At 61.3% G+C, this 57,671-nt stretch carries 50 protein-coding genes and 1 pseudogene (1 of these 51 running past the window's edge); 40 read left to right on the top strand and 11 right to left on the bottom strand.

Annotated features, from left to right (window positions below; all coding sequences use genetic code 11):
* The 20 genes from Q0603_RS03840 to Q0603_RS03745 all read left to right on the top strand — a co-directional run.
* Window positions 1-141: the final stretch of a hydantoinase/carbamoylase family amidase gene (locus Q0603_RS03840; protein WP_298722325.1), read on the top strand. It extends 1,209 nt beyond the left edge of the window; only the last 141 of its 1,350 coding nucleotides appear in the window; its start codon lies off the left edge, out of view; its stop codon occupies window positions 139-141.
* 15 nt (window positions 142-156) lie between these two features.
* On the top strand, window positions 157-858 hold the full coding sequence (locus tag Q0603_RS03835; protein WP_298722322.1) for an orotate phosphoribosyltransferase: 702 nt from the start codon (window positions 157-159) through the stop codon (window positions 856-858).
* Window positions 859-940: 82 nt separating this feature from the next.
* Complete coding sequence (locus Q0603_RS03830) at window positions 941-1,801, top strand: FAD binding domain-containing protein (RefSeq protein WP_298722319.1); 861 nt, start codon at window positions 941-943, stop codon at window positions 1,799-1,801.
* Between the two features lie 9 nt (window positions 1,802-1,810).
* Window positions 1,811-2,314 carry a (2Fe-2S)-binding protein gene (locus Q0603_RS03825; protein WP_366132442.1) on the top strand — a complete coding sequence of 168 codons (504 nt, stop codon included), beginning with the start codon at window positions 1,811-1,813 and terminating at the stop codon, window positions 2,312-2,314.
* Complete coding sequence (locus Q0603_RS03820) at window positions 2,311-3,225, top strand: helix-turn-helix transcriptional regulator (RefSeq protein ID WP_298722316.1); 915 nt, start codon at window positions 2,311-2,313, stop codon at window positions 3,223-3,225. The genes Q0603_RS03825 and Q0603_RS03820 overlap by 4 nt, the downstream gene beginning before the upstream one ends.
* Window positions 3,226-3,559: 334 nt before the next feature.
* Window positions 3,560-5,926, top strand: a complete 2,367-nt coding sequence (locus Q0603_RS03815; RefSeq protein ID WP_298722313.1) for a xanthine dehydrogenase family protein molybdopterin-binding subunit — start codon at window positions 3,560-3,562, stop codon at window positions 5,924-5,926.
* Window positions 5,923-7,356, top strand: a complete 1,434-nt coding sequence (locus Q0603_RS03810) for an amidohydrolase family protein (RefSeq protein WP_298722311.1) — start codon at window positions 5,923-5,925, stop codon at window positions 7,354-7,356. The genes Q0603_RS03815 and Q0603_RS03810 overlap by 4 nt, the downstream gene beginning before the upstream one ends.
* A 38-nt stretch (window positions 7,357-7,394) precedes the next feature.
* Entirely contained in the window at window positions 7,395-8,489 is a 1,095-nt protein-coding gene (locus Q0603_RS03805; protein WP_298722310.1) for an ABC transporter substrate-binding protein, read from the top strand.
* Window positions 8,490-8,528: 39 nt separating this feature from the next.
* A complete protein-coding gene (locus tag Q0603_RS03800) occupies window positions 8,529-9,308 on the top strand; it encodes an ABC transporter ATP-binding protein (protein WP_298722309.1) in 780 nt (259 codons plus the stop codon).
* A gap of 18 nt (window positions 9,309-9,326) precedes the next feature.
* Entirely contained in the window at window positions 9,327-10,100 is a 774-nt protein-coding gene (locus Q0603_RS03795) for an ABC transporter permease (RefSeq protein WP_298722307.1), read from the top strand.
* A gap of 541 nt (window positions 10,101-10,641) precedes the next feature.
* A complete protein-coding gene (locus Q0603_RS03790) occupies window positions 10,642-11,463 on the top strand; it encodes a phosphodiesterase (RefSeq protein ID WP_298722305.1) in 822 nt (273 codons plus the stop codon).
* A gap of 731 nt (window positions 11,464-12,194) precedes the next feature.
* Window positions 12,195-12,602, top strand: a complete 408-nt coding sequence (locus tag Q0603_RS03785; protein ID WP_298722303.1) for a hypothetical protein — start codon at window positions 12,195-12,197, stop codon at window positions 12,600-12,602.
* Window positions 12,603-12,606: 4 nt separating this feature from the next.
* Entirely contained in the window at window positions 12,607-13,884 is a 1,278-nt protein-coding gene (locus Q0603_RS03780; RefSeq protein ID WP_298722298.1) for an ATP-grasp domain-containing protein, read from the top strand.
* Between the two features lie 53 nt (window positions 13,885-13,937).
* Entirely contained in the window at window positions 13,938-14,480 is a 543-nt protein-coding gene (locus Q0603_RS03775) for a GNAT family N-acetyltransferase (protein ID WP_298722296.1), read from the top strand.
* Window positions 14,481-14,636: 156 nt separating this feature from the next.
* Window positions 14,637-15,353: a response regulator transcription factor gene (locus Q0603_RS03770; RefSeq protein WP_298722293.1), complete on the top strand. Its 717-nt coding sequence runs from the start codon at window positions 14,637-14,639 to the stop codon at window positions 15,351-15,353.
* Window positions 15,354-15,636: 283 nt separating this feature from the next.
* Complete coding sequence (locus Q0603_RS03765) at window positions 15,637-16,374, top strand: LuxR family transcriptional regulator (protein ID WP_298722290.1); 738 nt, start codon at window positions 15,637-15,639, stop codon at window positions 16,372-16,374.
* Between the two features lie 45 nt (window positions 16,375-16,419).
* The gene (locus Q0603_RS03760) at window positions 16,420-17,202 is read left to right on the top strand and encodes an acyl-homoserine-lactone synthase (RefSeq protein WP_298722285.1); all 783 of its coding nucleotides are present in this window, start codon (window positions 16,420-16,422) and stop codon (window positions 17,200-17,202) included.
* 411 nt (window positions 17,203-17,613) lie between these two features.
* Window positions 17,614-18,723: a saccharopine dehydrogenase C-terminal domain-containing protein gene (locus Q0603_RS03755; protein WP_298722282.1), complete on the top strand. Its 1,110-nt coding sequence runs from the start codon at window positions 17,614-17,616 to the stop codon at window positions 18,721-18,723.
* A gap of 51 nt (window positions 18,724-18,774) precedes the next feature.
* Entirely contained in the window at window positions 18,775-20,109 is a 1,335-nt protein-coding gene (gene lysA / locus Q0603_RS03750; protein ID WP_298722279.1) for a diaminopimelate decarboxylase, read from the top strand.
* A gap of 58 nt (window positions 20,110-20,167) precedes the next feature.
* Window positions 20,168-20,629 (top strand): Lrp/AsnC family transcriptional regulator, encoded by a 462-nt coding sequence (locus tag Q0603_RS03745; RefSeq protein WP_298722274.1) that lies wholly within the window; start codon window positions 20,168-20,170, stop codon window positions 20,627-20,629.
* A gap of 131 nt (window positions 20,630-20,760) precedes the next feature.
* On the opposite strand, the gene Q0603_RS03740 is transcribed toward Q0603_RS03745, so the two are convergent.
* On the bottom strand, window positions 20,761-22,443 hold the full coding sequence (locus tag Q0603_RS03740) for a N,N-dimethylformamidase beta subunit family domain-containing protein (RefSeq protein ID WP_298722271.1): 1,683 nt from the start codon (window positions 22,441-22,443) through the stop codon (window positions 20,761-20,763).
* A 415-nt stretch (window positions 22,444-22,858) separates the two neighbouring features.
* Between Q0603_RS03740 and Q0603_RS03735 the strand changes: the two genes are divergently transcribed.
* The 9 genes from Q0603_RS03735 (at window position 22,859) to Q0603_RS03695 (ending at window position 32,091) form a co-directional block, all read left to right on the top strand.
* Window positions 22,859-23,044 (top strand): hypothetical protein, encoded by a 186-nt coding sequence (locus Q0603_RS03735; RefSeq protein WP_298722267.1) that lies wholly within the window; start codon window positions 22,859-22,861, stop codon window positions 23,042-23,044.
* A gap of 98 nt (window positions 23,045-23,142) precedes the next feature.
* The gene (locus Q0603_RS03730) at window positions 23,143-24,279 is read left to right on the top strand and encodes an ABC transporter substrate-binding protein (RefSeq protein ID WP_298722264.1); all 1,137 of its coding nucleotides are present in this window, start codon (window positions 23,143-23,145) and stop codon (window positions 24,277-24,279) included.
* Between the two features lie 511 nt (window positions 24,280-24,790).
* Window positions 24,791-25,765 carry a succinylglutamate desuccinylase/aspartoacylase family protein gene (locus Q0603_RS03725; RefSeq protein ID WP_298722261.1) on the top strand — a complete coding sequence of 325 codons (975 nt, stop codon included), beginning with the start codon at window positions 24,791-24,793 and terminating at the stop codon, window positions 25,763-25,765.
* Window positions 25,762-27,564 carry an ABC transporter permease subunit gene (locus Q0603_RS03720; protein WP_298722258.1) on the top strand — a complete coding sequence of 601 codons (1,803 nt, stop codon included), beginning with the start codon at window positions 25,762-25,764 and terminating at the stop codon, window positions 27,562-27,564. The genes Q0603_RS03725 and Q0603_RS03720 overlap by 4 nt, the downstream gene beginning before the upstream one ends.
* A gap of 170 nt (window positions 27,565-27,734) precedes the next feature.
* Window positions 27,735-28,781 carry an ABC transporter ATP-binding protein gene (locus Q0603_RS03715; RefSeq protein WP_298722255.1) on the top strand — a complete coding sequence of 349 codons (1,047 nt, stop codon included), beginning with the start codon at window positions 27,735-27,737 and terminating at the stop codon, window positions 28,779-28,781.
* Window positions 28,782-28,815: 34 nt separating this feature from the next.
* Window positions 28,816-29,271 carry an Lrp/AsnC family transcriptional regulator gene (locus Q0603_RS03710; RefSeq protein ID WP_298722252.1) on the top strand — a complete coding sequence of 152 codons (456 nt, stop codon included), beginning with the start codon at window positions 28,816-28,818 and terminating at the stop codon, window positions 29,269-29,271.
* A 271-nt stretch (window positions 29,272-29,542) separates the two neighbouring features.
* Window positions 29,543-29,791, top strand: coding sequence for a helix-turn-helix domain-containing protein (locus Q0603_RS03705; protein WP_298722249.1), 249 nt, complete (start codon window positions 29,543-29,545; stop codon window positions 29,789-29,791).
* A complete protein-coding gene (locus Q0603_RS03700; protein WP_366132441.1) occupies window positions 29,688-30,350 on the top strand; it encodes a S26 family signal peptidase in 663 nt (220 codons plus the stop codon). Before Q0603_RS03705 ends, Q0603_RS03700 begins: the two co-directional genes overlap by 104 nt.
* A gap of 28 nt (window positions 30,351-30,378) precedes the next feature.
* A complete protein-coding gene (locus Q0603_RS03695; protein WP_298722242.1) occupies window positions 30,379-32,091 on the top strand; it encodes a DUF3363 domain-containing protein in 1,713 nt (570 codons plus the stop codon).
* A gap of 297 nt (window positions 32,092-32,388) precedes the next feature.
* Here Q0603_RS03695 and Q0603_RS03690 read toward each other — a convergent pair whose 3' ends face one another.
* The 9 genes from Q0603_RS03690 to Q0603_RS03650 all read right to left on the bottom strand — a co-directional run bounded on the left by Q0603_RS03690 (window position 32,389) and on the right by Q0603_RS03650 (window position 43,836).
* A complete protein-coding gene (locus Q0603_RS03690) occupies window positions 32,389-33,672 on the bottom strand; it encodes a hypothetical protein (RefSeq protein WP_298722239.1) in 1,284 nt (427 codons plus the stop codon).
* Between the two features lie 215 nt (window positions 33,673-33,887).
* A complete protein-coding gene (locus Q0603_RS03685) occupies window positions 33,888-36,071 on the bottom strand; it encodes a response regulator (RefSeq protein WP_298722236.1) in 2,184 nt (727 codons plus the stop codon).
* On the bottom strand, window positions 36,064-37,122 hold the full coding sequence (gene cheB, locus Q0603_RS03680; RefSeq protein ID WP_298722233.1) for a chemotaxis-specific protein-glutamate methyltransferase CheB: 1,059 nt from the start codon (window positions 37,120-37,122) through the stop codon (window positions 36,064-36,066). Before cheB ends, Q0603_RS03685 begins: the two co-directional genes overlap by 8 nt.
* A 13-nt stretch (window positions 37,123-37,135) precedes the next feature.
* Window positions 37,136-39,331 carry a hybrid sensor histidine kinase/response regulator gene (locus Q0603_RS03675; RefSeq protein ID WP_298722230.1) on the bottom strand — a complete coding sequence of 732 codons (2,196 nt, stop codon included), beginning with the start codon at window positions 39,329-39,331 and terminating at the stop codon, window positions 37,136-37,138.
* A 5-nt stretch (window positions 39,332-39,336) separates the two neighbouring features.
* Complete coding sequence (locus Q0603_RS03670; RefSeq protein ID WP_298722227.1) at window positions 39,337-40,788, bottom strand: methyl-accepting chemotaxis protein; 1,452 nt, start codon at window positions 40,786-40,788, stop codon at window positions 39,337-39,339.
* Between the two features lie 17 nt (window positions 40,789-40,805).
* Window positions 40,806-41,375 (bottom strand): chemotaxis protein CheW, encoded by a 570-nt coding sequence (locus Q0603_RS03665; RefSeq protein WP_298722224.1) that lies wholly within the window; start codon window positions 41,373-41,375, stop codon window positions 40,806-40,808.
* Window positions 41,376-41,416: 41 nt separating this feature from the next.
* Window positions 41,417-42,874 carry a protein-glutamate O-methyltransferase CheR gene (locus Q0603_RS03660; protein WP_298722221.1) on the bottom strand — a complete coding sequence of 486 codons (1,458 nt, stop codon included), beginning with the start codon at window positions 42,872-42,874 and terminating at the stop codon, window positions 41,417-41,419.
* On the bottom strand, window positions 42,871-43,320 hold the full coding sequence (locus tag Q0603_RS03655; RefSeq protein ID WP_298722218.1) for a chemotaxis protein CheW: 450 nt from the start codon (window positions 43,318-43,320) through the stop codon (window positions 42,871-42,873). The genes Q0603_RS03660 and Q0603_RS03655 overlap by 4 nt, the downstream gene beginning before the upstream one ends.
* Before the next feature lie 141 nt (window positions 43,321-43,461).
* The gene (locus tag Q0603_RS03650; RefSeq protein ID WP_298722215.1) at window positions 43,462-43,836 is read right to left on the bottom strand and encodes a response regulator; all 375 of its coding nucleotides are present in this window, start codon (window positions 43,834-43,836) and stop codon (window positions 43,462-43,464) included.
* 591 nt (window positions 43,837-44,427) lie between these two features.
* Between Q0603_RS03650 and traG the strand changes: the two are divergent.
* The 11 genes and pseudogenes from traG to Q0603_RS03595 form a co-directional block, all read left to right on the top strand.
* Window positions 44,428-46,230 (top strand): annotated as a pseudogene (traG, locus tag Q0603_RS03645) (IncP-type conjugal transfer protein TraG); the annotation flags it as partial.
* 493 nt (window positions 46,231-46,723) lie between these two features.
* Window positions 46,724-47,521 (top strand): hypothetical protein, encoded by a 798-nt coding sequence (locus tag Q0603_RS03640; protein ID WP_298722212.1) that lies wholly within the window; start codon window positions 46,724-46,726, stop codon window positions 47,519-47,521.
* On the top strand, window positions 47,518-48,525 hold the full coding sequence (gene trbB, locus Q0603_RS03635) for a P-type conjugative transfer ATPase TrbB (protein ID WP_298722209.1): 1,008 nt from the start codon (window positions 47,518-47,520) through the stop codon (window positions 48,523-48,525). The genes Q0603_RS03640 and trbB overlap by 4 nt, the downstream gene beginning before the upstream one ends.
* Window positions 48,526-48,623: 98 nt before the next feature.
* Entirely contained in the window at window positions 48,624-48,908 is a 285-nt protein-coding gene (locus tag Q0603_RS03630) for a TrbC/VirB2 family protein (protein ID WP_298722488.1), read from the top strand.
* A gap of 2 nt (window positions 48,909-48,910) precedes the next feature.
* Entirely contained in the window at window positions 48,911-49,180 is a 270-nt protein-coding gene (locus Q0603_RS03625; protein WP_298722485.1) for a VirB3 family type IV secretion system protein, read from the top strand.
* A 23-nt stretch (window positions 49,181-49,203) separates the two neighbouring features.
* Window positions 49,204-51,708 carry a conjugal transfer protein TrbE gene (gene trbE / locus Q0603_RS03620; RefSeq protein ID WP_298722206.1) on the top strand — a complete coding sequence of 835 codons (2,505 nt, stop codon included), beginning with the start codon at window positions 49,204-49,206 and terminating at the stop codon, window positions 51,706-51,708.
* Window positions 51,705-52,418, top strand: coding sequence for a P-type conjugative transfer protein TrbJ (gene trbJ / locus Q0603_RS03615; RefSeq protein WP_298722203.1), 714 nt, complete (start codon window positions 51,705-51,707; stop codon window positions 52,416-52,418). The genes trbE and trbJ overlap by 4 nt, the downstream gene beginning before the upstream one ends.
* Window positions 52,419-52,445: 27 nt before the next feature.
* The gene (trbL, locus tag Q0603_RS03610) at window positions 52,446-53,768 is read left to right on the top strand and encodes a P-type conjugative transfer protein TrbL (RefSeq protein WP_298722200.1); all 1,323 of its coding nucleotides are present in this window, start codon (window positions 52,446-52,448) and stop codon (window positions 53,766-53,768) included.
* Entirely contained in the window at window positions 53,765-54,463 is a 699-nt protein-coding gene (gene trbF, locus Q0603_RS03605) for a conjugal transfer protein TrbF (RefSeq protein ID WP_298722198.1), read from the top strand. The genes trbL and trbF overlap by 4 nt, the downstream gene beginning before the upstream one ends.
* 131 nt (window positions 54,464-54,594) lie before the next feature.
* Complete coding sequence (trbG, locus tag Q0603_RS03600; protein WP_298722482.1) at window positions 54,595-55,590, top strand: P-type conjugative transfer protein TrbG; 996 nt, start codon at window positions 54,595-54,597, stop codon at window positions 55,588-55,590.
* A 7-nt stretch (window positions 55,591-55,597) separates the two neighbouring features.
* Complete coding sequence (locus Q0603_RS03595; RefSeq protein ID WP_298722195.1) at window positions 55,598-56,977, top strand: TrbI/VirB10 family protein; 1,380 nt, start codon at window positions 55,598-55,600, stop codon at window positions 56,975-56,977.
* Between the two features lie 29 nt (window positions 56,978-57,006).
* On the opposite strand, the gene Q0603_RS03590 is transcribed toward Q0603_RS03595, so the two are convergent.
* Window positions 57,007-57,552 carry a hypothetical protein gene (locus tag Q0603_RS03590; RefSeq protein ID WP_298722191.1) on the bottom strand — a complete coding sequence of 182 codons (546 nt, stop codon included), beginning with the start codon at window positions 57,550-57,552 and terminating at the stop codon, window positions 57,007-57,009.
* Window positions 57,553-57,671 lie beyond the last annotated feature (119 nt).

Genomic DNA, 57,671 nt, shown 5'->3' with positions numbered 1-57,671 from the left:
TTTGCAAATGCCGGCATACCATCGGCGATGATCTTTGTGCGCAATGCCAATGGCTCGCACAATCCGCACGAATCGATGGAGTTGGAGGATTTTATTGCCGGCGCCGGGCTGCTGTACGATATGCTGCGCACGCCCCTTTAACGGAATCGCACATCCATGGATAAAGCCACGATTGCCGCACAGACCGCTCGCATACTTCTGCGTATCGGGGCCGTCAAATACAATCCAGTGCAGCCGTTTTTCTTTACCTCAGGCTGGGCCAGCCCGATCTACATCGAATGCCGCAAGCTGATTTCTTATCCGGACCTGCGTCGGCAGGTTATGGATTTTGCTCTGCAAAGGCTGCGCGATGAAATGCCGCCGGGCGGATTGGACGTCGTGGCAGGCGGCGAAAGCGCTGGTATTCCCTTTGCAGCCTGGCTTGCTGATCGGCTTGATTTGCCGATGGTCTATATCCGGAAACGGCCAATCGGCCTTGGTCCAAATGCCCAGATGGAGGGAGACTTTGCGCCCGGAGCGCGTGTCCTGCTGGTCGAGGACCTGACGACAGATGCGCGCAGCAAGGTCAACTTCTGCGCAGCGCTGCGCCAGGCCAGCGCCGTCGTCAGCCATGTCTTCGTCATATTCGGCTATGACATTTTTCCGGGCACCAAGGAGTTGCTGCAGCAGCAGGAGCTTGCGTTGATTTCTCTGGCCAACTGCAAGGATGTCCTGCAGGTCGCGCGCAGCGATGAATATTTCGATAAAGCCACGCTCGATGCTATCACGACGTTCCTGGACGATCCCGTGGGCTGGTCGGCCAGTCATGGGGGTATTGGCGCGCCGCCTGCCGGCGGCATGCCGGTGTCCAGGAACTGAAGGCGATGGGGTGATGGACGGGAAGGGGTCGACGGGGTGAGGTTGTGATGCCGACTTTTGCTTGTGTAACGGATGCTTTCTCATGAAGGCGCCGCGTTTTCAGTATCTGCGTCCCGACAGTGTCGAGGAAGCTGTGGCCATGCTGGCGGCCCATGGCGACGCAGCTCAGATTCTGGCTGGCGGACAGTCGCTCATGCCGATGCTGAACATGCGGGTGGCCAGTCCGGATGTCGTCATCGACATCAATCGCCTGCAGGCTCTTGCAGGCATCGCCTTTGTCGACGGCTGGTGCACGGTAGGCGCGCTGACGCGATATGCCGATATTATGGCAGATGGACGTATAGCGCAGCACCTGCCGCTGCTTGCAATGGCCTTGCCATATGTCGCTCATTCGGCCATCCGCAATCGCGGCACGATCGGCGGAAGCCTGGCTTTGGCGGATCCTGCTGCGGAGATGCCGGCATGCGCATTGGCGCTTGGCGCCGAAATCGAATTGGCCTCACAAGCGGGCCGGCGCCGGGTTCTGGCGCAGGATTTTTTCCTCGGCTTGTATGAAACCGCTCGACAGGCCGAGGAGATGTTGATTGCAATCCATTATCCCATTGTCGGCCCGGTGCAGTGCGGCTTCTACGAAATAGCCAGGCGCCACGGTGACTTTGCCTTGGCCGGAGCTGCGGTGGTGCGCAGGCCGGCACCTGCAGGCGGCCTGCCTGAATACCGTATTGCTGCATTCGGCCTGCTTGATCGCCCCATCCTGGCCACTCGTACGGCAGAGATTTGCGCAAACGTCCAAACGGCGGAGCGCATGAACGACGTGCTGTCCGCCTTCGAAGCCGACATTTGTGCCGCCGGCGACATCCAGGGAGATGCAAGGACGCGGCTGATCTGGGCGCGGACGGCACTGCAACGTGCGCTTGAGCAGCTCGCTCCCTCGCCGCTATGAGGCGCTATCATGACTGAGATGACCGAAATCACTTTTACCCTCAATGGGGAGACAGTTCGCCGCTCGGTGCCGGTGCGAAAGAACCTCGTGGATTTCCTGCGGCAGGATATGGGGCTGACTGGATCGCATGTCGGATGCGAGCATGGCGTATGCGGTGCCTGCACGCTGTTGGTGGATCGCCGCGCCGTGCGCGGCTGCCTGATGCTTGCCGCCCAAATCGATGGTCTGTCAGTGCAGACGGTCGAAGGATTGGCCCAGGATGAAGCCGTCAATGACCTTCTGGAGGCATTCGTGGCCCGCAATGCCCTGCAATGCGGCTTTTGCACGCCCGGCATGCTGGCAACCGCGGTAGAGCTTTTGCGAAATCCGCGGCCAATGTCACGGGCGGAGATCCGCGAGCAGATTTCCGGAAATTACTGCCGCTGCACGGGCTATGAGGCGATTGTCGATGCTATTGGGACGGTGCTAGATACCCGACTGGCAAACATGCAAGCCGACGGAGAAGTGGCTTGAGCAAAATAGAAAAGGTTCGTGGAGCTGCCGGGGGATTTTACGAAATTGGACAGCGGCTGAAGGCTTATCGCCTGGGGGCCGGATTGTCGCCGGAGGAGGTGGCAGAGCGCCTTGGGGTGTCCCGGGCGGCGATGTATCGCATCGAGGCCGGCCATGTGGTGAAGATTGAAACGCTGGAGCGCCTGGCTCATGTCCTGGGCACTTCGGTCGCGTCGTTGCTGGGGGTTGGCGTCGAATATTACGCGCGGGCGACGGGCTATTTCGAGAGGATGCGGCAGCTCGAAATGGAGAGCGAGAAGGTGATCGCCCATTTTGAGCCGTTTTCCTATCTGCTGACGTCGCCATCCTATACCGATCATCTTCGGCAGATGCTGATTGAGGCGATTCCGAAGCAGGGCATCAATCGGTCTATGGCCTTAAAGGAAGTCGAAAACTGTCTTGCCGTCCTTGCCGGCCGCAAGGAAAACGCCAGCGTCCGCCGGCCAAGCATCGTCAGCATTGTCAGTCTTTCCGAGCTGCAGCGTTTTGTCAGCCTGGGCATGGTCGGCCGGCTGGATTTGCCGGCCAAGGTCAAGGCTGAACGGGTTGAACTGGCGCGGCAGGAACTGAAGCATCTGGCGGAACTGATGGACGATGAGCCGATGGGGGTGCAGATCGGCCTGGTGGAGGAAACGCTGCCGGGGGTTACCTTTCAGATCTTCCAGTCGCCCTCAGGCGCCAGGCTTGCCGTCAGTCCGTTTCGCCTTGGCGAACTGCCCAACATCCGCAATGGCATTGCAACCGTGACGGAGTCTCCAGAGGCAGTGCAATTCTACACGCAGTTCGCTGATGATCTGTGGCGGCGGGCCATCAAGGGCACGCGCGGTGCTGCGCTGCTGCGTCAGATGTTGAAGCGCAGCAAGCGGAACTGAGGGTCTCGCGCACTTACGCGTGTATCCGCCGATGGATGCGGTCGCATAAGTATCCTTTGCGTATTCAGGCCGCCTTTCCCCACATATTTGTTGCCTCTTTGGCATTCGCGCGTTGCCCAACGAGCAGGCTTCAGCTGCCCGAAAGTTCGGCACCACGTACAAATAATTCAAATCGTCTAAAAAAAGAGATTGATCATTGACTTCATGTTGCAGTTGCAGAAAATCGATTGCTGCAGCGGCTTGTGGCGATGAACTGGCGTGCCTGCCCGTTGCGAATGTGCCATGCCGCGAAGGGGCATGAGTGGGGGGACTGATGCGAGACAGTAGCGGGGGCTTGAGCGGACTGATTGGCGCTTCGCTACCGCGCACGGCAATTTCCCGTCTTGTTCGGGGGCAGGGACGCTATACCGACGACATAGCTGTGCCGGGCATGCTGCATGCCGCATTCTTTCGCAGTCCCTATGCCCATGCCCGCGTCCTGAAGCTGGATGTCTCTGCAGCGAGGCAATGCCCGGGCATAGTTGCCGTCTATACGGCGGCTGATATCGCAACGGTATGCGATGGCTGGCGCGGCGTGCTGGCGCGTTTTGCCTCTTTGCGCTCCCCGGTGCAGACACCGCTCGCCGGCGATTGCGTCTTTTATCAGGGCGAGCCGGTTGCCATCGTGGTGGCGGAAAGCCGGGCCGAAGCTGAAGACGCGCTGGAGCATATCGTCGCCGACTGGCAGGAATTGCCGGCCGTTATCAGTTTTGCGGATGCCTTAAAGCCGGATGCGACCGTCATTCACGAGGAAATCGGCAGCAACATCGCCTTCGAGCAGGAGATGGGATCTGCTCAGGCGCTTGCAACCATCGCGGCTGCCGAAGTGGTCGTGGAGCAAACCCTTCATTCCGGCCGGCAGACCGGTGTGACGCTGGAGGCACGCAGCATTGTCGCCATCTTCGAGCCGAAGACGGAGACGCTGACGGTGTACCAGTCGCACCAGGTGCCGCACCAGATGCAGGCGCACTATGCCGATTTGCTCAGGCTTCCGATGGGGCGTGTCCGGGTCATCTGCCCCGATGTGGGCGGGGCCTTCGGCATGAAGCTGCATGTCTATCCGGATGAAGTGGCAGTCTGTGCGGCTAGCCGGCTGCTCGGGCGCGCTGTCAAATATGTCGCCGACAGGCTGGAGTCCTTTACCAGCGACGCTCATGCACGCGAGCATGTCATCACCGGCAGGCTGGCCCTGACGCGAGACGGGCGCATGATCGGCTTTGCCGTCGATGATCTGCATGGCATGGGCGCCTATTCGATCTTTCCGCGGGGCGGCCCGGCGGAGGCGATGGGCGCCACCCGCATGGTTGGCTCGCCCTACCGGTTCGAGGTCTTCCATGGCCGGGTGCGATGCGTGTTCCAGAACAAGACGCCCGCGGGCCAATACCGCGGCGTTGGCCATCCGGTCGCTACGGCGCTGACCGAGCTGCTGGTCGACCAGGCCGCACGCCGGCTGGGCGTCGACCGGATAGAGCTGCGCCGGCGCAATTTCGTGCCGTGCTCTTCCGAACGCTGGAAATCGCCGGCCGATGTCGTGCTGTTCGACATGTCCCACCAGGCCTGCCTGGATAAGCTTGTCGCCATGATGGATTATGAGGCTCTGGCGGAATCCTGTGCCGCCATGCGCAAGAAGGGACGGCTGCAGGGAATTGGCATTGCCAGCTATGTCGAGCTTACGGCGACCGGTCCGGAAGTCTATGGCCGCGGCCAGGTTCCTGTTTCCGCCATCGACAGTGTCTCCTTAAGGGTTGATCCTTCCGGTGAAATCGTCTGCCACGCCAGCGTAACCGACCAGGGTCAGGGAACTGCGACGGGCGTGCAGCAGATCATCGCCGATCGCCTGGGCGTGCCGCTCTCTGCAGTGACTGTATATACCGGCGATACAGCCAGCGTGCCGGGCGGCGGCGGCGCCTGGGCCTCGCGAGGCGCCGCGATCGGCGGCGAGGCTGCCTATAAGGCAGCGGAGCGGCTGCGGGCCAATATCCTCTCCATGGCTGCCGAGCTGCTGCAGCTGCCGTCATCTGCTCTCAAGCTGGAAGCTGGGGCCATCGTCGAGATCGCTTCAGGGCAGCCGCGCATGAGCCTGCGTCAGCTTGCCGAAATTGCCTACTACCGGCCGCATGAACTGCCGCCGGATTGCCACATCGAGCTTGCTCTGACCCATCAGTATCGCAGAACCCGCGATAACTTCCTGCCGACCAACGGCGTGCAGGCTGCCCATGTTGAGATCGATCCCGGCACCGGCTTTGTCAAATTGCTCAGCCATTGGGTTGTCGAGGACTGCGGCAGAGTGATCAATCCGCTGCTGGTCGATGAGCAGATCCGCGGCGGCGTGGTTCAGGGGATCGGCCATGCGCTTTATGAGTGCTGCCGCTATAGCAGCGAGGGGCAGCTGACAAGCGCCACCATGGCGGACTATCTCGTGCCGATGGCGGTGGAGATGCCCGATATTCGCATCTCCCATGTCGAGACACCCTATGCCGGCTCGCAGCTTGGCGCAAAAGGAGCCGGCGAGGCCGGAACCTGCGCTGCTGCCGCGGCGGTGCTGAATGCCGTCAACGATGCCCTGGCCGACTATGGCAGGACCGTAACCAGCCTTCCGATCATGCCGGAGGAGCTGCTCGAGATCATTCATTGCAGCAATGACGAAAAGGTGCCGGCATGAGCCGCACATTGATCAGGAATGCATCATGGGTTGTCGCCTGGGATGAGGCGGCGGGCCGTCACAGATATCTGCGGGATGCCGATATCGCCTTCGAAGATGGGCAGATTATCCATGTCGGCTCGGCATGGACGGGAGGGGCGGATCGCATCATCGATGGCGCCGGTCTGATGGCAATGCCGGGTCTGGTCAACGTCCATGGCCATATCGGCACCGAGGCGCTGGCCAAAGGCTTTTTCGAGGAACTCGGCAGCCCGCTGCTCTACATGTCGCGGCTTTACGAATTTTTGTATGTCGTGCGGCCTGAACCGCAGGCCATACCCGCAGGCACGCGGCTTTCAATAGCGGAACTGCTGCTCAGCGGCTGCACCACTGTCGCCGACATGGCCTTGCCCTACGAAGGCTGGCTTGACACCATCGCCGATACCGGCATCCGTGGCTATGTGGCTCCCATGTTCCGCTCGGCGGCGTGGCAGACGGTCAACGGCCATCGCGTCGAGTATCAGTGGGATGAAGCCGGCGGCGAGCGTGGCATGCAGCGGGCCATCGAGGTCTGCCTGGCGGCGCGACGGCATCCATCCGGGCGGATGGGGGGCATCGTCATGCCGGCACAGGCGGAAACCTGCACGCCGGAGCTGCTGCAGGCTGCATACAAGGCGGCAAAGCAGCATCGGCTGCCATTTCAGACGCATCTGTGCCAGAGCGTGCATGAATTCCATGAGATGATCCGCCGCCACGGATTAACGCCGGTCGGATATCTGAACAAGCTCGGCGTGCTCGATGCGAATACCTCAATCGCTCACGGCATCTTCCTTGATCATCACCCCTGGCTGCACTGGCCACAGCAGGAAGACCTGCAGATTCTGGCCAAGGCTGGAGTGACGGTCATTCACAGCCCGCATACTTTCGCCTATCGCGGTGCGGCACTGCACCACTTCGGCAAATATGTCCAGGCCGGCGTGCCGATGGCTATGGGCACAGATACCACACCGCACAACATGCTCGATGAAATGCGCCTGGCTTTGTTTGCGGCCAAGATGCAAAGCGGCCATGTCAACCTCGCCAGCGTCAGTGATGTGCTGCATGCCGCCACCATTGGCGGCGCCCGCTCGCTTGGCCGCGACGATATCGGCCGTCTCGCGCCGGCCGCAAAGGCGGATATCGTTCTGGTTGACCTCAGTCATCCGGCGATGGTGCCCAATCGCGATCCGCTGCGTGGCCTGATCTTCAATGCCGGCAGCCGGGCCGTGCGTGACGTGTTCGTCGATGGCCGGCAGGTGGTCGAGGGCGGCAAGGTGCTGACCATAGATGTCGATGCCGCCTGCAGGATCGTCGAGGAAGGGCAGCTCCAGGCCATGGCCAATGTTCCAAAACGCGACGCTGCAGGACGCAGCGCGGATGAGATTGCGCCGCTTTCGCTTGAGATGGCGTGATGTGTGGTGGGGGTTAATAGTTATCAGGAGGACAGGGTATGAAAGCGTCAATCAAGTTCAGGCGGACCGCAATCTCTGCGATTTGCTTCGCCGCCTTCTTCTCAATGCCGGCGGCGGCACAGAAGGTGGACCAGGTCGTATATGGCACGGCATCGCGCGTCGGCCTGGCCAATGCGTCCATGTATCTGGCGGAAACCCTGGGCTTCTTCAAAGAAGAAGGGATTGAAATCAAGACGGTTCAGTTCGACAGCACGGGTGTGCTCATGCCGCAGATCGCCTCCAAGGCGATCACCATCGGCTACCCGATCCCCGATCCAGTCATCATTTCCCATGACAAGGGGAAGGATCCGCTGCCGATCCAGTATTTTTATAACGTCACGCGTCTTTACAATTGGGAAATGGTGGTGCCTGCCGACAGCCCGATCAAGACCCTGGCTGATCTGAAGGGCAAGACCATAGGTGTCATTGGCCTGGGTGTTGGCAATGTGCCGGTGACGCGTTCCTATCTCCGGGAGGCGGGCCTCGATTCCGAAAAGGACGTCAAGATCATCGGCGTCGGTCAGGGAGCCTCTGCCATCAATGCTTTTAAAACCGGCCGCATCGACGCGCTCAACCAGTTCGATGTCGTGCATGCGCAGATGGAAAATGACGGCATTGCAATCCGTCGCATTCCGCTGCCTGAGAAATACCGCGTTCTCTCCGGCAACAGCTTCGCCACCCATATTGACACCATCCGCGACAATCCGGATCTGATCCGTCGCTTTGGCCGCGCCTATACCAAGGGCATGGTTGCGTGCGACGCCAATCCTGCCGGATGTGTCACCATGATGTGGCAGAAGTATCCCGAGACCCGCCCGACGGCGGGAGACATGGCCAAGAATCTCGAGGACAGCGTCCGCATTCTCAAGGCAAATCTTGCCACCAAGATGCCGCCTGGCGACCACGCGAGCCGTCAGTATGGCGCGTTTGGCGAGCAGAGCTGGAAGACCAGCCTGGAGATTCTGGTGCAGAACGGCATGGTGCAGGATCCGAATATCGATCTGTCCAGGCTCTATACCAACGCCTTCGTCCCCGATTTCGGCAAGTTCGATGTCGATGCGGTGATCAAGAAGGCTCAGGCGATCGGCAAGTAAATGTCGGTATCAACTTCTGTAGCGACGGCGGCCGGCACCATGCCGGCCGTCAGCCTGGACAGAGTTTCGCTGACCTACGTGACGGCGTCGGGGACGATTCCGGCGGTGCAGAATCTGTCGCTCGATATCGAGCGAGGCAGTTTCGTCTCCATCCTCGGGCCTTCAGGCTGCGGCAAATCCACGCTGATCAAGATGGTCGCAGGGCTGCTGGCGCCGAGTGCCGGCGCGGCCAAGCTGAATGGCGAAACCGTCACTGGGCCGCGCAAGGATGTGGGGATGGTCTTTCAGCAGCCGACCCTGCTGCCCTGGAAATCGGTGCTGGACAACGTCAAGGTGCCACTGCGCGCCCGAGGTCTTGATGCGAAGGCATGTGATCTTCGCGCCAGACAGATGCTCGAGCTGGTCAAGCTGGCCGGATTCGAAAAGAACTATCCTTTCGAACTGTCCGGCGGCATGCAGCAGCGGGTCGGCATTGCCCGTGCGCTGATCCATGACCCGCCGGTGGTGGTCATGGATGAGCCATTTGCGGCGCTTGACGCGCTGACACGGGAGCAGATGTCTTTAGAGTTGCAGCGGCTATGGGAGCATTCCCAGAAGACGGTAATCTTCGTTACCCACAGTATTCATGAGGCCGCATTCCTGTCTGATCGGGTCATCGTTCTCTCGGCACGGCCTGCCAAGGTCGTGAAAGACATACGCATCGATCTTCCGCGTCCCCGCAATGTGGAGACCCTGGCGGACAGCGCCTTCACCGAGCTCTGCAACGAGCTGCGCAGCGAGCTCTACGCGGTAACCGGTGCCCTGGATGGCAAGAGGTAAACAATGAGGCAAAGCCTGATGCGGTTGTTTTATCCGTTGGTTTCGTTCGCCACGGTCATCCTGCTCTGGGAAGTCGCTATCCGGATCTTCAATGTTCCCAATTACATCCTGCCCAATATTGGCCAGGTTCTGGAATCCTTGCAGACTGGATATATCGACGGAAGCTACTGGCCGCATCTCAGCTTCACCCTTACGGCGACCGTGACGGGCTATCTGAGCGGCGCTGTGGTGGCGCTGGTGCTCGGGGCGGTGCTGGCTGAAATACCCATTGTCGAGCGTTTCGTCTTTCCGCTCGTCATCGCCATACAGTCCATGCCGAAGGTCGCCCTTGCGCCGCTGGTCATCGTCTGGTTTGGCTTTGGCATCGAATCGAAGATCGTCATGGTGGCGCTGATCTGCTTCTTCCCGATCTTCGTGAACGTCATCGTCGGCCTGCGTTCGGTGGATCCAAATCTTGTCGACATGATGCGGATCTGTGGCGCATCGCGGCTGGATATCCTGCGCGAGGTCAAGCTGCCGCATGCCGCATCGCCGATCTTTGCGGGCCTGCAGATCGCCGTGGTCATGGGGCTGATCGGCGCCGTAGTCGGCGAATTCATTGCCTCCACCGAGGGGCTTGGCTTCCTGATCCAGACGGGTTCCAATGCGCTTGATCTCGGAACCGTATTCGCAGGCCTGATCTCCCTTGCTGTGATTGGCGTCTGCGGAACGCAGTTGTTGCGTTTCTTGCATACCCGCATCGTGTTCTGGGACCGCAAGTCCTTTGGTTCCGTTGCCGCAGGAGAAGGTTGACAATCTCCGGCTGCCGATCGTCTCGCCGGTGTCGCCCGAGGAGCTTGCCGGGCCTGCAGATCGTATTCCTCTGATCAACTTCGCTGGGGCGCCGCAATGTCGGCGCCCCTGTCCATGATGCACATGCCATGGGCGCGCTCCTGCTGGGTGAAGGTTTCACTGCAGGAACCGGAAGATCAGCGAAGCCTTCGAACCTTTGTCTTCTGACAGCGCGAGGACGGGGCTGCAAAAGCCGATTTTCAATATGATGCCGTAATATGCGTCATCATGCTGTGACCGGATTCTCAGCAAGGAATCCAAACACGATGGCAAGACAGCGTCCCAATGGGCGGCTTGCGGTATTAAAGCGCTTAAAATCGTTTTCGACTGCCATCAAAGACAGGATGCGGGCAATCGGACATGACCGCCTGCCAGGATCATTGCCCCGGTTGACGAAATGCGGTCATTGGTGATTGAAGCAAAGATGCGTCACGGCTCCAGGCGGCAGGTGCTGACCGGCTGACGATCCGTGGGGTCTGCCGATGTTGCGAGGAGTTTCTGCATGCTGATCGCACAGATCACCGATACCCATATCAAGCAGCCGGGCAAGCTTGCCTACGGCCGGGTCGACACTGCTGCGATGCTGGCCCGCTGCGTCGAGGAAGTCCTTGCCCTGAAGCAGCAGCCCGATGTGATTCTGCTCACCGGCGATCTGGTCGATTCCGGTCATCCGGAGGAATACGAGCATCTGCAGGCGATCCTGAAGCCGCTTCCGCAGCGCATCATCGCCGTGCCGGGCAATCACGATGAACGCAATGCCATGCGCGCCGCCTTTTGCAAGGACTGCTACATGCCGGCAGAGGGCGGATTCTTGCAATTTGCCATCGATAGTGATTATCCCCTGCGGATCCTCGGGCTCGATACCGTCATCCCGAAGCAGAGCGGCGGGGAGCTTTGCCAGGAGCGGCTGGGCTGGCTGGAGCGGACCCTGGAACAGAAACCGGATATCCCGACTCTCGTGATGATGCACCACCCGCCCTTTGAGACCGGGATCGGCTATATGGACAGGTTCGGATTGAAGGGGCGCGAGGCATTTGCCGACATTGTCTCTCGCCATCCCCAGATCGAACTGATCCTCTGCGGTCATCTGCATCGCACCATCCGCGCCAGCGTGGGCGGCCGGCCGGCCATGACCTGCCCCGGCCCCGCACACCAGATCGCGCTCGACATCGACCCAGAGGCCCCCGGCTGCTTTCGGATGGAGCCGCCGGGCTTCATGCTGCATTGGTGGAACGGCAGCAGGCTGATCAGTCATGTGGCAATGATCGGCGATTATGATGGACCGTATCCGCTTTCCAATCCAAAGGCCAAGTTGGCCGATTAAAGCCGGAAACCGGCCTGCCATCGAAAGCTGTTCTGGCAGCAGATCGAGAAGCGACAACCTGCCGGCTTGGCGGTCCTCGCGCTGCATCTGCGGTATTGTTTGTAAAATCCGCGAATCCTGAATGTTGCCCCATCGCTAAATGATTGCCCGGCCGGCGGAGTTTGCTTGCGCGGTCAAGGGGGATTCATACCCTGTCTTCCATGCGTCGCGCCGGTCTGATCCGGCAGGCGCATTACGAGCAGAAACGGCATCGCGCACAGAAACAGTGCCGCGAGCAGAACGGCATTTACGAGCAGAATGGCATTACGAGCAGAAACAATCGAGCAGCATTAATGTCGACGGCAGCATTAATGGCATGAGCACCAAGGGCGGAGACCGCATATCGCAACCGAAGCCAAGGTCTGCGGCACGATCCGTCGGAGTCCCGTTGCCGAACCGCACCACCCGTGGCCCCGATGATAATGGGGCGGTGAGGGATCGCGACGATGAGATGGCAACGATGAGATGGCAACGATGAGATCGCGACAACGCGATCGCGACGATGCGCTACAACCGATGGGATTCATGCCCGGCAGGTGAAGTGGCGGTTGGCCTAACCGGGAGACATCATGTTCCACAAGGCAGATGGCAGCGATGTCTGGCTGCGGGCAAGCAGCAAGCTCCCTTATCTCGTCCTTGCCGGCCGGCTTGACTGCCCAGATTCCGATCATGCCATCCGGGCACGTCTTGCCATGGCCTATCAGCCGGTACATGGATTAAGCGAGGGCGATGTGTACTGGCTGCGAAACCTGTCCGGCGGCGGCTGCCTCCTGTTCTGCCTGGCACCCAGTACGAATGCGGGGGCAAGTGATGAGCTCGCAGCAGGCCGGGGCTTTGCAGCAAACAAAGATTCCACAGGCCGCAACAATCGGCTGCTGAGCGGCGATCAGGCGGCCTGCAATGGCGACTCGGCGGGAAGGGCATGCGCCATGCTGATGGTGGGCCGCTTTCAGCTTGCCGACAGGCCATTGGCCCCCGATGGTCTGCTTCATGCCTGGATGATCGAACTGAGCGACAGTCTGGCTGAGTTGACCCGCCAGATCGGTACGCCGCCCCGGCTGGAGGCCATTCAGCCGGAACTGGCATTGCTCGCGGGGTGACGCCATGGCGCCGCACCTTCTGATCATAGATGCCAATCTGCCGGGGATCGATACCATCGCGGTCGCCAAGAGGCGCGGCCTGCAGGTATCCTTCATACGCTCCGGCTATCGCAAATATCCGCAGACCCAAAGCGTGCGCAACATCGTCTATATGGCGGACGCGCTGCTCACAATTGCCGATTCCAGCAACGAGACCAGCCTCCACCAGGCCGTTGCAGCCCTGCATGGCTTCAATCCGATCGATGCCGCAGTCTGCCTGCTTGAGCCATCTCTTGATACCGCAGCGCGGGTCTGCGCCAGGCTTGATATCCCCTTTACCGATACGACCGCCGTTGCGGCTGCGCGGGACAAGTTCGAAACCCGCGCCCGGCTGCGCGCCGCCGGCTTGCGGATGCCGCGCTGTTACAGGGTCAACAATGCTGAGGAGGCCCGTGCTGCAGCCGCGGCAATCGGCGGCCCCGTGGTGGTCAAGCCACAGACCGGTTACGACAGCCTGCTGGCGAGCATTGCCGGCGATCCCGATCAGGCGGCCTGTGCGGCAGAACAGCTGCAGAAGGAGATCAGACGGCTGCCGCCGCAGCTTTGGCAGCAGTTGAGACGCGGTATTCTCATTGAGGAATATGTCAGCGGGCCGCTGATCTCTGCAGAAATCGGCATTCGCGATGGCCATGTTTATCGCTTCATGCTGTCCGATCACGCGCGTGCGCATCTGGATGAATGCGTTGAAATCGGCGCCTCCATGCCGGCCGATTTGGACGCGCGCCAGAGCGAGGCTGCCTACACCTATGCCGAAGAGGTGCTGCGCATTCTTGGCCTTGATCTTGGGATATTCCACATCGAGATGATCGTGTCTTCAGAAGGTCCGGTTCTTGTCGAAGCCAATGCCCGCTTGATGGGCGGCATCATGCCTGCCATTTACCGAAACCTGACCGGCGAGGATATCCAGGACCGGCTCCTGGATCTGCATCTGGGCGAGCCGCTGGCGGACCGGCCTGATTTCTGCGGCTGCGTTGCCGGTCGCACCATCATGCCGGCTGACGATGGTCAGCTGCCCGCTGACTGCGACCTGTCCTGGCTGCAGGCCATTGATCGGCTGCTGCCGGAAGACGTCGAACTGGTCGACTGCACCGTTTATCAACTCGCGCCGGATACGGTTGTCCGCAGCCTTGACCTCTTGGCGAGCTTTCAGCTGCGTGCAGCAAGCTGCAACAAAGCAGTGCAGGCGGCCGATGATCTGCTCATGGAGTTCGAGACCCGTCTCAGGATTCCGCTGATGCGGTGAATGACGGGTGCAGCAACGGATTTCGGGCGCAGCGTGCCGGGAAAGGAGCGGCCATGATGGAGCTTGAAACCAGACGCCTGATCCTGCGCGCCTTACGGCCTGAAGATCTGCGAGCATTGCATGCTCTGCATAACGACCCGCTTGTCCGTGCGCGCATCTATGGCGGTCAGCCGCAACGCCTGGCCGATGTCGAAATGCAGCTTAAGATATTTCTGTCGCAATGGCGCGAGAATGGTTTCGGCTTCTGGATGGTCTATGAGAAGCGCGCCGGTTCCGAGCCCTGTTTCATCGGCCGCGCCGGCTTGCGCAACTTCGAGGATACGGAGGATCTCGAATTCGGCTATGTCTTCTCCGCTGCCGGTGCGGGACGCGGCCTTGGCCCCGAGGCCGCCCGGGCCTGCATTGCCCATGCCCTGCGCAATTCAGCCAAGCGGCAGGTGGTTGGCATGATCGCGCCTGACAATGCGCCGGCCCTGCATGCTGCCGCCAAGCTCGGCTTTCGCCATGCCGGCGATCGCTGGCGCGATGGCAAACTGTGGCATTATTTTGAGTTGCCGCGCGAGGTCTTCTTTCAGCTGGCCGCCGGACAGGACTAGCCTTGCACTGCCGGCATGCATTTCAGTCATCCTCCCCGATCGGACAGGCGTAGATGCCTCGCTTTCTAGCTATGCTGGCCGTCATAGCGCGGCACCCGTGCGGCCGGTCGGCTGGTGCAACGAACAGGACCGCGTCAGGCAAGGCGGTTTCGGTCCATGGTCCAAGGCAATGATGGTAGCGACGGCAAAAAGGGAGCCGCTGCTGGGACGGGCAATGTCATACCGCGCCTGCTGCTCGTCGGTGTGAATGCCGAGCAGTCGGTATTGCTGCGCTATGTTCTGGAGGCGGCGGGCTTTACCGTCATATTGGCGCCATTGGGACGGGCGACCCTGGATCTGCGTCTCATCGAGCGCGCCGATGCCATCGTCATAGATGCCCGGGCCGCAATCATGCGTCAGCCGGATCAGCTGGAACTGTTGCGGCATCTATCACGGCCGGTTGTCCTGCTTGCCGATGCGCTCTTGTCATCCGAAGACGAGCAGATGCAGCAGCACTTCAGCATCCTGCCGCGGGCAGGGCCGCCAGCGGAGTTGATTGCCACCCTGCGGGCCATGCTGCGGACCCGTGGCCAGTCGGCAGGGATCCTGCGCTGCCGTGATCTGGAATTCGATCTGGTCAGCTGGCGCGCCTTCCGCGCTGGCCGGGAATTGGCGTTGCGGCCGATCGAACGCTGCTTGCTGCGTCTACTTCTGAGCGACCCGCACCGAGTCTTTACGCGTGAGCAACTGGCGCAGGCCTGCTGGCGGCGAAACCTCGACTTAAGTTCCCGGATCATAGACATTCATATCGCCCATCTGCGCCGGGCGCTGAATCATGATGCAGACGAGCCGCTGATCCGCACGGTGCGCGGCCTCGGTTATGCGCTGATTTAAAAAAGCGAGAAATCCTGATTGCCTGAAAGTCTTGCTGTACCGCCGGCGTCATGCAGCGAGGCTTGTCCGAGGGCTCTCGAACAGAAGTATTGCAAACGTCGCTATAGAGATTGCAGCCATGTTCGACTGAGAGTTATGGCTGTTTCATAATCGCGTATTCAAAGTTGCTTTCGCGCGGCCGCTTTCATAACTTTTCGCTGCAATCGACGAGCTGTCGGCTTGCTCCGACAGAATGTCGGAGGAGGCGTGCCAATCCTGAAGGCGGTGCGGCGCGTGCTGTCGGATGAACCTGCTTGAGTTCATCGAACAATCGAATGCCCCCTGCTCGCCGCAGGCCCTGTTTGCGCTGCTGATCGAAGCAGCCGCCGCCTATGATTTCTCCTACATTGCCTATGGCTGTCTTGGTGATCGAAGCGATGACAATCCGGTGCTGCCCTATCCTGCGGTGATGCTGAATTATCCAAAGGCCTGGCAGGAGCATTACGCTGCACAGCATTACCAGCAGATCGATCCCGTGGTGGTTCTCGCACCAGCCGCGGAGCAGCCTTTATGCTGGTCTGATCTGCTTGCGCATCGCCATCTTAACCGGCGCCAGCGGCGCGTCTTTGCCGAAGCAGGAAGCTTCGGGCTGCGCAGCGGCTTGAGCGTGCCTCTCCATGGTCCGGCCGGCCGCGTGGCTGTGGTCTCCTTTGCTGCCGACTCGACGCGCGTAGTGGATCCGCTCACAATCAGTCATCTGCATGCACTGGCCGTGCGGTTCCATCTTGCTTTCCAGAATGCGGCCAATGGCAGCATGCGAACAGCAGCTGGCGTAGAGCTGACGCTGCGCGAGCGCGAATGTCTGAGCTGGGCAGCGCTCGGCAAGTCGAGCTGGGATATCTCTCAGATCCTCGGCGTCAGCCAGTACACGGTCAAATTCCATCTTGGCAATGCGATGCGCAAGCTGGATGCGCCAACCCGCACGGTAGCCGTCCTTCTCGCCATGCGCTACGGGTTGATTGATATAAATCCACAGAAATGATTTGAGATATCTGTGAGGTGATTTGAAGGCAAGGCAGCATAAAGTATGGCGATCATCGCGCTGAACTGGCATAGCGCCCATCTTTATGGCGAGGCCTGGATTTCCCACCACCGCCTGCGCCATCGCATGTTCGTCGACCGGCAGCAATGGCGGGTGCCAAGCTTCGCCGGGCTTGAATACGATCAGTTCGATACCCCGGCCGCCGTCTACCTGCTCTGGCTCGACGAACAGGGGCAGGCCCGCGGCGTGGTGCGGCTCATCCCGACCCTGCGGCCCTATATGGTGCAGACGCTCTGGCCCGAACTGCTGCCACAGCGCCCGCCGGTCGATTCCCGCATCTGGGAGGCCAGCCGCTTTGGCTGCGACAGCGATCTGGAGCCTGCAAAACGGCGCAGGATCATTGCCGAACTTATCTGCGGTTGCCAGGAATTCGCGCTTTATTGCGGCATCAGCCGTTATCTGGCCGTCATGCCGCAATGGATCTTCGAACGGGTCATGCGTCGCAGCGGCTGTGAAGTCCGCTATGCCGGCCCGCCCCAGAGAATCGGGCGCCATGAGGTTTGTGCCGCTTATCTGCCGGCAAGTGCGGCCATTCTTGCCCGTATTCGCCGCCGCTGCGGCATCGATGGGTCCGTGCTGCATCCGGTTGCCGCCACAGCATCGGACAGCATGATGCGATACGGGTCTGCGACTGCATCCGGCAGACGCAGGCCGCGCGGCCGGCGCATTGCGCCCTCGGCGCTGCCGTTTCCCGTTTCGAAGGGAATGCCGATGCCATCGAAGGCGGAGCCGGCCTGCATACCGGGCGCGAAGCCCTGTTCGCACTGAAAGCACGCTTAAATCAGGAAGCTGCATCCGGTTTGAGCGCCAGCAGTAGCTCCGCCTGATCCACTCCGTGAAAAACTTGCCGGCCGCACATCCTGGCCGAATAAGAGCCACAATTAGCCCACGAGGTGGCCGAATACGGCGATGTCAGATCAGCCCTGGCATCCTGTGATGGGCTGCGGTCGTCTCCAGCACGCATCGCAGAAGTATTCATTGCAAAGATCATCCCTGGCATTCGCCTTCCAGATGTCTTGCCACTGGAAAAACATAGCCCGCAGGACCGGCTTCGACGATCTGCCGATGCTGCTCGGCAATAGAGCGGAATGCGGCGTCATTCCGCCAGTATCGCCATTTTACCCGTATCCACTGATGTCCAAATTTTTTGCCGCTAGCAGGTGCTAGCGGAGGGATGAGATGAGCACTGAGATTGCAGTTCTTGGTGCCGGCAAGATCGGCCGCACGATTGCGGACATGCTGCTTGCAGCCGGCGATTACCGGGTTACGCTATGCGATGTCGAGGTGCCGCTTTTGTCTGCGGCCGATGATGCGCCAAGGCTGCGTCACTGTCTGCTCGATGCCGCCAATACCATGGCCTTGCGGGAAATCCTGCGCGGCAAGTTTGCGGTCGTCAGCGCTCTGCCATTCCATGCGACGGCCAAAGTTGCGGCCGTCGCCGTAGAGGAGCAGGTGCATTATTTTGACCTCACCGAGGATGTTGCGGCTACCCGTCAGATCAAGGCGCTGGCCCAGGCCGCGCAAACGGCGCTTGTCCCCCAATGCGGACTGGCGCCAGGCTTTGTCTCCATCGTCGCCAGCCATCTGGCCAAGCGCTTTGAACGCCTGGACAGCCTGCGCTTGCGGACCGGAGCGCTGCCGCTCTATCCGAGCAACGGCCTGAACTACAACCTGACCTGGAGCACGGAAGGGGTCATTAACGAATATTGCCAGCCCTGCGAGGCGATCAGCAACGGGGAACTGGTCAGCCTGCCGGCGCTGGAGGAATGCGAGCATTTCTCGCTGGATGGCGTGCTCTATGAGGCATTCAACACCTCCGGCGGGCTTGGCACGCTTTGTGAGAGTTTCGCCGGCAGGCTGCGTGAACTTAACTATCGCAGCATCCGCTATCCGGGCCATGCGGCAATCATGAAGACGCTTCTGCATGACCTGCGCCTGCGCGATCGCCGCCTTCTGCTGAAGGAAATCCTTGAACAGGCGATCCCAACTACCGAGCAGGATGTCGTCATCGTCTTCGTGACTGCCTCCGGCTGGAGCCAGGGACAGCTGATCCAGCACAGTTACCTGCGCAAGATTTACGGAACCGAGCTGTATGGCCGCCATCGCAGTGCCATCCAGATCGCCACGGCTGCCGGGCTGTGCGCCGTGCTCGACCTGCTCCATGCAGGACGGCTTCCCTCATCGGGCCTTATCCGCCAGGAGGATGTTGCGCTTGGCGATTTCCTTGCCAACCGGTTCGGTCGCCTTTATGGCGAAGCACAGCCAGCCGCGCTTGGCCTGGTGGCCTAGAAGGTCTCTCCCATGGCGGCGGACTTCTCATCAACGGCCGGGCGCCTGGCCATGCAGCCAGCCAAGGAGCCAATGGCAAGCCGCTATGACAGCTGGCCAGACAGGCAGCAGAATGGTGACTGTCATGATGGGCGCATATTTCACTTCAAGAATGCGATACTGCATGCAGAGCAGCTTCCCCTGCCTGAGATTGCCGCTGCCGTGGAGACGCCTTTCTACTGCTATTCCAGTGCGGCAATTTGCGACAGCTATCTGGCGCTTGCCGAAGCGGTGGCGCCGCTGCCTGCGCGAATCTGCTATGCTGTGAAGGCGAATGGCAATCTGTCGGTCCTGCGCAGCCTGGCGCGGCTGGGCGCGGGAGCCGACGTCGTCTCCGGCGGCGAGCTGCTGCGCGCCTGTGCCGCCGGCATGGCACCGGGCAACATCGTCTTCTCCGGCATCGGCAAAACCGAGGCCGAGCTGCGTCTGGCGCTGACCTGCCAGGTCGGCCATATCAATGTCGAATCGGCCGGCGAGCTCGATCTGCTGGCCCGGCTCTGCCGCGAGCAGGCAAAGCCGATGACGATCCGCCTGCGTGTCAATCCCGACCTGGATGCCGGCACGCATGCCAAGATCACCACCGGCACGGCAGAAAGCAAATTCGGCATCGCCTGGGCAGAATTGCCGGCCCTCTATCGCAGGGCCCAGGGGCTGTCAGGCATCGTGCTGCAGGGGCTTGCGCTGCATATCGGCTCACAGATTCTTGACCTTGAGCGTTTCCGCGTTGCCTTCCGGCGCCTTGCCGAAATGGTCCAGGCCTTGCGCAACGCCGGCTTGAGCGTAATCGATCTCGATCTCGGCGGCGGCCTTGGCATCGACTATATCGGTAAGCGTCGCCCCGATTATGCCGGCTACGCGGCCATCATCGGCGAGACGCTCGGACAGCTGCAATGCAAGCTGACCATTGAGCCGGGCCGCTGTCTTGTGGCCCAGTCAGGCCTTCTGGTGACGCGGGTGATCAACATCAAGCCGGCGCCGCAGGGCTACTTTGTCGTCGTCGACGCAGCGATGAACGACCTGTTGCGGCCCGCGCTTTATGACGCGGTCCATACCATCCGCTCAGTCCGCCAGATGACGGCTGCAAGTGCCGTCCCCTGTCACATCGTCGGCCCTGTCTGCGAAAGCAGCGATGTCTTCGCCCGCAATCTTGCCATGCCGCTGCCGGCTATCGGCGATCTTCTGGCGATCGAAAATGCCGGTGCCTATGGTGCAGTCATGGCATCGACCTATAACGCACGGCCGCTGATCCCCGAGGTTCTGGTCGACGGCGATCGTCACGCCGTCGTGCGCCGCCGGCTATCGGTGTATGCGATGCTGCAGCAGGAGCCCCTGGCGCCATGGCTGTGACCGGATGCGGCCCCCATCCTGCTGCGGCAATCACGGCCCTTTTTCTGCGGGAAGCGGCATGATGCGGGACGGGGTGCGTGATGAACTTGACCGGCAGTTGATCGCGCTTCTGCAGGCCAATGCGCGGCAATCCACCATGGCGCTCGCCAAGAAGCTCGGGCTTGCCCGCAGTACTGTGCATGAGCGCATCCGCAGGCTGGAGCGAGAAGGCGTCATTCGCGGCTATATGGTCAGGCTGGGCCGTGATCCGTTTGCAGAATATGCCCAGGCGATCGCCTTGCTTGCGCTTGCGCAGCGCCAGCAGCGCAATGTCGTCGAGCGGCTGGCCAAGCTGCCCGAGATAAAGCTCTGCTATACGATCAGCGGCGACAGCGACCTGTTTTTGCTGCTGGAAGCGCCGCGGCTCGAAGATCTCGATGCATTGATCGATGAGATCGTCGGTCAGCCGGGCGTGGAGCGCTGCCGCTCCTTCATCGTGCTGTCGCAGAAGATCGACCGGAAAGGCGACGGTGGCTCATAAGGGGTATGGCCTGACCAGACCTGATGTCAGGCCGGCTGCAACAAGACTGCATCGATGATCGCCGCAGCCTTTGCGGCATAGGAATGCAGGATATAGGAATGCAGGGCCATTCCCGGATAAAGATGGCGCTGTCAGCGCCTGCTGTAGCGGTTGAGCACATTGCGCGTAACCTGCTCCGTGGCGGCATCGCGTCGGATCAGTCCGGCAACCCAGTCGATCGTACCTGCGTTGAAGACCTCGCCCGCGCCGAAGGCCATATTGGCGATCATGCCGCTGCCGCGCGCAGCCCGCTCGCGGTTCTGCGGGGTATCGGCGCCATAGCGGCAGAGCGCAAAATAGGCAGTTTCATCGGGCAGATATGTTGCCTCGCCTCGCAGGCCTTGCCGGGTTTCGCGGTTATAGGCAGGCCCCATGGCAAGAATCTGAACATCAGCAGGTGCACCATCGCGACCCGTCGGCAGCGGCAGGCCGTCGCGAATGCAGTAATCGAGCCCGTCGACCTCATAGCCGAAAATGCGGGCGCTGCCTCCAAGGACATCGCCATAGCCCAGACCGGTGCCGGCAAAGGCCCAGTGCTGTGGCCGGTAGACGGTAAATCCGCCGCTGCCATTGGCCACCATGCTGCCGAAACCCGCATAGACGCCCCACAGGCCGTTGAGGCCAAGGGTCTTGGCACCAGGCCAGCCGATCAGTGGATCTTCCCAGCAGGCAGTCACGCGCTGCTGCTGCGGCGTATGCATCAGCGGATCATGGCTGCGTGCCAACCGGTTGTAGCAGACCTGCACCCGGCCCTGCTCCTCCAGGCGGATCTGCCAGGCGAAATTGCCGGCGAAACGGGCGACATGCCCGCCCTTGCGCAAATAATCCTCGATTGCCTCGCGCATCTCCCAGCTCCAGTATTCGTCATGGCCAACGATGACGATGCAGGAATAGGAGTCGAGAAGGTCGGGTGTGAAATGCAAATCATGCTGGCAGGCGAAATCCAGCCTGTAGCCTTCGCGTTCGGCCCAGAACGCAAAGGGGCGCTCGAAACTTGCCCAGCCGGCATTGGCATAGTAGCGGCTATAGCCCCGCTGCAGCGCGAACTCAAACTGTGGATAGCGCGGGATTTCACCGGGCTTGGGCGAGTGGTCTGCAATCTTGCGCGGCGCATTGTCCGGAAGCCAGATGAAGCCGCGGGCATAAGGGCGATGGATGCTCAGTCGCGGCGCAAAGGGCAGCCCTTGCGGCTGCTGTGCGGCAGCATAACTGCACGCGCCGCCCCAGTCGTTATAGGCGGCCCATGTGCTGCTTGCTGCAATCAGCAGGATCGGTGCGTTTTCGCCGGGTCGGGCAGGCAGGACAAAGAAGCCATGATCCTGCTCGCGCCAGCCGCCCCGATCATCCGCAATGCGGGCGCGGATCACGTAGAAGCCGCTTGGCGCGGAATCGGGAATGCGCCAGTGAAGAATCGCAGGCCAGTCGCAGCCGGTCTCCATGAAATCCGCCGGCGGCATTTGGAACGCCATGCTGACATCATCAAATGTCGCCGCCGGCTGCATCCGCAGCCCATCACGATAAATAGTCAGGCTGGCGCGGTCGCGACTGGCACAGCCATGAATGGCGACAGTTTCGCCGGGGCGATAGGAAAGCCGGTCCGTGTAACACCAGATCTGCGGCAGGGAGGCGTCCTCGATCGGAGCCTCAAAGAAGCGGCTTAACAGGGCGTCGAAGCCTTGGGGGCGCGGCCAGTAGTCGCCCCAGACTTGCGGATTGGCCGCCCCCAGCAGATCGGTGTTCAAAGGAAAAGGAGTTAGCGATTCGTCGCGGGCCATCGTAAAAGCTTTCTCGCTTGTCAACCTGCAAGGCTTCGATGCGATTCTCGCAATCGCTTGCTGATCCCTCTTTAGCGGTGCGCCCAGGCAGATGCTGCCGGCAGGACGACGGCCAAAGCCCAATCTGCTGTGAATGCGACAACGGTCGACAACAAAACGTCACCCAAATTTGTGGCGCATGAGCGATCTTGCCGCAGAGCGGTGATCGAATCGTCTCGCGGAGGCTCTATGCCGTCAGCAATCAGATCCCCGGGTGGAGTGTCGGTCTGACAAAATGTTTCGTCGGTGAACGGCCAGTGCGCCGACAAGATGGCCGATTGTTTCCGGCAGTCCCGTTGCAGAATTTCGCAATCCTGAAGAAGGCCTAACAGCCATCCGGTAAGCATGCCGCCGCCTTTGTAAGGAGCCGCGATGGATGAGCGCCGCAGCAGATGACATCGCAGCAGATGGCATCAGGGCAGGTGACATCAGGGCAGGTGACATCAGGGCAGGTGACATCAGGGCAGGTGACATCAGGGCAGGTGACATGGCGGCAGGCTGGTGGCGGGTGAATGCGTATCGGCACAGTGAGCGTTTGTCAGGCAAATACGGGATTAGCTGAGTACCGACAGGCAAACAGGGACGGATAAAGCCAATGCAACAGCTGCAGTCAGTGAAACCAGTGAAACAGGCGCAACCAATAAAGATCGGGAGATTGTCATGAGCGGCAAGGCATGCAGACACCCAAGGATTGAGCGGCGCAGTTGCGAAACCACCGCATGGGCTGCCGGCCTTGCCATGGTGCTGATCGCAGCAGTCCCCGCATTGGCGCAGCCCAAGGATTTGCGCGGCAGCGGCGAGGTGGTCATTACCACGGGCGGCGGCAGCTGGGAGGCGGCGCAGAAAAAGGCTTATTTCGAACCGTTCGAAAAGGAGACCGGCATCAAGGTCGTCCTGGTGCCTGGCGACAGTGGCAAGCTGCTTGCCTCGATTGAGCGGGGGCGGCCGGAAGCTGATCTGACGAATTTAAGCGCAGGCGTAATTACCAGCTTCATCAACCGCAATGCTCTGCAGAAGATCGATTACAAGTATTTCGATGCGGAAACGCTGGAAGGCATGCGGGCGGTGCTCAGGCACGAATACGGCGTAGGAGCGATCCTCTATGCCATCGTCATGGCCTTTAATGAGAAAGAATATCCTGCAGAGAAGCCGCGGCCGCAAAACTGGTCGGACTTCTTTGATGTGAAACGCTTTCCTGGTCCGCGCGGCCTGTCCGGCTGCGGCGATCGTCTGATCTCCGGCGGCGGTCTTGAATTCGCCATGCTGGCATCCGGCGCCGACAAGGATTCCATCTATCCGATCGACCTGGAGCGCGCCTTCGGCATGCTGGCTGCCTTGAAGCCGCATGTCGGGCGCTGGTGGCAGATGGGCGGCGAGGCGCCCCAGGGCCTTATTGATGGTGAACTGGCAATGTCCACCGCCTTCAACGGGCGGATCTATGCGGCACGCCAGCAAGGCGCTGCCGTCGGACTGAACTGGCATCACGCGCTGGTGCAATACGATTACTGGGTGGTGCCAAGGAACAGCCCCAATGCCGAAAATGCCATGAAGTTTCTGGCCTTCGTCAGCCGGGCCAAGCCACAGGCGGATTTCGCCAACCTGATGGCCTTCGGTCCGGTCAATACCAAGGCCTATGCCTACATCAAGCCGGACCTGGCGGAATGGCTGCCGGGCTCTCCCAAGACGGCGGCGCAATCGATCTATCAGGATTACCGCTGGTGGAGCGAGCAGGGGCCGGATGGCAAGACCAATTGGGAGCGCGCCATGGCCCGCTGCATCCAGGCACTTGCCCAATAGCAGTCCAAAGGTGAGCCAGAACCGGCGGATGGGCGCGATCATGAGTGACTGGATGATGGCAAATAACGCTGTCGATCCGCGATGCCGCACCGATAGAGCTGATGTTGCCGCCGGCGATTGGCTGGCGTGCCCGCCTCTGTGGGCGGTTTCGCGAAAGAAGCCGATGCACGGAGTCCATATGGACAGCGGGCCAGAAGTGCTGGGCCGGAAATGCTGGGGCCGGGGAGGTTGTGGTCGGCCATCGAGCGCCAGATCCACTAAAGAACGCGATGCTGCGTTCTCGGTGAAGAACAGGCAGCGGCACGACATGGACACAGGCCGGCAGGAGCAGCAGGCCGGCACAGATGGAAGACCAGCACAGGCTTAAGACCAGCACAGGTGGAAGGCCAGCACAGGTGGAAGGTCAACGCCAACAGCTGATCGTAAATCCCGGCGGGTACGGATTGGGCAAGGCCGTGAGCCAGACAAAAAAGCCACGGCAAACAGGGACGGATAACGGGGCAAGAAAACGATGTTACGACGGGTATGTGAGCGCCGGCTCAATTTTGCAGCGCCGGCTCTGCGCGGCCATGAATGGCTGGCCTACGAGATCGAAGGCGATGGCCCCGGTCCTGCGCTATGCGTGATGGCCGGCATGCATGTCAATGAGGTGGCTGGCATTCTGGCGACACGCTGGCTGATCAGGCTGTTTCGCCATCTACCCTTTCGCGGTCGCATTTCGATCCTGCCGATCGTCGATCCACCCGCTCTGCCCGGGCGCTGCCAGCATCTTTGCCCGATCGACAACAAGAACATCAATTTCTGCTTTCCAGGGCGCGCAGATGGCACGTTCAGCGAGGCGCTCGCCGATGCGCTTTTGCAGGACTGGGCAGGACAGGCAGACCTGCTCATCGATCTGCATGGCGGCGATCTTTGTGAGGTGGTGGCGCCATTCATGGTCGTCCAATGCAGTGGCGACAGTGCCCTCGATCAGGCCAATCTTGCCTTGGCCCGCGCCTTTCATCCGGCGGTCATCGTTTTTTTGCCGCAGGTCCATATGGCGGCGGCTGGCCGCAGCTGCACCGGCCGGGCGATCAAGCGCCAGCGCGCGGTCTTCGCCGAGGCCGGTGCCAATGGGTTGCTTGACGATGCCAGTGTTGCCTTTCATGTCGATGGGGTATGCCGGGCGGCAGCCCAATTGGGCATGATTGATTCCAGCGCTCTTGCAGCGTCACCGTCACCTGCCGAACCGGTAATCGCCGATAGCTATCACTGGCTGGCGGCCGAGACGGAGGGCTGGTGCGACTACTTTGTGCAGGCCGGCGAGCGTGTCCAGGCCGGCCAGGTACTGGCGCAGATCAGCGACGATCTGGAGCGGCCGCGGCAGCGCCTGCTGGCGCCGCAGGATGGCATTGTGCTGTGGCGGGACACTCATCCCCTGGTCTCGCCGAATGCTGCGTTGTTTGGCATAGGCGGTGTCGCGTCATGGCCGGAGGACCGGCCATGACAATTTTGTCCGCTGCATTCTCAGACATCGCAGCCGGACGAAGGGGAGCGATCAAGCTGGCAGGCCTTCTCGGCTACAAGGGCAAGACCATCTGGCAGCTTGCACCAGCGGTTGCGCTTGCGCTGTTTTGCTTCTTCTATCCGCTGTTGCAGGCCTTCTGGGGCAGCATAGACGGCGCAGCATTTGATTTCGGGCGCTATTGGGAGACTGTGGTCAATCCGCTTTATCGCACCGTACTGCTGCGCAGTTTTGCCACAGGCCTGTCGGTAACCTTCTGGTGCCTGCTGATCGGCTATCCCGTCGCCTATCTGCTGACGGCGCTGCCCAAGCGCCTCGCGGGGCTTCTGGTGATCTGCCTTCTGGTACCGTTATTTACGGCTTTTCTCATCCGCACCTATGGCTGGATGGCACTGCTGGGCCGCCATGGTCCGGTGAACGCCATCCTGCTGGCGCTCGATCTGGTCGATCGGCCACTGCGCCTATTGGGGACGTCCTTTGCCGTCCAGATCGGCATGGTGCATGTGCTGACGCCGATTGCCATCTTCACCATGTACGCATCCATGGCCCGCATTGACCGCGGTCTGCTGCAGGCCGCAGGCGTGCTTGGCGCAGCACCGGTCCAGGCCTTTCTGCGGGTCTATTTGCCACTCAGTTTTCCTGGTGTCATCGCCGCCGGGGTTCTGGTCTTCATCATGGCGATCGGCTTCTTCATCGCTCCGGCTCTGCTGGGCGGTCCTTCGGAAACCATGCCGGCGCAGCTGATCGTCAATCAGATCACCACCCTGGGCGATCTGGAATTCGGGTATGCGCTCGCGATCATGCTGCTTCTGGTGACTGTTATCGTGCTGGCGCTGGCCAATCGCATCATTGCGATCGAGCAGATCTGGGGCATGCCAGGGCCAGTGTCACGGCAACCTAGTTATCGCAGCGGCGGTCGGATAGGGGCGTGGCTGCTGGCCGGACTGGAACGGATGGTCATGGCGTCGCTCGCCCGCCCGCGCTGGCTGGTGCGGGCGCTGCTCTATGCCCACCTTCTGTTTGTAATTGCTTTCATGCTCGCGCCGCTTGTCATCGTCTACCTATTGTCGTTCAGCGCGTCCCCCTTCCTGGTCTTTCCGCCGCAGGGGTTCTCCTGGCAATGGTATGAGGCTTTTTTGAACAGCGCCGAGTGGCGCTCGGCGCTGCTGGCCAGTCTGCGGCTGGCAGCGCTGACGGCGAGCCTTGCCGTTGTCATCGCCCTGGCTGCAGCCTTCGGTCTTGTACGTGGGCTATTCCTCGGCAAGCAATTAATCTTTTTGCTGCTAATGGCACCGCTACTGGTGCCAGTGGTAATCGTCGCTTTGTGTCTTTATGTCGCAATGGCAGATTATGGGCTTCTGGGAAGCTTTGCAGGCCTTGTCATTGGCCATCTTTTGCTCGCAGTTCCCTATGCGCTTGTTGTTCTCCTGGGGGCGGTGCGCGGGCTCAATCGTCAGCTGGAATATGCAGCCGCCACGCTTGGGGCATCGCCCTGGAGAGTGCTGCGCCAGATCATTCTGCCGGCTCTGGCGCCAGGTGTTGCCAGTGCCTGGATTCTGGCTTTCCTGCATTCTTTCGATGAACTTCTGGTCACGCTTTTTCTGCTTGGGCGGTTGCCACAGACACTGCCGCTTAAGATGTGGGCTGATATCCGCATGCAATTCGACCCGGTGATCAGTGCAGCTTCCAGCAGCATCATCACGGTCGTAGCGCTGGCAATCCTCATTGGTCAGGCAAGGACGCTTCTAGGAGCGCGTGGTAGACAATGCTCCATTTCATGATCGATGGCGATGCGATAGTCGCCGAACCTTTTGGCTAATCCGCTCAAGCGGCTCCAAAGAAAAACGAAATCAGTGAGTATACTCTCTTCATTTAGGGTGAGCGCTAATGCATGATTCGTCTTCAGGATTGATTGCCGAAACTGAGATCGTTGCCAACAAGGGGTAGCAACATGAGCGCCTCTGTTGAAATCAGAAACCTTTCAAGACGCTATGGGCCGCATGTCCATGCGTTGAAGGATGTCAGTTTGGCCGTGACACCTGGCGAATTCGTGACATTGCTGGGGCCATCAGGATCCGGAAAATCCACCATCCTGAAGTTGATCGCGGGCTTTGAGGCGCCAAGCGGCGGCGATATTCTCATTGATGGCCGATCCGTCATCGATCTGCCCAGCCATCAACGCGAAATCGGAATGGTGTTCCAAAACTACGCGTTGTTTCCGCATATGAGCGTGGCTGAGAACATTGCTTTTCCCCTGCGCTGCCGGCGTTGCCAAAAGGAAGAGATTAACCGGCGTCTGGATTCTGTTCTGGAAATGACAAGATTACAGGATCTGCGCGACCGTATGCCCCATGAAATATCCGGTGGTCAGCAGCAGCGGGTCGCACTCGCAAGGGCCATTATCTTCAACCCCAAGATCCTGCTGATGGATGAGCCGCTATCCGCTCTTGATCGGCATCTGCGCGAGCAGATGAAAAGCGAGATCAAGCGCGTGCAGCAGGATATGCGAATGACAGTGCTGTTTGTAACCCACGATCAGGATGAGGCTTTAGCACTGTCTGACCGCGTCGGCGTGATGCGCCATGGGCGGCTGGAGCAGATCGATCCGCCGCATCGGCTCTATGGTTCGCCCGGCAACCGCTTTATCGCGGAATTTGTCGGCGAGGCAAATGTGCTGTCGGCATATATCCGTGACGGACAGGTCTGGCTATTCGATCAACCGGTAATGCCAGCAGCAGCCAGCCTTGCAACCGGGCCATGCTGGCTGCTGCTGCGGCCTGAACGGCTGTCCATGTCGCGCGATCCTGACCATGCCGGCCTTACCGGCCGCGTGGCTGAGCGGATTTTTCTTGGCGAATCGAGCCGCTACCTGATTGCGGTTGGGGCGGCCCGGATTGCTTTGAAGCAGCAGAACCGAGGCGCGGCAGCGGCCGAGGTCGGAGATATCGTAAAGCTGTACTGGTCACCAGATGACGCGGTGATTCTGCGGGACCAGTGAAGGGGAGTGGAGCGGTGTTGTCGGCAGGTCGCACATGGGACGCATGATCGGCATACGTGATGAGCTTGATCGGCAGTTGATTGCACTGCTGCAGACAAATGCCCGGCAATCAACCATGACCTTGGCCAAAAGGCTCAGGCTGGCCCGCAGCACTGTGCACGAGCGCATCCGCCGGCTCGAGCGGGATGGGATAATCCGCGGCTACGGACTGCGGCTGGGGCAGGACCCATTCGTCGAATATGCGCAGGCGGTTGCCCTGCTGGCGCTATCGCAGCGTCAGCAACGGCAGGTGATCGACCGCCTCGGGCTACTGCCAGAGGTCAAAATCTGTGCGACCATCAGTGGGGAATCCGATTTGTTCCTACTGCTCGAGGCACCGCGCCTGGAGGATCTCGACGCCGTGCTTGACGAAATCGTTCGCCTCCCGGGGGTTGAGCGGTGCCGCCCATTCGTCTTCCTGTCGCAAAAGCTCAACCGCCTCAACGCATGAGCCAATGGCAGCAGTCGGGGCCGGCGGCTGGATGAGCGGAATTTCGTGAACAGACCTCCGGGCTGATCAAGCGTCAGCCGGCCCGGCAAGGCGGATAGGTGTCAGCTTTCCACATTCCTCCCCAAACGGGCAGGTTCACAATGCCAAGCCGCGTGGTTTGATAAGAGCCGGCAGGTTGGGAAGGGGGCAGCGCCGGTTGGCCGTTCCATGCGGCCCAGGTGATGCGGGTGCCGCAGTCGGGTGGAGCTGCGCAATTGTGCGGAGCCTTGCCATGAACGATCTTCTGGACCGGGCTGCCACGGCCAAACAGGGCAGCCCTTTTCTCAATACCGCCCAGGCAGCCTTCTATATCGGATTGTCCAATCGCACTCTCGAAAAGATGCGCAAGACCGGCAGCGGTCCGCGGTTTCGCAAGCATGGGCGCGTTGTGCGCTATCACATCGAGGATCTCGATTCCTGGTCGCGGGCCAGCAAGCATCGGACATCCCAAGATGCACCGGCGCGCAATCAGCCTGGCTGATGGATTGATCGTTCTGCCACGTCGCCGCCGTGCTGGGTATCGGCGATGGCTGATCCTCCTTCTGATGCTGCTCGGGCTTCTGCTGCTGGCGGGTGCTCTGTTTCAGCCAAAAGCGCCGGCCGTGGTCTGGAATGCAAGCAGCAGCCTGCCGCGCGGGCTCTATATCACTCTGCCTGCAAGCAGGATCGGCCATGGCGACGTGGTCCTGGCGGAATTGCCCTCACCTTGGACAGAACTGGCTGCAAGGCGCGGCTATCTGCTCACAGATATACCCCTTATCAAGGAAGTTGCGGCCATGGTCGGCGACCAAGTCTGCGGGCATGGCCAGCAGTTGATGGTCGGCGGCCGGTCTTATCCACGCCAGAGTTACGATGCACTGGGGCGGCCACTGCCGGTCTGGCAGGGTTGCCGCTTTCTTGCCGAAGATGAAATCCTGCTGTTGGCCGCTCACGCGCTGTCCTTCGACAGCCGCTATTTCGGACCGCTTCCCATGGCTGCGATCAAGGCCCGGCTGCGCCCCTTGCTGATCCTTGCCGAACATGAGCCGGATAGATCGTGAAGATGATTGCCGCCCGCGGCTGGGGCCGATGCGGCAAAGCAGGATGCCGCCGGCCAAGCCGCAGTTCTATCTGACGCAGGTACTGCGCACGATGGCAATCGCGCGTTCCTCGCCTGGCCCGTTGAAAAGAGGGCCAGACGGCATCCCGGCACGCATGATAGGGCGCGGCGCGGGGATCGGGCGATTGCTGAAGATCAAAAGCCTCAATGGCCCATCCGGCAGTCGCCAGGTGATCGTCAGGGCGCGCTTTGTCTCGGGTAGTTCCGATCTAGCGGCCAGCCATCTGAAATATCTCCGGCGCGATGGAACAGACCGAATGGGCGGGCCAGCGAGCCTTTACGATGCCGAGCATGATGTGGTTTTGCCGCAAGAGATTCTTCAGCGCATGCGCGATGACGAGGGGCATTACCGTTTCATGGTTGCGCCAGCCGATGCAGCGGAATATGACGATCTGCGGCCGCTGACCCGGCGGTTGATGCATCAGGCCGAGCGCGATCTCGGCACAAAGCTGGATTGGGTTGCGGCCGATCACAGCAACACCGGCCACCCGCATACCCACATCCTATTGCGCGGCCGCGACAAGGATGGCGGCATCCTTACGATATCTCATGACTACATTTATCACGGCCTGAAGGCACGGGCGATCGATCTGGTCAACCACGATCTGGGGCCACAGCAGAAAGAGCCGACCGCAGTTGGCCGGATAAATGCTGAAACCGACGCTGTCTTCTGCGACACTGATCGTCTGCTGCTTGCTGCCCGCAATGAAGATGGATTGCTGCGGGTCGATCACCGCGACAGCCTGATGCAGAGCCGGTTGGTGCATCGGCTGCAGGTCCTGAAAACTATGGGGCTGGCAGCTCCAGTCGGCTCCGGCCAGTGGCAGCTTGCCCCCGCCATGGAAGGCATCCTGCGTCAGGGCGCTGAGCGACAACGGCAGGTTCGCATCCTCGAACAGGTGCTGACACTCAGACAGATATCCTGGCGGCCGGACGAACTGGTGCTGAGCGGTTTCCAGCCGGAGGCGCCGCAGTCGATCACCGGATGTCTGCTTGCCCAAAGCCTGACCAGTCTCAGCCAGGCCAGGGGCTACCTGGTGATTGCTGGTGTCGATGGCCGCTATCATTTTGCCGATCTTGGTTTACTGCGGCTCAGCCGGCTGCCACCTGACTGCATTCTGGAACTGAAACGGGATGCGCAAATGCCGGCTCATGGTCCCATGGCCGATCCGGCAGGCTTACCCATTGCCGAAGACCGTTCACGCTGGTCGGTTCGCCTGCTGTCGGTCTGGCCGCTGGAGCGCCAGCTTGACGCCGATGCGCCGACCTGGCTTGACCAGCTGCTGCTCAGGGGCGATCTGCCGGGACGGCGCGACCGCGGCTTCGGGCAGGAACTTAAAACCGCTTTGGCCAAGCGCCAGCGTTACCTGCTGCAAAGCGGCCATGCACGGATCGATAAGGGAAAGTTCGTCTGCTCGCGCGCTTTGTTGGACGAGCTCCGGCACAAAGAACTCAAACGCCTGGCTGCACGCCTTGGCCGCGACTATGTTGCCGAAGGTCTGGATTATGAGACCGGCGGTCTGGCGATGGGCGATATCGATCTTGCCTGGGGGCGTTTTACCATCATCGCCGACCGCACACGCTTCAGTCTGCTGCCCTGGCAGCCGCGATGGACGTTAGGCCTCCACCGGTCGCTGGCGGGTCATCCGCCAAGCCCTGAGATCGCGCGATCCTTCTGTTAAATTGCGCTCCCCGCTTTTTGAACAGACGGACAATGTCTGTAGTAGCATTTCAAAACAACGACTTAATACCTAGAGCGGGCATTGTGTAAAAAAATTTTACTTTAAGGGAGGCTGCGCGTCCTTCATGAACTTTGCGAGTGAGGCGTGGTTGTGTTCTCGTAATATTATCAATCCCTTATTGTCATCTGGAGTTAACATAAAAATTCTTACCTTAATTCTCGTGCCGTCTAAGGAGACTTTTCAAATGCCGTTCTGCTGAAGTCCCGAAATCATGCTCGTAGAATTGGGATGTGAGGATTACAGGCCGCTGTACAGATCCCCGATGTTGAAGCGGGTCATCTTGCCAGGAATATCGGTGAGCCGGTTAACGGCGTCGCCATCGATCCATTCGTACCCGGCAGACAATGCTGCCAATGCCTGCGCACGACTGTTCAGGCCGTGGGCGTAGTATCGGAGACCAACCTTGTCGGCGGCAGCCGCAAACTCGTTTAAAATCCGAATGCGCTCGGTATCGTTTCTCGGAGCCGCTGCTAGGTCGAAGCCGATGCCGTTGAGGCTCGCACCCGTCATCTGGCCGAAATTCCGGAAGGTCCAGGGCACACGAATATTCTGGCCACGGCAGAACGGCCTGATGACCGCGATGATTTCCAGCAGACGGCTTTGTGGAGTTCCCTCCGGCATACCGTCGATTTCCAGAACCAGAAGCTGCCGTACCGCATCTGGTATTGTGCGGCAAAGATCAAGGTAAGCTTGCCGGCCCGCCCGGCTGGCCAAGGTTTCAAAATGGATCGGCCAGCCCAGCAGTACCTTTTGGCCCTGAGCGACATTGGCTGCCAGATCACGCAGGGCGCGGCGGGCGATAAAGATGTCGATTTCCGCGGTGGACAAGACGCCCTGATATTCCCGCCGCAGCGCGGTATCCCACAGGCGATCGCCGAACACGTTCGTTGCACCGACCGTAGCAAAGTAGGTCGCAATGACCTTGTGGCGCAGATTCCACATCGGTCGATACATGACCTCCATGGAGGCGAGGGCCTTTGCCTTGTCGAGCTGTGCAAAAGAGAAGTCCGGCGTCTCCAAGTCAGGTTCAGTGCCGGAAACCTCAGGCGAGGTTGCAAGGGTCGCAGATCCGGTTAGGCGCTGAATAAGCTCCTCTTTGCTGACGGCATTGAACACCAGAGAGCCGTCACTTTCGAAGACGCCGGTACTGACATCGGTCGCTTCGGCCGCGAAATTCTCTCCCAGCAGGCGGCGGCCGATCTCTTCGCCGATATCGTGACACCGCAGCTGTGCCTGGTCCGCCGTCAGATCCGAGAAGATGATGATAAACGACAGCTCACCGTAGCGCGTGAAGACATCGTTTGGCCGGCACATGCGCTGGATGACCTTATACGCGACATCTTGTGCCCGATCCGCAATGCGGGGCCATTCGTCGCCCAACTGGTCCCGGATCTTGCTCAGACCGACCAGATGGATATTGCCGGATAGGATGGAGCGCTGCTGCAGCAACAGCTGGTTCAGTTGCTGCGCAAACTCATCCACGCCGGCTGGCGCTGCAGGTGTGGAGGCCCGGCTTGCCAAGGTCCCGCCCTGCGTTCCTGAGGTCCCATCGCCAAAGATTCGCCTAAACAGCCCACCTATTGCCATCAGTCGTCCCGTCTATATCGCGCCGCAAACAACAAACGCTGTCTGGGGCTCTCTCTGGTAACGTGGCTTGGACTCACAAGCCATAAATCAGCCCTGCGAACCGTTCAGTAAGCGAGGTTGCTCCGTCCTGAAAGTGGCGTTGTCCATTCTCATTTTTCCAGCACCTCTCGGATCTTTGCCGCAAGCTCTCGGTAGCGGTAGGGTTTGTTCAGAAACTGTGCTCCCGCCGGCAGGCCCATGGATTCTGCAACCGCTGCGCCCGGGAAACCCGACGACACCAGAATTTTCAATTCCGGATAACGCTGCGCTACAGCCCGGGCAAGATCGATGCCGCTCATGCTGCCCGGCATCACGACGTCGGTGAACAACAAATCGAACCGCGTGCCGCCTGTGAGTATCTCCAGTGCTGCCTCTGCGTTGGCCGCTTCAACAACCTGGTAGCCGAGGCCCCTCAATTGGGCAGTCAGTGTCTGGCGCATGCCAGCGTTATCCTCGACGAGCAGGATGGCCTCGTTTCCCCGTTCAACCATGCCATCCGATTCGGTCGTGGAGGCAGCACGCGGCTCTCCGGCGTTGGTTACCCGTGGGAAATAGACCCGCACTGTCGTTCCGACACCTACTTCGCTGTAGATCTTTACATTGCCGCCAGACTGATGAACGAAGCCGAAGACCTGGCTGAGGCCTAGGCCACTGCCCTTGCCCTCCGGCTTGGTCGTGAAGAAGGGTTCGAACACGCGATCCAGTACTTCCGGAGGAATACCGGTACCGGTATCGGTGATCTGCAGCAGAACATACTCACCTGGCTTCAGTTCGGCATGCGCGGCAGCATAATCCGCATCCAGTGCGAGGGCTTTTGTTTCCACTGTCAGAGTGCCGCCGCCGCTCATGGCGTGAGCGGCGTTTACGGCAAGATTCATGATCGCCGACTCGAGCTGAGCCCGGTCGGTCATAACCAGGCATGGTTCAGGGGGCGCGACGAGATTGAGGGCGATGTTCTCGCCGAGCGCTGTCGCCAGGAGTTTGGACATCCCCGACACAGTTGCATTGATGTCGATCAGCTCGGCGTTCAGCGACTGCCGGCGGGAGAATGCCAGCAGCTGACGAGTCAGCGTTGCGCCGCGTCGACAGGCCTCCATCGCCACGTCGACCATGCTCTGGACATCCGTTCGCTGGGGAAATGTATCGGCGATCATGTCGAGATTTCCCATCACCACGCCGATAAGATTGTTGAAGTCATGGGCGATCCCGCCAGTCAGCTGCCCTACCGCCTCCATTTTTTGCGCATGCACCAGCTGGCGGTCGATGAGTTTGCGCTCGGTGACGTCTGCTGCGACATGGACAACGCTGCGCGGAAGGCCGGGCTTGTCCACCAGGGAGGCACCGGATATGCGCAGCGCGATGACCTTGCCGTCGCGGGTACGCCCGGCGATTTCGTTGCCCTGAAAGTCGTGTTCCGCTGCGGCCCGAACGAAATCCCTCAGGAATATGTCCAGGTTCTGCTTTTCAATGAAAGGTGGAGGTTTTCCGAGCACCTCATCCGCAGACCAGCCAAACGTCTCCTCCGCTGTGGCGCTCCAAAGACTGACATTGCCATCCAGATCAAGTACGTAGATCGGAAGCGGCGAGGATGAGATGACGGCGCTGAGCAAGGCATTGCTTTCGCGGAGCGACTCCGCCATCCGGCTGCGGTCCGCGATTTCGTTTTCGAGCGAGCGATTCGCCTCCTCAAGGGCGGCTGTTCTCTGCCGGACCACCTGTTCAAGGTGTCGCGCGTGCCCCTCGATCTGTGCCTTGGCTTCGGCCAGCTGCGACTGACTGGCGCGCAACTGGTTGTTCGTTCGCACGATGTCTTCGAAGGTCGACATGAGCAAATCGAGAATCTGCTCCTTGTCGGATGTGATCGTGAAGGCTTGGCCGAGGAAGTACACTTCGACGCCAAGCTTGAACTTGCTTTCATTGCGAAGTTTCCGATTCTCGACAGCAGCGTTGATCCGCGCCAGCAGGGTGTCGGGGTCATAGGGCTTGGTTAGGAAATTGTCGGCGCCGCATTCTAAACCGCGAATGATGTCCATCGGATCATTGAGGCTCGACAGGAGTATGAAAGGTACGTCGCGCCCGGCGCGGCTGGCCTTCAGCGTGCGACACAGGTCATAGCCCGATTGCCCCGGCATGACGATATCGGAGACGACGACTTCAAAATGCCCGGCTGGGAAGACAGCAATAGCCTGCGCAGCATCGCCGGCAATCGTGACATCGTGACCCGCATCCTCCAGGAGGATTTTCAGTTCTTCGGCCTGGGTCCGGCTGTCCTCGACAACCAGGATCTTAGACATGTCCGTTCATCTCCTTGTTGGAAGCGAGGTTTGTCAGGCGGGAGGAAATCTCCGGCAGCGGCAGCACCTCATGGACGACGCCGGCAGAAATTGCCGAACCCGGCATCCCGAAGACTACGGATGTTGCTTCATCCTGCGCAATGACCCTGCCGCCTGCCTTGCGCAGCTCCTGCAGTCCCTCGGTACCGTCACGTCCCATGCCGGTCAGTACAACTCCCGCCGCTGCTGCCCCGAAATGCTGTGCCACGGATGAGAACAGGTAATTGGCCGAGGGGCGGAAACCGTCCAGCGGTGCAGCATCCGAAACCCGCAGCAGCTGTCGGGAAGACACACCGAGATGACGATCATCGCCGGCAAAGTAGACGGTATGCGGCTCCATGCGCTGGCCGTCGGCCGCTATGCGGACCTTGAGGGAACACACGGTGTTGAGCCAATCCACCATGCCGGAGATGAAACCATGCGAGATGTGCTGGACAGCAAGGATGGGGATCGGAAAGCTCGCGGGAAGATCCGCAAGAATGCGCTGCAGGGCCGCGGGCCCGCCGGTGGATGCGGCAACGGCAATGATCCCCACCCGCGGCGACGCTGCAGGAGCTGGCATCCGCCGCTCCGGTGATACCGGAGGTGCGGCAGTGCGGCGCCAGCGTCGCACCACCTTCACGCCGGCCATCAGCCGGAGGGTTTGAATGAACTGCCGTCGGGTCGCCGCGGCCTCGCGCAGCTCGCTGTTTTTCGGCACCGGAATGACGCTGAGTGCCCCGGCACGCAGCGCCCGTATGGAGATTTCAACCTGGGCGGCATCGCGATCATCCGCGACGACGACAATCGGGGTGGGGGCCTCGATCATTATTTCCTTGGTCGCCTCGAAGCCGTCCATTTCGGGCAGCTGGATTCCCATGATGATGATGTCAACCTTCAGCCGCACCGCTGCTGCGACGCCTTCTGGCCCCGTCCTGGCGATGGCGCTGATCTCTATATCGGGCTCGCGTCGCAGGGCATCGGCGATCGTTTCTGCAACATGCTGGGAATTTTCGACGATCAGTACCCGCATAAGCCAAGCCTCCTCACAGGACCTGCCTGATGGCATCGAGCAGGGTTGCCTGATCGAAGGCGCTCTTGACCAGATAGGCATCGGCACCAGCCTGCATGCCGCGCAGCCGGTGATCCTCGCTTGCCAGTGCGGTGACCAGCACAATGGGAATCCCCGCGAGGCGGGGCGAGCTGCGCACGGCTTCCGTCAGGGCAAAGCCATCCATCCGTGGCATCTCTATGTCGCTGACGATCAGGTCGACGGCCTCTTCCTGCAGCAGATGCCAGGCGTCGAGGCCGTCCGAGGCGAGAATCACCTCGTAACCCGCTGCTTCCAGTATGTTCTGTTCCAGGGTTCGGGTGGTAAGCGAATCGTCAACCACAAGAATGCGTCGTGCCGTCTCCCCGCTTGCCTCCTGGTCGGCTGTGATGGTACGGCCAACGGATGGTGCTCGCGCCGCGGCGATCAGCTCGGCGGCATTCAGCAGCAGCGCAATGGAGCCATCGGGCAGCACTGCGGCGGCCGAGATGGCCGATGAACGCTGCAGGCGTGGATCAAGCGCCTGTACAACCAGCTCCCGCTCGGCATTCAGTTCGTCAACAACGATTGCCGCATTTCCCTGGGCGCTCGCAAGCACAATGATCGTGAGCTTTCCGGTCCGGTTGATCTCCTGCCTTGGCAGACCGAGCAATTCCGCTAGCGACGCCACCGGAATGATCCTGCCGTCCAGCTGAACGACGCTGCGCCCCTGCGCGGACAGCACGTCGGTGGCGGGCAAGCGCAGGATTTTGTCCACAAGGAGGGAGTCCACCGCGAAATCGGTATTCCCGGCCCGGATCAGCAGTCCGCGCACCGTGCTCAGGGTCAGCGGCAGCGAGAGGATGAAGCGGGTGCCGCGGCCGGTCTCCGTTTCCACGGCGACGACGCCGCGCATGGCCTCGATTTCCGATTTGACAACATCAAGACCTACGCCGCGCCCGGAAATCTGGCTGACTGCTGGGGCAGTCGAAAAGCCAGCCAGGAATATGGTTTCCGCAAGCCGACTCTCGTCAGCGTCCTCGAAAATGGCCTGAGCCCGCGCATGTTCGCGAATTCTTGAGAAGTCGAGACCGGCGCCGTCATCGCTGACCACCACCTCGACGGTGGAGCCGCGCAGGCTGGCGCTGACCGTGATCCGCCCGGTGGCTGCCTTCCCAGCGGCCAAGCGTGTCTCGGGCATTTCAATACCATGGCTGACCGCATTGCGCACCATATGCAGCAGAGGGTTGCCCAGGCGCTGAAGTATCGTCCGGTCGACGCGTACATCTCCGCCACGAACGACCAACTCGACTTTTTTTCCCGTTTCGGCGGCGATATCGCGAAGAACCCGCGGCAAACGTTCGCAGATCTCCGAAAAGGGCGACATGCGGATGCTCTGCACATCGCTGTCGAGCTCCGATATCGCTAACCCGAGATCATGCAGATCTTCGGTCAGCCCCTTGACAATGGCCTGCAGATCCTTCTCCAGATCGGCCAGTCCGCGGCGTAGCTGGATCGTCCCGGACGACACCGCCCCCTTTACTGCGGCCGCGTTTTCGAGGACCGACGCCGGTCTGTCCCCGCGCCGGCCGAAATCCAGCCGCCGCTGGCGTATCCGGTCAATCAGACTGGTGAGACGTTCCAGCTGCGCCAGCGGCCGGCGGCCAACCATCACCAGATTGACGCTCTTCTGAATCAGCGCGTCGAGTTGCGACGAGGCAAGCCGTACAGCAACGTCGGCTGCAATGGTTTCTTTAGCGATGTCGTCCTGCTGGGCGAGAGCCGGTCGCTGCGAAGCAGCGGGGGCGGTGCTTACTATTTCCGCAAGCTGCGGCAGCAGCGCAGCAAGTGGGCCGGACGACAGGGGCAGTTCGCGCTCCAACCGGTAGCGGGCATCGCGGATCGCGTCTGCGGCCCTCAGGCAGATTTCCAGCTTGGACTGGTCAATATGGATGCTGCCCCGGCGCTCGGCTCCGAATACCTCTTCCAGCCAGTGGCAGCAATGTTCGATCAGCTCGGCATTGACGGACCGCGCGGCACCCTTAAGGCTATGCGCGGTACGGAACAATCCTTCAAGGACATGCCGGCGCCGTTCGTAGTCACACGCTTCCAGCTCCAGCAGCCCCCGTTCCAGATTGCCGCTGTGCTCCTGCAGTTCCGTAAGGAACGTGGCCAGAAGCCGCCTAGCCAGTTTGTCCTTGTCAACCGGCAAGACAATCAGCCTTTTATAAGTTGCTTGAGCTGAAGGCCGAGCGCGTTGAGATTTCGCGCAGCCTGCTCGGACTGTTTGGTTGCCGCAAGATTCTGGTTCGCAACCTGATTTATCTGCGCCATGGCCAGATGAACCTGCGACATCCCTGCATTCTGCTGGTTGGCCGAGGCGGCGATCTGGATGGCCGCCTGTACAGCGCTGTTGATGGTCTCAACAAGTTCATTAATCGTAGCGCCCGCCGCATTGATCGTATTGATCGCCCCGTTGACGCTTTTTCCGCTCTCCTCAGTGGCGATCACCGCCGCATTGGTGGCCTGCTGGATTTCTCCCAGAATCTGGCGCACCTGGGTCGTGGCCTTTTTCGACTGTTCTGCCAGCGCCTTGATCTCGCTGGCGACGACTGCGAAGCCTTTTCCGGCCTCGCCGGCCCGGGCCGCCTCTATCGCGGCGTTAAGCGCCAGCAGATTTGTCTGCTCGGCGATTTCGTTCACCGAGGCGGTGATCTCGCTGATGGATTGTGCCTGCCGGGCCAGGGCCAGAATCGCCTCTGCAGTGGAGTTTGCGGATTCCCTGACCGCATCCATCACTTCGATCGATTCGGTGATCGCCTTGCGCCCGCTGTTGCTGACTTCGACGGCGCGCTGTGATGCCTCGACCACTGACTGGGCACGCTGCGCTGCCTGTTCGGAAGTCTTCAGCACCTCATCGACCGTGGTCACGGTTTCAGATACCGCGGTAGACTGTTCGCGCATTCCACTTGCCTGCTGCGTGGTGCCGGCAAGGATTTCCGCCGATGCCGATGCCAAGGCATCAACCGCGCCACCGATTGGAACGGTAATGCTGCGAATAAGGTAGAAGCTGCCGATCGCCAGCAGCAGGAAGCTTAGCAGTGTGCCCCAGATGATGGCGTCGAAACTGCGGTTCGCCACAGCCAGCGACTCCTGCTTGTCGGCCTCCAGTCGGACCTGCAATTCGCGCTCAATTTCCCCAAGCAATGCGCGCATCTCGCCGGTCATCTGTTTTGCCCGCGCCAGCGCCGCGGTTGCCTGCTCCATGCCGGTATTGTTCAGGCTCTCCATGGCGTCACGTGTGATCGCCCTTCGCTCCGATATGAGGCGAATTGCGCTTTGCAGCTGCGGCAGCGTATAGCCGCCTGAGCGTACCAGCTCGTTGAGGCGCTGGATCTGGCGGTCAAAGGCCGCGACCTCCGCTACATAGTCGTCGCGATAGCGCTGCTCCTTTGTCAGAATATAGGTGAGCGCGCTGTTCTCCGTCGCAAGCAAGCCGGCCTCGACGGCATTCAGTGCAACCATGACGCCATATCTGCCGACGATGGGTTCGCGGCTGTCGAGCAGGCTGCGCGTATTGGTGTAGGCAATCCAGCCAACGATCGCCAGGATGACCGGGCCGATGAGGAATCCCAGTATGAGCTTTTGCTGTACGGTGAGCCGGGCCATGTTTCCCCCCTGACACTTCAATCCCGATTGATTGTTGATGGTCCGTCCGGGCCGGTGAACAGCGGTCCGCCGGACTTTGCCAGCTGATCGCCGTCGAGTACGATGATGCCCGTCGTGGTAAGGCCGCGCGTGCAGCCGGCCAGCGGCGCTGTGCTTTCGGGCGGCGTCAGCCGGCCAGTCTGCACGGACGTGGCTTGCACTACTTCATCGGCAAGCAGCGCAAAGCGAAAGATGTCTGTCCCACAGACGATGGCACGCGTGTGCTCCGTTATCGGCTTCTGGGCTTGGCCGGTCGCCTGGCTCAGGCTGAAGGCGCTGACGATCCCTCCGCGCAGGGTGAATATGCCGGCGAAGGGTGGCTTGGCGCCTGGAACCTGGATAAGCGGACCGACCTTGGTGACCTGCGCGACGAAGGCCAGGTCGAGGCCGTACAATTCGGCGCCGGCACGGAAGACGAGGATTTCATAGGTCGTGTCGTGGTCGGCCACAGCCGCCGACGCGGCAAGCCGGCGGGCGCGCTGCTCCATGATCCGGACTGCGATCAGATCGAAACCGGAAGGCGCCAAAGCTGTGCGGTCAGCGCTCATGGCGAGCCGGTATCCTGGTTATTGCTGGCGCTAGCATCGGATTACACGGTCCTTTCTGCCTGCAGATGAAGGCGTGCCGCCTCCCGCAGCATGGCGGCGGTCTCGCCGTTTGCGAACCGGATCTTTTCATCCGGCGGCAGTGCGACGCACAGCGCCTCGGCTTTGCGGTAGGAGCGCCGGGCTGCCTCCTTCTGACCGCTGCGGGCCAGTGCGGTGGCCAGAATGAAATGTCCCATGATGAGAGACCCATCCAGATAGACGACCCGTCGTGCGGTTGCGCAGGCGGCCTCGAAGCGCCGTGCGCTCAGCAGTGCCAGCGCGTGGAGATACTGGATCTCGACGTCCAGCGGATGCGCTTTTGCGGCGGCTTCTGCCATTGCGGCAAATTCCTGTCTTCCGGCGTCGGCTGCCTCGCGGACCAGCCGTGCCGTACGTGCTGCTTCGCTCTCCGCTTCTTGCGCCGGCTCGCGGGCAGAGCTTTGTGTCGATATCCACTCAGGTCCCTGGCTCGGATCCGGTTTCTTGGCGCGTGTTGCAGGGCTGGGCGGATGGGGAATCTGCGACCTGCTCCCCCTCAGCCTGGCGGTCGGAAACCTCGCCGCCGCATTGCGCGCGGGCGGTGCTTGCAGAACGGCGCTCGGGACATTGGCCATCCGGGGTACAGCGGGCGTCGTTTGCGGCGGCCGGCGGTAGAAAAGCCCGTTGCCGGTCGAGACAACCTCGAACGGGGCGAAATCCCACAACGGCGGATCGGAGGGGCCGACGATGAGCCAACCGCCCGGCGCGAGGGCGTCGAAGAGGATGCCGGCCAGGCGACGGATCGCTGCCGGATCGAAATAGATCATGACATTGCGGCACAGGATGAGGTTCATGTCCCTGCCGGTCGTGCCGGCAGCTATACTGGCTGGATCGGCGGCGAGATTGCCATAGCGGAAGGACACGCGGCCGCGGATCTGCTCGTCCAGGACAAAGTGGGCACCGGATTGGCGAAAATACCGCTTTGCGGCGCCGCTGGCCTCGCTGCGGAACGACCAGTCGCCGTAACGGCCGCGCTTCGCTTTTTGCAGCGAGGCCCGACAGATATCGGTAGCAAGGATGCGAGACCGGTCGCCGATGCCGAGCTCGTCGAAGAGGATGGCGAGCGAATAGGCCTCTTCCCCCGTAGCGCAGCCGGCGCTCCAGGTCTGGAAGGCAGCGTCCGCCGGATGAGTGGCCAGGAATTCCGGTATCACCCGCTGGCGTATCAGGTCGAAATGATGCGGATCGCGGAAGAAGTAGGTTTCCGCGACCGTCAGTTCTGAAACGATGCTGTCCAGAACCTGATGGCCGGCGAGCAGGGCATCTTTTAAGTATGCCATGCTCGGGATGCTGTTGGCACGCATAACGCGGCGTATTCTGGCTTCCAGATCGCCATGTCGGCTGGCGGGGACCGTCCCGCCGCTGAAGCTTGAGAACCATTCCAGCACCTCGGCGCACTGCAATGCGGCTTTGGCGCTCATGATGCCGCCATCCCAAATTCCGCCAGCGCTGCCAGTTCGGCTTCGCGCAGAAAAAGTTCGGGATCGTGAATGAAGATGATGTCGCCATCGACTTGTGCCACGCCGCTGATGTAGCGGCTTCCCGCGACAATGGCCGCGACGTCGGTGACGGAGCGAGCGGACAGCTCGACAACAGAGTTCGCCCGGTCAACGTGCAGGGCAAGTTTGCGGCCTGAGATCCTGACAACGATCAGATGATCGGACAGCGCAGGGGGGGTGGGAGGCAGCCCGAAGCGGGCGCGAATATTAAGAACCGGCAGGGCTGAACCGCGCAGGTTGACGATGCCCTCAACGATCGCAGGAACCTGCGGAATCTGTCGCGCCGGCACGAATGGCAGCACTTCCTCGACGAAGTTGATGCCGATTGCGAATTGCTGCTGGTCCAGCTCAAAAATCAGACTTGGCATCCCCCTGCCTCATCTGGCCTCCACCCCTTGTTTCAGAACTGGATTTGCGAACGCAGATACGCCTGCTTCAGGCGGCAACTATGTGAATAATAACGCCTTCCAGATCTTGGCCTGCTAGTTCTGATGCTGCAGGGTCATCTGTCAAATCCGTTCTCCCATCAGGTTTTTGATCGTTTCAATCAGTTGCTTGGGCAGGAACGGCTTGGCCATAACCGTGTCCGCACCGAAGCTTTTGGCAAATTCCAGCATGTCCATATTGCGCGTGCGGCCGCCTCCAGATATGGCGATGATCCGCACATCCTTGGCCTGCTTGCGAATACGCATGATCATTTCCAGGCCGTCGGTTTCTGGCATCAGCACGTCGGTGACGATCACGTCAAAAGCTTCGGTTGCCAACAACTTCAGGGCCGCGTCTCCGTTGGGCGCCAGGGCAACAGTATATCCAGCCGCATGCAACGCGGTTTTCAGCGTTTCGCGCAGCAATGGTTCATCATCGACCAGAAGAATACGCGCCATGTGGTTGCTCCCGGCTCGCTCGAAGGCCTGAAAGTCTTCCCGGGTCCCATGTGTCAGGTCGTCTCACTGGTTCCCCCCTCAATCTCCTGTATACATTGGAAGAGTGACGGGCCGCAATCGAAGATAGATCGTTGCGAGTCATTTGCTCACTTACAAGCCTGCAATGCGGCACTGCGGTAACACTCTGAGTCGTCTCAGATCTTGGATCAGTCGCCGTCTCCGTACCGCCAGCTTGCACCACGACGAAGAGCACAATCCCCAATAGCATTTTCGAATTGTTCGAACGCTTTCTCAAAATGCGAAAGGCAGAGCTGCCGCCGGTATGAGATGCTCAAGAACTGGGACGGGATATCTGATCCAGTCTATGTCCCACCATTTCCTCGCAGATCGCAGGAAAGTCCTTCCGGATATCCTTCTTGCATCCTGCCGCTTCGGGTCGGACCTCCCCCGGTACCCCAACGGTGCACCTCCCCGATCGAAGAAGATCGTAAGAGATCGTAAAAGATCGTAGAGAAGCGCAATTGGCGATCGCGTCATCTTTCGGCATGGCTATGTCCAACCTGAAAGGCCTTCCGCTTGTGGGACAGCGCCATGCCATCGATTGCCAGGGTCATCATCCGCCCCGTCGCCGTCTTCGGAACCATCCTCGCCGGTCTGTGGCTTGCCACGCAATGGACCGCCGCCATGCTGGACTACCAGCGCCAGCTAGGGGCGCCGATGATTTCGCTGCTTGGATGGCCGGTCTATCATCCCTGGCGCCTCTTCGAATGGTGGTATGCCTTCGAGTCCCATGCGCCCGACGTCTTTGCCATCGGCGGCGTAATCGCAACCTTCGGCGGCTTCATGGCGGCTCCGGTTGCCTGGCTCTTCAGCCCGCAGCGCAACCGTGAGGGCCGCCAGGCCACGACCTTCGGCTCGGCGCGCTGGGCGAGTGCAGACGAGATCGACAAGGCCGGATTGCACGGCGATGCCGGTGTCATGCTGGGGCAATTCGGTCCTCGCTATTTGCGCCATGCCGGTCCAGCCCATGTGCTGGCCTTGGCGCCGACCCGCAGCGGCAAGGGTGTGGGATTGGTCATCCCAACGCTACTGTCCTGGACGGGCTCGGTCATTGTCATCGACATCAAGCAGGAGAACTGGGCGCTGACCGCAGGCTGGCGCAGCAGCTTTTCGCATTGTCTGTATTTCAACCCGACCGAGGCGCACAGCATCCGCTACAACCCGCTTCTGGAGGTGCGCAAGGGAGCACATGAGGTTCGCGACGCCCAGAACATTGCCGATATCCTGGTTGATCCCGAAGGCACGCAGAAGACGCTCAATCACTGGGACAGGACCAGCCACGAATTGCTGGTCGGCGCCATCCTGCATGTGCTTTATGCCGAAGCCGACAAAAGCCTGAACCGTGTCGTCGGCCTGCTTTCTGATCCGGCGCGTCCCTTCGAGCAGACGCTGCGGGCCATGATGGCGACCAATCACCTGGGCAGCATTGATGCGCCGCAGCCGCATCCAGTCGTCGCTGCAATCGCCCGCAGCCTGCTGGACAAGTCCGACAATGAACGCTCTGGCGTGCATTCAACGGCTCTGTCCTATTTGTCGCTCTACCGCGATCCAATGATCGCAAGGGCAACGAGCACTTGCGATTTCAGGATATCTGACCTGATCGACGCCGCCCATCCGGTCTCGCTTTACCTGACGATCCCGCCATCGGATTTGTCACGCACGCGCTCGCTGATCAGGCTTTTGCTCAACCAGATCGCCCGCCGGCTGACCGAGGGGGCCGCTTCGCCGCCAAAGGAAGGCGCGGCCATCCATATCGCCGGGCGGCAGAGCCGGACGGCAAGAAGGCAGCGCCATGACGTGCTGCTGATGCTTGATGAGTTTCCCGCACTCGGCCGCCTGGATTTTTTCCATAGCGCACTTGCCTTCATGGCCGGCTATGGCATCCGCGCCTTCATCGTTGCGCAGTCGCTCAACCAGATCGATGCCCTCTACGGGCCGCATAATGCGATTGTTGAAAACTGCGACATCCGAATCTCGTTTGCCTGCAATGACGACCATACCGCAAAGCGGCTATCGGAGAGCCTGGGCACGGCAACCGAACGGCAGCTGCGCCACAATTATGCCGGCCGGCGTATGGCGCTATGGTTGCCGCATGTCTCGATCAGCGAGCAGGACAGTGCCAGGCCGCTTTTAACGCCCGACGAAATCCGTCGGCTGCCGAAATCGGACGCATTGATCCTTGTTTCCGGAATGGCGCCGATCCGGGCGAGGAAGCTGCGCTACTATCGTGACGGCCGTTTCTTGGCACGCCTCCTGCCGCCGCCGGCGCCCACGACATGCGACCTGCCGGCATCCCGTCAGCCGGGCCATGACTGGAGCGATCAGCAGCGCTCCGTCGATTCCCGCATTGCATCGAGCTGCATCGATTTGCCGCAGAAAAGGCCGGACGAGGCCTCGGATGCAGTCATGATGCCGCTGTTCCAATGGCCTGCCTGCTCTGATGTTCAGCCGGCCGACGACATGATCATGCTGGCCGATGATCTGATCCTGACCGGTGCCTCTGTGTCATCGAGCAAGAGAGCGCAGCCGGATACCGCTGCAGAGGCAGCCAGCATCCCGGACGGGTTGGCCGACCCTGATCAGGAGAAACGTCGCTATCCGGTTGCCGGCCAGCCGAGAAGCGCGCCGTTGCAAAACGCCAGCCCGGACAGCCGGCGAGATAAAGCAGCAAATGGGGAATCTGAACGCGCAACCAGCATGGCGGTGCAGGGAGCAGATGCATCAGGCCCGGATCCAGGTACCTCCCGCGCAGATCCATGATCCAGGCGCCTGAAGCAGGACGAAGAGGACGCTGCAGAACAGGACCACCCAAAGCAGGGAGCTGAGCATGAGCAAGACCGTTCGACACACCATCCATCTCAACGATGTCCTGAGCCGGCAGCTGGCTGCCCTGGCAGCCGGGCCGGGCGGCTCGAAATCCGCCGTCGTCGGCGAAGCCCTGCAGGCCTGGCTGTCACGTGAAGCAGGCATCGGGATCGATCCGCTGATCAAGGCACGGCTTGATCGGACAAGCCGCAGCCTGCATCGGCTTGAGCGCAACCTGCATATCCTTATCGAGACGCTCGCCCTGTTCATTCGCTATCAGCTTTCCGTTACGCCGCCGGTTGCGGAAGCTGAACAGCCGGCTGCCAGCGCGCTTGGCCAGCGCCGTTTCCAGTCCTTCATCGACCAGGTTGGTCGCAGGCTCGCCGCCGGGCGCCGGCTGAGCGATGACCTCGTGCAGTATTTGCCGCCGGAGGCATTCGTTGTTGCCGCCGAGCCGGAAGGGGCAAAGGACACGGCAAAAGAAGGCGCAGCAAGCGAGACTGCGCCTGGACTGGATGAGCCAGAACAGGACGCGACAGGCCAGGAAGTGTCAGGCCCGGGAATTTCAGGCCCAGAAATCTCAGGCCCGGAAAGCTCAGTTCCGGAAATTTCCGACCCGGAAACCTCCGGCCAGGACGTACGGAACCCGGAAGTCCCGGGACAGATCATTTCAGAGCAAGTGGAGCTGCCATCAGCGCCGGCTGGGGGAGGCGGCGCGTCGCTGCCCGGCATTGCCGCAATGGAGCAGGCAGCGGAGCAGCAGGCATCAAAGCGGCCAGCCGAGGCGGCAGGCAATGGTGTGGCGGAGGCAGCATCATGACGAACCTGTTTGCCGCCGAGAGCTCGCGCCGTCAGCATGGCATGCTGCATTCGGCGCTCGGGCCTGCAATCGGCCGCGCCCTGCAGGATCCCGCCGTCAGCGACATCATTGTCAATCCCGATGGCGCATTGCGCATCGAACGGCTTGGAAGCGGCATGGCTGCGACCGGGGTGGTGCTTTTGCCTGCGGAAGTCGACCGCATCATCCGGTTGGTCGCAAGCCAGGCCGGGATGGAGATCGGCCCCGACCGGCCGGTCTTGAGCGCAGAATTGCCGGCAGGTTTAAGCAACATCGCTGGCGCACGTATCGAGGCCTTGCTGCCGCCGGTCGCACCGGCACCCTGCTTTGCCATCCGCAAGCCCGCAGTTCGCCGCTACGGGCTTGCCGATTACGTGCGCGACGCCGCCATGACGCTCTCCGAGGCGGCCTATTTGAGCCGCGCCGTGCGTGAGCGGCGCAACATCCTTATCTGCGGCGGCACCGGCTCAGGCAAGACGACCCTGGCCAATGCCTTGCTCGCCGAAATAGCCGCGGACCAGGAACGGGTGGTGCTGATCGAGGATACAAGGGAGCTTGAGTGCCATTTTGCCGACATGGTGGCGCTCAGGGCCCGGCCGGGAGTGAGCAGCCTGCGCGATCTGGTGCGCTCCACGCTGCGGCTTCGTCCCGATCGCATCATCGTCGGCGAGGTGCGTGGTGCCGAGGCGCTCGACCTGCTCAAGGCCTGGAATACCGGCCATCCCGGGGGGATTGCGACCCTGCATGCCAATTCCGCGTCCGCAGCGCTTTTCCGGTTAGAGCAGCTGGTGCAGGAGGCCATCCCCCAGGTGCCGCGCAGCCTGATCGCGGAGGCCATCGATGTCATTGTCTTCCTCTCCGGCAACAGCCTTGGCCGCCGCGTTGAGACCATCGCCGCGCTGAATGGCCTGTCCGCCGACGGGCATTACCGGCTGGTGCGGATGGCAATCGAAACAAGCGCCAATCCCAGGAGCCTGCCATGCTGAGCGATGATTTCGGGCACACGGTGCAGCAAAAGACCCAGCAGCACGCGCGCCAGCACAGCCTGCGCAATCTGGGATTTCTTTTGCGGCTTGGCTGGGCAATGGCCGGCCTTGTGGTCGCCAAGGCAGGTCCGGCCCTTGCGGCTGGCTCGAACATGCCCTGGGAGACGCCGTTGCAGGCGATCCTGGATTCGATCGAGGGGCCGGTGGCGCGCATCATCGCGGTGATCATCATCATCATTACGGGCCTGTCTCTTGCCTTCGGCGATACGGCTGGCGGTTTCAGGCGGCTGATCCAGATCGTCTTCGGCCTGTCGATCGCTTTTGCAGCGACGAGCTTCTTCCTCACCTTCTTTTCCTTCGGCGGCGGAGCGCTGATTTCATGAGCATGTCCCGTTCCTCTGGTCCGGAAGGCTTCACCGTCGTGCTGCATCAGGCGCTGACGGCGCCGATCCTGCTGGCAGGTGCGCCGCGCAATCTCGCAATTCTCAACGGCACGCTGGCGGCGAGCCTGGGCCTTGGCCTGCGGCTGTGGCTGGCGGGGCTGCTGCTCTGGCTTGTCGGCCATAGCCTGGCGGTGCTGATCGCAAGGCGCGATGCGCAATTCGCGCCGGTGCTGGCCAGGCACCTGCACCAGCCGCCTTGGTTTGGCTGCTGAGGGAGAGGGCAGGGAGGGAGCAGATGATGCAGATCGCAGACTATCGCCGCAAAGGCCGGCTGCTGGCCGACTACCTGCCTTGGGCGGCTCTTGTTGCGCCGGGCATCGTGCTCAACAAGGATGGCAGCCTGCAGCGCAGCTTCCGGTTCCGCGGCCCTGATCTGGAAAGCGCAAGCGAGGCCGAACTTATCGCCGCCTGCGCACGTCTTAACAACATGCTGCGCCGCTTCGGCAATGGCTGGGCGCTGTTCTTCGAAGCTACGCGTCATCCAGCTCCAGGCTATCCGCAATCAAGCTTTTCCGATGCCGCCTCCTGGCTCGTCGATCAGGAACGCCAGGCGCGTTTTGCGGGCGAGGACGGTGCCCGCCACCATTTCGAGAGCAGTTGCTATCTCACGCTCTGCTGGCTGCCGCCGGTCGATGAGCTTGGACGGCTTGAGCAGCTTTTGCTGCTGCGGCCAAAGGCCAGGGAGTCTTTCGAGCTTCGTGAGCGGCTGGCCTTTTTCCGCCGCGAGACCGACCGTGCCTTCGATCTTCTGCAGCCGATCCTGGCCGAAATCGAACCGCTCGATGACGAGGCGACGCTGACCTATCTGCATGGCTGCATCTCAACACGCCGTCACAGGGTCAAGGCGCCATCCATTCCGGTCTATCTCGATGCGCTTCTGGTCGACACGCCACTGGTTGGCGGTCTCGAGCCGATGCTGGGGGAGCAGCATCTGCGCAGCCTGACCGTGCTCGGCTTTCCAGACCTTACCCGGCCTGGTCTTCTGGACGACCTCAACCAGCTGGCCATGCCTTATCGCTGGATGAGCCGCTTCATTCCGATGGACAAACCCGATGCCGAGCGCATGCTGAACCGGCTGCGGCGGCAATGGTTTGCCAGGCGCAAATCGATGCTGATGCTCTTGCGCGAGGTGCTCTACCAGCAGCCCGCCCCGCTGATCGATCCAGACGCCGACAACAAGGTCGCCGATGCCGATCTCGCCCTGCAGGAGCTTGGCGGGGATCATGTCACCTTCGGCTATCTGACCATCACGGTCACCATCAGCGATGCCAGCGCATCGGCTGCTGCCGACAAGCTGCGCATGGTCGAGAAGGTGATAAACGGCGCCGGTTTTGCCACCATCCGCGAGAGCGTCAATGCCGTCGAGGCCTGGCTCGGTTCGCTGCCCGGCCATCTCTATGCCAATATCCGCCAGCCGCTCATCCACAGCCTCAACCTTGCCCATCTGGTGCCGCTGTCCTGCATCTGGGCCGGGCCTGAACGCAACGACCATCTGGCCGGCCCACCGCTTCTGCTGGCCGAGACGCGCGGCGCCACGCCGTTTCGTTTGTCCACCCATATCGGTGATGTCGGCCATATGATGATCGTCGGCCCGACCGGTGCGGGCAAATCGGTGCTGCTGGCGCTGATCGCCCTGCAGTTTCGCCGCTATCCGGACAGCCGGATTGCCATCTTCGACAAAGGCGCTTCGGCAAGGCTTGCCGTGCTTGCGATGGGCGGATGCTTCCATGATTTCGCCGCCGCCTGGGCTGACGGCGGCGAGGCCGGGCCCGGCGCAGCGCTTCTGCAGCCGCTTTGCCATATCGATGAGCCGGCCGAACGCAGCTGGGCGGTGGACTGGGTTTTGCAGCTGCTGGCCCAGGAGGCGGTGGTCCTCACGCCCGAGGTCAAGGATGCCGTATGGTCGGCGCTGAACAGTCTCGCTTCGGCGCCAGAGGCTGAACGCACGCTGACGGGCCTTGTGGCGCTGCTGCCATCGCGCCATCTGCAGCTGGCGCTTAAGCCTTTCACGCTCGAGGGGCCCCACGGTGCTCTGCTTGATGGGGCACGCCAGCAGCTGGCACTTGCCGATGTGACCTGTTTCGAGATGGAGGCGCTGATGCGCCAGCCGCAGGTCATACTGCCGGTGCTGACCTACCTGTTCCATCTTCTGGAAAAGCGCTTTGACGGATGTCCCGGGCTGCTGGTCCTGGACGAGGCATGGCTTTTTCTGGACCATCCGCTCTTTGCCGCCCGCCTGCGCGACTGGCTGAAGACACTGCGCAAGAAGAATGTGGCCGTGATCTTCGCCACGCAGTCTCTGGCTGACATCGCCGCCAGCAGCATTGCCGCAACCATCATCGAATCCTGCCCGCAGCGCATTTTCCTACCCAATGACCGGGCGCATGAGCCGCAGCTGCGTGCCATTTATGAGGGCTTCGGGCTGAATGCGCGCCAGATCGGCCTGATCGCCACGGCCTCCTCGAAGCGGGATTACTATCTGCAATCGCGCCGCGGCAATCGCCTGTTCGAACTCGGGCTGGGGCCGATTGCACTCAGTCTCTGCGCTGCCGCAAGCCCCAGGGCCCAGCGCCTGATCGATGAGCTTCTCATCCGGCATGGCCGGCAGGGGTTGCTGAAAGCCTGGCTGCGCAAAAGCGGGCTGTCCTGGGCGGCCGAGCTTGCGGAGCAATACGAAAGAGAGCTTTCAGCTGCAGCCAGTGATGCAGGGCAGAGGGTTTTTAAGGAGGATTGGTCATGAAACTGCGTCATTGCCTTGTCCGTCTCATGATCGCTGCCGCTCTGTCGTGTTGCCTTGGCGGCCAGACCGCACGGGCGCTTACCGTTTTCGATCCGTCGAACTATGCGCAGAATCTTTTGCAGGCCGCCCGTGCGCTCGTTCAGATCGACAATCAGGTTCAAAGCCTGCAGCACGAGGTCACCATGCTGCAGAACATGGCGCGCGATCTTGCTCCGCAGCCGCATTCGGTTCTGCCTGAGCTTGCCCTGGCGCTGAGGCGCATTGAGGCGCTCATCGACGATGCCGAGGGCATCGCGCTGTCGATGGCCGAGACGGAGCGGGCTTTAGCGGAAGTCTATCCGCAAGCCTATGCCGATTCGATCAGCGGGAATACCCTGCTGCGCGATGCTCGTCAGCGCTGGATCTATGCCATGGAGGGCTTTGCTCACAGCTTAAGGCTGCAGGCGGAGCTCGCCCAGACCCTGGCCGGTGACGAGGCGCTGATTGCTGAACTGGTCGATCTGTCCCAGGCAGCTGCAGGCAATCTTCAGGCAAGCCAGGCCACCAACCAGCTTTTGGCGCTGCAGGCCAAACAGCAGGCGCAGTTCCAGGCGATGGCGGCAGCACAATACCGCGCCCAGAGCCTTGAGCAGGCCCGTCAGGCCATGGCCCAGGAACAGGCACGCGCGCAGTTTGCCCGCTTCATCGCGCGCCGGCCCGCACGGCCTTGAAGGTGGCCTCCATAGGGGCTTGGCGGCATGAGCGATCTTGGCATCATCGACCGCTTTCTTGCGGTCTTTATCGCCTATATCGAAAGCGGCTTCGGGCTGCTGGATGGCGAGGTCGCCTATCTGACCGGCAGCCTCATCATCATCGACATCACGCTTGCCGGCCTGTTCTGGGCGCTGGGCCAGGACAGCGACATCATCGCACAGCTCATCCGCAAGACCCTTTATGTCGGCTTCTTCGCACTGCTGCTCAACAACTGGAGCCTTCTGACCACAATTGTGTTTGAGAGTTTTGCCGGGCTTGGGCTGCAGGCCTCCGCTAGCGGGCTTGATGCTGATGATCTCTTCCGCCCGGGTTTTGTCGCCTGGACCGGCTTTCAGGCGGCGCTGCCGCTGCTTGAGCAGGCCGGCAGCCTGATCGGCTTCACCAGCTTCTTCGACAACATCGTCACCGTGCTGGTCCTGCTGCTTGCCTGGTTCGTGGTGGTGCTTGGCTTCTTTTTGCTCGCTGTGCAGCTGTTCATCACCGTGCTGGAATTCAAGCTGACGAGCCTTGCGGGCTTCGTGCTGGTGCCTTTCGCGCTGTGGGGGCGCACGGCCTTTCTGGCCGAGCGGGTGCTCGGCAATGTCATCGGGGCAGGGGTCAAGATGATGGTGCTTGCCGTCATTCTCGGCATCGGCACCACCCTGTTTGGAGATTTTGCGGCCGCTCTGTCAGCCGGCGAGGCAGATCTCGTCCAGGCCATGTCGCTCATGCTGGGAGCGCTTGCCCTGTTCGGGCTTGGCATTTTCGGGCCGGCCGTTGCGGCCGGGCTGACGGCCGGCGCCCCGCAGCTTGGCGCCGGTGCCGCGCTGGGCAGCGTCGGTGCAGCTGTCGCGGCAAGCCTTGCTGCCGCAGGCCTTGGCACGCAGCTGGCAAGGCGGACGACCAATGCCGGGATGACTGCCACGCGCGCAGCAGCCGCGCTGGGGGCCGGAACCGCGGCCGCTTATGCAGCCGGCCGTGACGGTGCGAAGGCTTCGGGGGACGGCACAGATCCTGGAAGTGCGGTGCGGGCAGGCCTGAAAGGTATTGCCCAGACCGCCGGGCGCGTCATGACACAGGGCCTGCGCGACAACATCGCCGCCGGCATGCAGGCCGGCCGCCGCGCCGCACAGCGGGCGCCCTCGCCAGGCAGTATGCCAGCAGCTGGCGGATCGTCCGCCATGCCGGCCTGGGCGGCACGGCTGCAGGAGGAGCAGCGCCGGCGCGGCCGCCTGCTGCTGGCAAGCCAGGCAATCCGGGACGGGGACCGCCCGGCTTCGCCGGCCACTCCGGATCTGAGCGAAGGCGATGGCAGGGGGCGGCGATGATGTTCAAGCGCGCCCAAAGCCGTTATGGCGACAGCCCCCAGCCTGTTACGCCTTACCAGAAGGCGGCAGCTATCTGGGATGAGCGGCTCGGCTCGGCCCGGGTACAGGCGCGCAGCTGGCGACTGGTTGCTTTTGGCTGCCTTGCGCTCAGTCTCTGCCTTGCCGGCGGCCTCGTATGGCTCGCTGTCCGGGGCCAGGTGGTCCCTTACGTTGTCGAGGTCGACCGCTTCGGCACAGTCCAGGCTATCGGCCCGGTCGAGGCTAAGTATCGGCCGAGCGATGCCCAGATCGCCCATCATTTGGCCCGCTTCATTCGCAATGTGCGGGGCTTGTCGATCGATCCCGTGGTCGTGCGACAGGCCTGGCTTGAGGCCTATGACTATGTCAGCGACCAGGGGGCGCGCATGCTTAATGCCTACGCCACCGCCCATGATCCGTTCCGTTCGATCGGCGAGCGCTCGGTTTCAGTCGACGTCATCAGCATCGTGCGGGCCTCGGCGGACAGTTTCCAGGTGCAATGGCGCGAGGAGACCTGGCGCCAGGGCAGCCGGCTGAGCGCTGAACGCTGGACTGCCATGCTCACCATTCGGATCGAACCGCCGCGCGATGCCGAGCGGCTGCGCAAGAACCCGCTCGGCATCTATGTCCATGGCCTGGACTGGACGCGGCAACTGGACCGGGGAGAAAGCCCATGAGCAAGGATTTGCCATCTCCGCTGTCGGCGCCGCAGCAGCAGGCGTTCCGCCCTTTATGCCGGCCCACCCCTTTCTGGCCTTCTGGCTCGAGCAAAGCGGTCCTCAATCTGCTTATCCTTGCCCTGGCAGTCATGCCGCTTGCCGCCTGTAAAAGCCTGCAGCCTCCTCCTGCCATCGTCTACGACAGCGATGATCCTGCTGACGAAACGCCGCTGCTTTCGGCTGAGCCGCCAGCGCCGGTTGAGATCGTCACCATACCGGAACCCCTGCCGCTGCCCGGCCAGTTGAAGCCGCTGGCCTCAACACCGGCCGATTCGCGAAAATCGCCTGGCCAGATCGCACGAGCCCGCCAAAGCAGCCTGGTCGAGCAGATCACGGCGGCGCAGCGCGGTGCGCGGTACGAGCCTGCCGTTGATGGCTATGTCAACGCCATTCAGGTCTACCCTTATACGGAAGGAGCGCTTTATCGGCTTTACGCCAAGCCGGAGCAGGTCAGCGACATCGCGCTCGAGCCGGGAGAGAAACTGATTGCCGTCTCCGCCGGCGATACCCTGCGCTGGGTGCTGGGCGATACCACAAGCGGCAGCGGCCTGAGCGAGCAGGTGCATATCCTGATCAAGCCCATCGCTGCCGGTCTGAGCACCAATCTTGTGATCACCACCGACCGCCGCACCTATCATCTGGAGCTGGAAAGCCGCGAGGACGTCTATATGGCCGCGCTGTCCTGGCGCTATCCGCAGGACGAACTCCTGCTGCTCAGGCGGCGCAACCAGGCAGCCCTGCAGATGCAGGCCGTGGACCAGGGGCTCGATCTGCAGCGACTGCGATTTCGCTATGCGATCAGCGGCGACACACCACCCTGGCGCCCTTTGCGGGCCTTCGATGACGGCCGCAAGGTCTATATCGAGTTCCCGCGCCGCATAGACCAGGGAGAGGCGCCGCCGCTCTTTCTGATCGCTCCAAACGGCGAGGCGGCGCTGACCAACTACCGCATGCGGGGGCATTACTACATCGTCGATCGCTTGTTTGCCGCTGCAGAACTGCGTCTGGGCGAGGCGCCCCAGCAGATCGTCCGCATCAGCCGCACCGATCAGCCAGCCACTGTCGGGGAGAATGGCGGTGGCTAAGGATCCATTGACCACGGATGCGGCGGCCGGGAATGCACCGACTGGGGATGCTCCCGCCAGGGATACATCGACCGGGGGCGCAGCAGCCCAGAATGCAGCGACCGGGGATGCGATGGGAGATGAACGCTCCGATCCTGCCATCAAGCCCGATGAGAAGGTATCGATCGATGAGAAGGTCTCGATCGAAAAGGTCGAACTCAAAGGTCGGCCGCAACCGGTTGTCAGGCTGAACCGCCTTCTGATTGTCCTTGCGGCCGCCTTGCTTCTGGCAGCTGTCTTCGGGGCGACATTTGCGGCTCTGCGAGTGCCAAGACATGAGGGGGAGCGACGCGAACTTCTGCAGCTCAGCGGCCAGAGGCCGGTCGCCGACAGTCTTTCCAATCTGCCGTCGAACTACGGCGAAATGCGCCCCCCGGCACCGCCGCCAAATCCACCGCTGTCAAATCCACCGCCGCCGCGTCCCAGCCATTCCCAGCCGGAAAGGGCCGTTGAGCGCTCAGGAATCGATACCGAGGTGAAGGCGGCCGAGGCCGAACGCCAGCGGCTGGCACGCCTTGCACAGCAGGCGCGTGAAGCGGGCGTCTTTTTCCGCGTCAAAGCAAATGGCGCGCAAATACCGGGACCGGTTACTGCGGCAAGCCATCCTAGGCAAGCTGCTCCGTCCGCTGCCGCTCAGGAGCCGGAGGGGGGTAACCGGTCACAGCTGACGGCCCTGCCGCTTGATCTGGAAAACGACCAGAATCATCAGCGGCGCAAGCTCGATTTCATGCAGGCAAGAAGCGATGCCAGCACGCTTAATCCGCACGCCCTGCAGGACTTGCTTTCACCCTATCAGCTCCTGGCGGGCAGCGTGATTTCTGCAAGCCTTGTAAGCGGCATCAACTCCGATCTGCCGGGGCTTGTGAAGGCACAGGTCACCGAACCGGTCTATGACACGGTCAGCGGCCGTCACCTTCTGATCCCGCAGGGCAGCCAGCTGATCGGCCGCTATGACAGCGTTATTGCCTATGGCCAGAGCCGCGCACTTATCGTCTGGCAGCGCATCATCATGCCGGATGGGACGAGCATTGTTGTCGATAACCTGCCGGCAAGCGATTCCAGTGGCTATGCCGGACTTGCGGATGCGGTCGATTACCACACCTGGCGGCTCATCGGCGGTGTGGCTTTATCCACGCTGCTTGGGGTTGGCACTGAACTGACCTTCGGAGACGAGGAGAGCGAACTGGTGCGGGCGATCCGCGAATCCGCGCAGCAGAATACGAACCGTGCTGGTCAGCGCATCACGGAGCGTAATCTCAACATCCATCCAACCATCACCATCCGGCCGGGCTGGCCGCTTACTGTGATTGTGCATAAGGACCTGCTGCTCCGTCCCTATCGGGGCTAACGCTTTGTCACGGCCTGATTGTGAACAGCCTAAACCTGTAAAGGCTGCTGGTTTTGTTCAAGCTCGGGCCGCCAATCGGGCCGATGTTGCAGATCGTATTCGGCAAGTCCTGCAAGCAGAGCTTCTGCTGGTGGCAGCTTTGTCCGTGCGACCTGGCGCTTGAGCCAGTCGGTATGGACCATGCGCAGCTCGACCGGGATGGCAGGCAGGCCGAGCAGCTGGGCAAGAGCAGTGCGATGTTGGCCATGGCGAAAGCGCAAAAGCTCGCCATCGGCACCAATGGCGATGCCAATATCGCGCTCACTGCGCCGCCGTGCTGCTGATTTCCAGGTTGTTTCGCCAGGAGCTGCTGCACGTGGCAGCAGGCCATGGCTGCGGACGCTGTCCAGCAGGTTGAGATAGGTCATGAAATACTGATCGATCAGTTCCGGGCTGCTGAGCGCCACCATGTTGCGCTTGACCGGGCGGCCCCGGTTGAGCAATCGCAACAGGCGCTTGTAGCTGGGCGAATTGCGGAAGTCCTCGCCAAAACGGATCAGGTCTGCCATCTCAGAATGCACCGGCAGGTCGGCCAATGGCATCAAGGCGCCGGACCAGTCGGCTCCATCGAGAAAGCTTGGTCTGCCCCCTGAAAAGTGGTCCTCCCTGAAGTAGGCTATTGAGCCGTAGGAGGACGTTGGAATGCCCCAGAAGA

The organism is uncultured Ferrovibrio sp., assembly GCF_937960835.1.
Lineage (GTDB): Bacteria > Pseudomonadota > Alphaproteobacteria > Ferrovibrionales > Ferrovibrionaceae > Ferrovibrio.
Note: the sequence above shows the minus strand (reverse complement) of the source record. Positions and strands in the feature narration are given on the sequence as shown.

Bases quoted from the DNA above. Each gene is read 5' to 3' on its own strand.
- Q0603_RS03835 (WP_298722322.1), top strand. From the start codon at position 157: ATGGATAAAGCCACGATTGCCGCACAGACCGCTCGCATACTTCTGCGT.
- Q0603_RS03830 (WP_298722319.1), top strand. From the start codon at position 941: ATGAAGGCGCCGCGTTTTCAGTATCTGCGTCCCGACAGTGTCGAGGAA.
- Q0603_RS03825 (WP_366132442.1), top strand. From the start codon at position 1,811: ATGACTGAGATGACCGAAATCACTTTTACCCTCAATGGGGAGACAGTT.
- Q0603_RS03810 (WP_298722311.1), top strand. From the start codon at position 5,923: ATGAGCCGCACATTGATCAGGAATGCATCATGGGTTGTCGCCTGGGAT.
- Q0603_RS03805 (WP_298722310.1), top strand. From the start codon at position 7,395: ATGAAAGCGTCAATCAAGTTCAGGCGGACCGCAATCTCTGCGATTTGC.
- Q0603_RS03800 (WP_298722309.1), top strand. From the start codon at position 8,529: ATGCCGGCCGTCAGCCTGGACAGAGTTTCGCTGACCTACGTGACGGCG.
- Q0603_RS03795 (WP_298722307.1), top strand. From the start codon at position 9,327: ATGCGGTTGTTTTATCCGTTGGTTTCGTTCGCCACGGTCATCCTGCTC.
- Q0603_RS03790 (WP_298722305.1), top strand. From the start codon at position 10,642: ATGCTGATCGCACAGATCACCGATACCCATATCAAGCAGCCGGGCAAG.
- Q0603_RS03785 (WP_298722303.1), top strand. From the start codon at position 12,195: ATGGCCTATCAGCCGGTACATGGATTAAGCGAGGGCGATGTGTACTGG.
- Q0603_RS03780 (WP_298722298.1), top strand. From the start codon at position 12,607: ATGGCGCCGCACCTTCTGATCATAGATGCCAATCTGCCGGGGATCGAT.
- Q0603_RS03775 (WP_298722296.1), top strand. From the start codon at position 13,938: ATGATGGAGCTTGAAACCAGACGCCTGATCCTGCGCGCCTTACGGCCT.
- Q0603_RS03770 (WP_298722293.1), top strand. From the start codon at position 14,637: ATGGTCCAAGGCAATGATGGTAGCGACGGCAAAAAGGGAGCCGCTGCT.
- Q0603_RS03765 (WP_298722290.1), top strand. From the start codon at position 15,637: ATGAACCTGCTTGAGTTCATCGAACAATCGAATGCCCCCTGCTCGCCG.
- Q0603_RS03760 (WP_298722285.1), top strand. From the start codon at position 16,420: ATGGCGATCATCGCGCTGAACTGGCATAGCGCCCATCTTTATGGCGAG.
- Q0603_RS03755 (WP_298722282.1), top strand. From the start codon at position 17,614: ATGAGCACTGAGATTGCAGTTCTTGGTGCCGGCAAGATCGGCCGCACG.
- lysA (WP_298722279.1), top strand. From the start codon at position 18,775: ATGCAGCCAGCCAAGGAGCCAATGGCAAGCCGCTATGACAGCTGGCCA.
- Q0603_RS03745 (WP_298722274.1), top strand. From the start codon at position 20,168: ATGATGCGGGACGGGGTGCGTGATGAACTTGACCGGCAGTTGATCGCG.
- Q0603_RS03740 (WP_298722271.1), bottom strand. From the start codon at position 22,443: ATGGCCCGCGACGAATCGCTAACTCCTTTTCCTTTGAACACCGATCTG.
- Q0603_RS03735 (WP_298722267.1), top strand. From the start codon at position 22,859: ATGAGCGCCGCAGCAGATGACATCGCAGCAGATGGCATCAGGGCAGGT.
- Q0603_RS03730 (WP_298722264.1), top strand. From the start codon at position 23,143: ATGAGCGGCAAGGCATGCAGACACCCAAGGATTGAGCGGCGCAGTTGC.
- Q0603_RS03725 (WP_298722261.1), top strand. From the start codon at position 24,791: ATGTTACGACGGGTATGTGAGCGCCGGCTCAATTTTGCAGCGCCGGCT.
- Q0603_RS03720 (WP_298722258.1), top strand. From the start codon at position 25,762: ATGACAATTTTGTCCGCTGCATTCTCAGACATCGCAGCCGGACGAAGG.
- Q0603_RS03715 (WP_298722255.1), top strand. From the start codon at position 27,735: ATGAGCGCCTCTGTTGAAATCAGAAACCTTTCAAGACGCTATGGGCCG.
- Q0603_RS03710 (WP_298722252.1), top strand. From the start codon at position 28,816: ATGGGACGCATGATCGGCATACGTGATGAGCTTGATCGGCAGTTGATT.
- Q0603_RS03705 (WP_298722249.1), top strand. From the start codon at position 29,543: ATGAACGATCTTCTGGACCGGGCTGCCACGGCCAAACAGGGCAGCCCT.
- Q0603_RS03700 (WP_366132441.1), top strand. From the start codon at position 29,688: ATGGGCGCGTTGTGCGCTATCACATCGAGGATCTCGATTCCTGGTCGC.
- Q0603_RS03695 (WP_298722242.1), top strand. From the start codon at position 30,379: ATGCGGCAAAGCAGGATGCCGCCGGCCAAGCCGCAGTTCTATCTGACG.
- Q0603_RS03685 (WP_298722236.1), bottom strand. From the start codon at position 36,071: ATGTCTAAGATCCTGGTTGTCGAGGACAGCCGGACCCAGGCCGAAGAA.
- cheB (WP_298722233.1), bottom strand. From the start codon at position 37,122: ATGCGGGTACTGATCGTCGAAAATTCCCAGCATGTTGCAGAAACGATC.
- Q0603_RS03670 (WP_298722227.1), bottom strand. From the start codon at position 40,788: ATGGCCCGGCTCACCGTACAGCAAAAGCTCATACTGGGATTCCTCATC.
- Q0603_RS03665 (WP_298722224.1), bottom strand. From the start codon at position 41,375: ATGAGCGCTGACCGCACAGCTTTGGCGCCTTCCGGTTTCGATCTGATC.
- Q0603_RS03660 (WP_298722221.1), bottom strand. From the start codon at position 42,874: ATGAGCGCCAAAGCCGCATTGCAGTGCGCCGAGGTGCTGGAATGGTTC.
- Q0603_RS03655 (WP_298722218.1), bottom strand. From the start codon at position 43,320: ATGCCAAGTCTGATTTTTGAGCTGGACCAGCAGCAATTCGCAATCGGC.
- Q0603_RS03650 (WP_298722215.1), bottom strand. From the start codon at position 43,836: ATGGCGCGTATTCTTCTGGTCGATGATGAACCATTGCTGCGCGAAACG.
- Q0603_RS03640 (WP_298722212.1), top strand. From the start codon at position 46,724: ATGAGCAAGACCGTTCGACACACCATCCATCTCAACGATGTCCTGAGC.
- trbB (WP_298722209.1), top strand. From the start codon at position 47,518: ATGACGAACCTGTTTGCCGCCGAGAGCTCGCGCCGTCAGCATGGCATG.
- Q0603_RS03630 (WP_298722488.1), top strand. From the start codon at position 48,624: ATGGCCGGCCTTGTGGTCGCCAAGGCAGGTCCGGCCCTTGCGGCTGGC.
- Q0603_RS03625 (WP_298722485.1), top strand. From the start codon at position 48,911: ATGTCCCGTTCCTCTGGTCCGGAAGGCTTCACCGTCGTGCTGCATCAG.
- trbE (WP_298722206.1), top strand. From the start codon at position 49,204: ATGATGCAGATCGCAGACTATCGCCGCAAAGGCCGGCTGCTGGCCGAC.
- trbJ (WP_298722203.1), top strand. From the start codon at position 51,705: ATGAAACTGCGTCATTGCCTTGTCCGTCTCATGATCGCTGCCGCTCTG.
- trbL (WP_298722200.1), top strand. From the start codon at position 52,446: ATGAGCGATCTTGGCATCATCGACCGCTTTCTTGCGGTCTTTATCGCC.
- trbF (WP_298722198.1), top strand. From the start codon at position 53,765: ATGATGTTCAAGCGCGCCCAAAGCCGTTATGGCGACAGCCCCCAGCCT.
- trbG (WP_298722482.1), top strand. From the start codon at position 54,595: ATGCCGCTTGCCGCCTGTAAAAGCCTGCAGCCTCCTCCTGCCATCGTC.